The sequence below is a fragment of the Paenibacillus sp. FSL R5-0623 genome (assembly GCF_037974265.1).
Taxonomy (GTDB): Bacteria; Bacillota; Bacilli; order Paenibacillales; family Paenibacillaceae; genus Paenibacillus.
In genome coordinates, this window is the sequence record NZ_CP150233.1 from 4325363 (window position 1) to 4383033 (window position 57671).

Annotated in this window: 64 protein-coding genes and 1 other annotated feature (2 of these 65 running past the window's edge); of the genes, 3 read left to right on the forward strand and 61 right to left on the reverse strand. The window is 46.5% G+C overall.

The features are described 5' to 3' along the window. A protein-coding gene (locus MKY92_RS18855; protein WP_260632694.1) for a tetratricopeptide repeat protein crosses the window boundary here: on the reverse strand, positions 1–165 show its 5' end (the start). It extends 360 nt beyond the left edge of the window; the window shows 165 of its 525 coding nt (coding positions 1–165); its start codon is at positions 163–165; its stop codon lies beyond the left edge, outside the window. Positions 166–215: 50 nt separating this feature from the next. After that, positions 216–545, reverse strand: coding sequence for a nucleotide pyrophosphohydrolase (locus MKY92_RS18860; RefSeq protein WP_017687732.1), 330 nt, complete (start codon positions 543–545; stop codon positions 216–218). Positions 546–717: 172 nt separating this feature from the next. Here MKY92_RS18860 and MKY92_RS18865 point away from each other — a divergent pair, with 172 nt between their 5' ends. Beyond that, positions 718–1587 carry a YitT family protein gene (locus MKY92_RS18865; protein ID WP_339297291.1) on the forward strand — a complete coding sequence of 290 codons (870 nt, stop codon included), beginning with the start codon at positions 718–720 and terminating at the stop codon, positions 1585–1587. A gap of 110 nt (positions 1588–1697) precedes the next feature. Here the strand turns inward: MKY92_RS18865 and MKY92_RS18870 are convergent, their stop codons facing one another. The 55 genes from MKY92_RS18870 to MKY92_RS19140 all read right to left on the reverse strand — a co-directional run bounded on the left by MKY92_RS18870 (position 1698) and on the right by MKY92_RS19140 (position 49427). Continuing rightward, on the reverse strand, positions 1698–2567 hold the full coding sequence (locus MKY92_RS18870; protein WP_339297292.1) for a sporulation protein YpjB: 870 nt from the start codon (positions 2565–2567) through the stop codon (positions 1698–1700). A gap of 66 nt (positions 2568–2633) precedes the next feature. Next, entirely contained in the window at positions 2634–3260 is a 627-nt protein-coding gene (locus MKY92_RS18875) for a DUF1405 domain-containing protein (RefSeq protein WP_339301842.1), read from the reverse strand. A 112-nt stretch (positions 3261–3372) separates the two neighbouring features. Further along, positions 3373–4257 (reverse strand): menaquinol-cytochrome c reductase cytochrome b/c subunit, encoded by an 885-nt coding sequence (locus tag MKY92_RS18880; protein ID WP_036607643.1) that lies wholly within the window; start codon positions 4255–4257, stop codon positions 3373–3375. Positions 4258–4278: 21 nt separating this feature from the next. Next, positions 4279–4950, reverse strand: a complete 672-nt coding sequence (locus MKY92_RS18885) for a cytochrome b6 (protein ID WP_017687726.1) — start codon at positions 4948–4950, stop codon at positions 4279–4281. A gap of 15 nt (positions 4951–4965) precedes the next feature. Continuing rightward, positions 4966–5505: a ubiquinol-cytochrome c reductase iron-sulfur subunit gene (locus tag MKY92_RS18890; RefSeq protein ID WP_036607648.1), complete on the reverse strand. Its 540-nt coding sequence runs from the start codon at positions 5503–5505 to the stop codon at positions 4966–4968. A 192-nt stretch (positions 5506–5697) separates the two neighbouring features. After that, positions 5698–6120: a DUF2487 family protein gene (locus MKY92_RS18895; protein ID WP_339297293.1), complete on the reverse strand. Its 423-nt coding sequence runs from the start codon at positions 6118–6120 to the stop codon at positions 5698–5700. 152 nt (positions 6121–6272) lie between these two features. After that, positions 6273–6452, reverse strand: a complete 180-nt coding sequence (locus MKY92_RS18900; RefSeq protein WP_017687723.1) for an IDEAL domain-containing protein — start codon at positions 6450–6452, stop codon at positions 6273–6275. Between the two features lie 23 nt (positions 6453–6475). Continuing rightward, positions 6476–6982 (reverse strand): gamma carbonic anhydrase family protein, encoded by a 507-nt coding sequence (locus tag MKY92_RS18905; RefSeq protein ID WP_091028957.1) that lies wholly within the window; start codon positions 6980–6982, stop codon positions 6476–6478. Between the two features lie 44 nt (positions 6983–7026). Then, positions 7027–8145, reverse strand: a complete 1119-nt coding sequence (locus MKY92_RS18910) for a hypothetical protein (RefSeq protein WP_339297294.1) — start codon at positions 8143–8145, stop codon at positions 7027–7029. 231 nt (positions 8146–8376) lie between these two features. Beyond that, the gene (locus MKY92_RS18915) at positions 8377–8976 is read right to left on the reverse strand and encodes a histidine phosphatase family protein (RefSeq protein WP_339297295.1); all 600 of its coding nucleotides are present in this window, start codon (positions 8974–8976) and stop codon (positions 8377–8379) included. Positions 8977–9019: 43 nt separating this feature from the next. Next, entirely contained in the window at positions 9020–9655 is a 636-nt protein-coding gene (locus tag MKY92_RS18920; RefSeq protein WP_076209924.1) for a zf-HC2 domain-containing protein, read from the reverse strand. Further along, positions 9652–10245, reverse strand: coding sequence for a sigma-70 family RNA polymerase sigma factor (locus MKY92_RS18925; RefSeq protein WP_036607662.1), 594 nt, complete (start codon positions 10243–10245; stop codon positions 9652–9654). The genes MKY92_RS18920 and MKY92_RS18925 overlap by 4 nt, the downstream gene beginning before the upstream one ends. Before the next feature lie 726 nt (positions 10246–10971). Then, positions 10972–12066, reverse strand: a complete 1095-nt coding sequence (locus tag MKY92_RS18930) for a prephenate dehydrogenase (RefSeq protein WP_339297296.1) — start codon at positions 12064–12066, stop codon at positions 10972–10974. A 26-nt stretch (positions 12067–12092) separates the two neighbouring features. Next, a complete protein-coding gene (gene hisC, locus MKY92_RS18935) occupies positions 12093–13193 on the reverse strand; it encodes a histidinol-phosphate transaminase (RefSeq protein WP_221820327.1) in 1101 nt (366 codons plus the stop codon). Between the two features lie 86 nt (positions 13194–13279). Further along, complete coding sequence (trpA, locus tag MKY92_RS18940) at positions 13280–14086, reverse strand: tryptophan synthase subunit alpha (RefSeq protein ID WP_017687715.1); 807 nt, start codon at positions 14084–14086, stop codon at positions 13280–13282. Further along, on the reverse strand, positions 14083–15282 hold the full coding sequence (trpB, locus tag MKY92_RS18945; protein WP_339297297.1) for a tryptophan synthase subunit beta: 1200 nt from the start codon (positions 15280–15282) through the stop codon (positions 14083–14085). The genes trpA and trpB overlap by 4 nt, the downstream gene beginning before the upstream one ends. Continuing rightward, positions 15279–15980 (reverse strand): phosphoribosylanthranilate isomerase, encoded by a 702-nt coding sequence (locus tag MKY92_RS18950; protein WP_339297298.1) that lies wholly within the window; start codon positions 15978–15980, stop codon positions 15279–15281. The genes trpB and MKY92_RS18950 overlap by 4 nt, the downstream gene beginning before the upstream one ends. A gap of 35 nt (positions 15981–16015) precedes the next feature. Continuing rightward, complete coding sequence (trpC, locus tag MKY92_RS18955; RefSeq protein WP_339297299.1) at positions 16016–16804, reverse strand: indole-3-glycerol phosphate synthase TrpC; 789 nt, start codon at positions 16802–16804, stop codon at positions 16016–16018. Then, positions 16794–17834: an anthranilate phosphoribosyltransferase gene (gene trpD / locus MKY92_RS18960; protein ID WP_339301843.1), complete on the reverse strand. Its 1041-nt coding sequence runs from the start codon at positions 17832–17834 to the stop codon at positions 16794–16796. The genes trpC and trpD overlap by 11 nt, the downstream gene beginning before the upstream one ends. A gap of 68 nt (positions 17835–17902) precedes the next feature. Beyond that, a complete protein-coding gene (gene trpE / locus MKY92_RS18965) occupies positions 17903–19471 on the reverse strand; it encodes an anthranilate synthase component I (RefSeq protein ID WP_339297300.1) in 1569 nt (522 codons plus the stop codon). 501 nt (positions 19472–19972) lie between these two features. After that, a complete protein-coding gene (gene aroH, locus MKY92_RS18970) occupies positions 19973–20350 on the reverse strand; it encodes a chorismate mutase (RefSeq protein ID WP_036607677.1) in 378 nt (125 codons plus the stop codon). A gap of 5 nt (positions 20351–20355) precedes the next feature. Further along, positions 20356–21450 carry a 3-dehydroquinate synthase gene (gene aroB / locus MKY92_RS18975; RefSeq protein ID WP_127549783.1) on the reverse strand — a complete coding sequence of 365 codons (1095 nt, stop codon included), beginning with the start codon at positions 21448–21450 and terminating at the stop codon, positions 20356–20358. Between the two features lies 1 nt (position 21451). Continuing rightward, complete coding sequence (gene aroC, locus MKY92_RS18980; protein ID WP_339297301.1) at positions 21452–22621, reverse strand: chorismate synthase; 1170 nt, start codon at positions 22619–22621, stop codon at positions 21452–21454. Positions 22622–22799: 178 nt separating this feature from the next. Then, positions 22800–23594 (reverse strand): protein-glutamate O-methyltransferase CheR, encoded by a 795-nt coding sequence (locus MKY92_RS18985; protein ID WP_047843560.1) that lies wholly within the window; start codon positions 23592–23594, stop codon positions 22800–22802. Positions 23595–23619: 25 nt separating this feature from the next. Next, complete coding sequence (ndk, locus tag MKY92_RS18990; RefSeq protein WP_017687704.1) at positions 23620–24063, reverse strand: nucleoside-diphosphate kinase; 444 nt, start codon at positions 24061–24063, stop codon at positions 23620–23622. Positions 24064–24217: 154 nt separating this feature from the next. Continuing rightward, positions 24218–25192, reverse strand: a complete 975-nt coding sequence (locus MKY92_RS18995; RefSeq protein ID WP_017687703.1) for a polyprenyl synthetase family protein — start codon at positions 25190–25192, stop codon at positions 24218–24220. A gap of 343 nt (positions 25193–25535) precedes the next feature. Further along, positions 25536–26156 (reverse strand): flavin prenyltransferase UbiX, encoded by a 621-nt coding sequence (locus MKY92_RS19000; protein WP_339297302.1) that lies wholly within the window; start codon positions 26154–26156, stop codon positions 25536–25538. Next, entirely contained in the window at positions 26157–27023 is an 867-nt protein-coding gene (locus MKY92_RS19005) for a UbiA-like polyprenyltransferase (protein ID WP_221820314.1), read from the reverse strand. It abuts the gene before it with no gap. Further along, entirely contained in the window at positions 27016–27744 is a 729-nt protein-coding gene (locus MKY92_RS19010; RefSeq protein ID WP_036607690.1) for a demethylmenaquinone methyltransferase, read from the reverse strand. The genes MKY92_RS19005 and MKY92_RS19010 overlap by 8 nt, the downstream gene beginning before the upstream one ends. 15 nt (positions 27745–27759) lie before the next feature. Continuing rightward, complete coding sequence (locus tag MKY92_RS19015; RefSeq protein ID WP_339297303.1) at positions 27760–28623, reverse strand: heptaprenyl diphosphate synthase component 1; 864 nt, start codon at positions 28621–28623, stop codon at positions 27760–27762. A 101-nt stretch (positions 28624–28724) separates the two neighbouring features. Next, complete coding sequence (locus MKY92_RS19020; protein WP_076209915.1) at positions 28725–29276, reverse strand: hypothetical protein; 552 nt, start codon at positions 29274–29276, stop codon at positions 28725–28727. A gap of 121 nt (positions 29277–29397) precedes the next feature. Then, a complete protein-coding gene (gene mtrB / locus MKY92_RS19025; protein ID WP_017687697.1) occupies positions 29398–29619 on the reverse strand; it encodes a trp RNA-binding attenuation protein MtrB in 222 nt (73 codons plus the stop codon). A 169-nt stretch (positions 29620–29788) separates the two neighbouring features. Continuing rightward, entirely contained in the window at positions 29789–30061 is a 273-nt protein-coding gene (locus MKY92_RS19030) for an HU family DNA-binding protein (protein WP_024630670.1), read from the reverse strand. A gap of 217 nt (positions 30062–30278) precedes the next feature. After that, positions 30279–31265 carry an ABC transporter permease gene (locus MKY92_RS19035; protein ID WP_017687695.1) on the reverse strand — a complete coding sequence of 329 codons (987 nt, stop codon included), beginning with the start codon at positions 31263–31265 and terminating at the stop codon, positions 30279–30281. Further along, positions 31262–32779, reverse strand: coding sequence for a sugar ABC transporter ATP-binding protein (locus MKY92_RS19040; RefSeq protein ID WP_339297304.1), 1518 nt, complete (start codon positions 32777–32779; stop codon positions 31262–31264). Before MKY92_RS19040 ends, MKY92_RS19035 begins: the two co-directional genes overlap by 4 nt. 114 nt (positions 32780–32893) lie before the next feature. Then, a complete protein-coding gene (locus tag MKY92_RS19045) occupies positions 32894–33991 on the reverse strand; it encodes a sugar ABC transporter substrate-binding protein (protein ID WP_036672016.1) in 1098 nt (365 codons plus the stop codon). Positions 33992–34208: 217 nt separating this feature from the next. Beyond that, positions 34209–35687 carry a stage IV sporulation protein A gene (gene spoIVA, locus MKY92_RS19050; protein WP_339297305.1) on the reverse strand — a complete coding sequence of 493 codons (1479 nt, stop codon included), beginning with the start codon at positions 35685–35687 and terminating at the stop codon, positions 34209–34211. 453 nt (positions 35688–36140) lie between these two features. After that, on the reverse strand, positions 36141–36920 hold the full coding sequence (locus MKY92_RS19055; RefSeq protein ID WP_339297306.1) for a hypothetical protein: 780 nt from the start codon (positions 36918–36920) through the stop codon (positions 36141–36143). 46 nt (positions 36921–36966) lie between these two features. Beyond that, positions 36967–37317, reverse strand: a complete 351-nt coding sequence (locus tag MKY92_RS19060) for a 2Fe-2S iron-sulfur cluster-binding protein (protein WP_017687690.1) — start codon at positions 37315–37317, stop codon at positions 36967–36969. A 17-nt stretch (positions 37318–37334) separates the two neighbouring features. Further along, entirely contained in the window at positions 37335–37952 is a 618-nt protein-coding gene (locus MKY92_RS19065; RefSeq protein WP_339297307.1) for a hypothetical protein, read from the reverse strand. Positions 37953–38034: 82 nt separating this feature from the next. Continuing rightward, positions 38035–38214, reverse strand: a complete 180-nt coding sequence (locus tag MKY92_RS19070; protein ID WP_017687688.1) for a DUF2768 family protein — start codon at positions 38212–38214, stop codon at positions 38035–38037. 173 nt (positions 38215–38387) lie between these two features. Next, positions 38388–38663, reverse strand: coding sequence for a stage VI sporulation protein F (locus MKY92_RS19075; RefSeq protein WP_017687687.1), 276 nt, complete (start codon positions 38661–38663; stop codon positions 38388–38390). Between the two features lie 103 nt (positions 38664–38766). Then, entirely contained in the window at positions 38767–39807 is a 1041-nt protein-coding gene (locus MKY92_RS19080) for an NAD(P)H-dependent glycerol-3-phosphate dehydrogenase (RefSeq protein ID WP_339297308.1), read from the reverse strand. Then, on the reverse strand, positions 39800–40423 hold the full coding sequence (gene plsY, locus MKY92_RS19085; protein ID WP_076209908.1) for a glycerol-3-phosphate 1-O-acyltransferase PlsY: 624 nt from the start codon (positions 40421–40423) through the stop codon (positions 39800–39802). Before plsY ends, MKY92_RS19080 begins: the two co-directional genes overlap by 8 nt. Before the next feature lie 11 nt (positions 40424–40434). After that, positions 40435–41757 carry a ribosome biogenesis GTPase Der gene (gene der, locus MKY92_RS19090; RefSeq protein ID WP_076209907.1) on the reverse strand — a complete coding sequence of 441 codons (1323 nt, stop codon included), beginning with the start codon at positions 41755–41757 and terminating at the stop codon, positions 40435–40437. A 185-nt stretch (positions 41758–41942) separates the two neighbouring features. Beyond that, entirely contained in the window at positions 41943–43157 is a 1215-nt protein-coding gene (gene rpsA, locus MKY92_RS19095) for a 30S ribosomal protein S1 (RefSeq protein WP_036607712.1), read from the reverse strand. A gap of 142 nt (positions 43158–43299) precedes the next feature. Continuing rightward, positions 43300–43887 (reverse strand): lysophospholipid acyltransferase family protein, encoded by a 588-nt coding sequence (locus tag MKY92_RS19100; protein ID WP_339297309.1) that lies wholly within the window; start codon positions 43885–43887, stop codon positions 43300–43302. Beyond that, positions 43884–44588 (reverse strand): (d)CMP kinase, encoded by a 705-nt coding sequence (gene cmk, locus MKY92_RS19105; protein WP_076209905.1) that lies wholly within the window; start codon positions 44586–44588, stop codon positions 43884–43886. Before cmk ends, MKY92_RS19100 begins: the two co-directional genes overlap by 4 nt. Before the next feature lie 103 nt (positions 44589–44691). Next, a complete protein-coding gene (locus tag MKY92_RS19110) occupies positions 44692–44916 on the reverse strand; it encodes a hypothetical protein (protein WP_339297310.1) in 225 nt (74 codons plus the stop codon). A gap of 62 nt (positions 44917–44978) precedes the next feature. Continuing rightward, positions 44979–45632: a flagellar brake domain-containing protein gene (locus tag MKY92_RS19115; protein WP_339297311.1), complete on the reverse strand. Its 654-nt coding sequence runs from the start codon at positions 45630–45632 to the stop codon at positions 44979–44981. Positions 45633–45780: 148 nt separating this feature from the next. Continuing rightward, positions 45781–47127, reverse strand: coding sequence for a germination protein YpeB (ypeB, locus tag MKY92_RS19120; RefSeq protein ID WP_339297312.1), 1347 nt, complete (start codon positions 47125–47127; stop codon positions 45781–45783). Positions 47128–47248: 121 nt separating this feature from the next. After that, a complete protein-coding gene (locus MKY92_RS19125) occupies positions 47249–47419 on the reverse strand; it encodes a hypothetical protein (protein WP_165980215.1) in 171 nt (56 codons plus the stop codon). A 113-nt stretch (positions 47420–47532) separates the two neighbouring features. Further along, on the reverse strand, positions 47533–48228 hold the full coding sequence (prsW, locus tag MKY92_RS19130; RefSeq protein ID WP_221820298.1) for a glutamic-type intramembrane protease PrsW: 696 nt from the start codon (positions 48226–48228) through the stop codon (positions 47533–47535). Positions 48229–48271: 43 nt separating this feature from the next. Then, on the reverse strand, positions 48272–48886 hold the full coding sequence (locus MKY92_RS19135) for a genetic competence negative regulator (RefSeq protein ID WP_076209900.1): 615 nt from the start codon (positions 48884–48886) through the stop codon (positions 48272–48274). 187 nt (positions 48887–49073) lie between these two features. Beyond that, the gene (locus MKY92_RS19140) at positions 49074–49427 is read right to left on the reverse strand and encodes a hypothetical protein (RefSeq protein ID WP_221820297.1); all 354 of its coding nucleotides are present in this window, start codon (positions 49425–49427) and stop codon (positions 49074–49076) included. 94 nt (positions 49428–49521) lie between these two features. On the opposite strand from MKY92_RS19140, the gene MKY92_RS19145 reads away from it, so the two are divergent. After that, entirely contained in the window at positions 49522–50418 is an 897-nt protein-coding gene (locus MKY92_RS19145; RefSeq protein WP_339297313.1) for a polysaccharide deacetylase family protein, read from the forward strand. 44 nt (positions 50419–50462) lie between these two features. Here the strand turns inward: MKY92_RS19145 and MKY92_RS19150 are convergent, their stop codons facing one another. From MKY92_RS19150 to MKY92_RS19160, 3 genes are read right to left on the reverse strand one after another with little or no spacing between them, the layout of a single operon-like run. Beyond that, entirely contained in the window at positions 50463–51260 is a 798-nt protein-coding gene (locus MKY92_RS19150) for a metallophosphoesterase (RefSeq protein WP_339297314.1), read from the reverse strand. Positions 51261–51289: 29 nt separating this feature from the next. Next, positions 51290–51742, reverse strand: coding sequence for a hypothetical protein (locus tag MKY92_RS19155; RefSeq protein WP_237174687.1), 453 nt, complete (start codon positions 51740–51742; stop codon positions 51290–51292). Next, positions 51739–52332: a type II CAAX endopeptidase family protein gene (locus MKY92_RS19160; protein ID WP_036607728.1), complete on the reverse strand. Its 594-nt coding sequence runs from the start codon at positions 52330–52332 to the stop codon at positions 51739–51741. Before MKY92_RS19160 ends, MKY92_RS19155 begins: the two co-directional genes overlap by 4 nt. Positions 52333–52667: 335 nt before the next feature. Next, positions 52668–52898 (forward strand) — a binding site (T-box leader). A gap of 199 nt (positions 52899–53097) precedes the next feature. Here MKY92_RS19160 and serA point away from each other — a divergent pair. Beyond that, a complete protein-coding gene (gene serA, locus MKY92_RS19165; RefSeq protein ID WP_339297315.1) occupies positions 53098–54693 on the forward strand; it encodes a phosphoglycerate dehydrogenase in 1596 nt (531 codons plus the stop codon). 300 nt (positions 54694–54993) lie between these two features. Here serA and MKY92_RS19170 read toward each other — a convergent pair whose 3' ends face one another. Next, a protein-coding gene (locus MKY92_RS19170) for a collagen-like repeat preface domain-containing protein (protein ID WP_339297316.1) crosses the window boundary here: on the reverse strand, positions 54994–57671 show its 3' portion. 961 nt of this gene lie beyond the right edge of the window; 2678 of the gene's 3639 nt are visible here — the last part of the coding sequence; its start codon lies beyond the right edge, outside the window — the gene reads right to left on this strand; it ends in the stop codon at positions 54994–54996.

The following is a 57671-nucleotide window of genomic DNA, read 5'->3' on the forward strand; positions in this document are numbered from 1 at the left end:
AACCAGATGCTTGCTGCGGGCGTGTGTAATGGAACAGCGGTAATATAACTCCGCATGTTTTGGATGAGCGTGAATGGCTGACTCGAACCAACGAATCGCCTGTTCAAAATCATTTTGCAATATACAGCGGTAAGCCTGCTGCATATATTCTTCCGGTTTCATCATTAAGCTGACCCTCCCCGATCGGGTGATGGTACAGCATATGTAATCTACGCCTAATCGGTGTTTTTGGGAGTCCACCGATTGGCATCGCGGGTGTTAAATTTATGCATGACTTTGTCGTGAGCCTCAGCCAGATCAATTCCCAGCGAGTTCGCAAAACAAATCGTGATAAATAAAATATCTCCAAGCTCAAGTTCAATGGAATTGGCTGCTTCGGAAGACTTCTTTGGCTTTTCACCGAACTCATGATTCACTTCCCTTGCAAGCTCCCCAACCTCTTCAGACATCCGGGCCAACATGGCCAGAGGACTGAAATACCCCTCCTTGAACTGGGAGATATACTGATCAACCTCACGCTGCATTTCTGCGATGCTTTTCTCCATGAGAACGGATTCTCCTTTTGAAATGATGTCGTATTTGTTCCTAATAATATCAGTTATTTAGATTCACTTCCACCATCATCAGCGACAAATCATTTTTAAAGATTCAATAAACAGGTATACTAGATGGGAATGATTGATTCTTCATTCTAATTTATCTACAGCGAGGGATCTTATGAGCACTGCCAAAACCTGGGTTCAAGTTAAACTGGTTCTTCCCATCGTGCTGGGGACAGCCTTATATGCCTTTGGGCTCCTCTATTTCATTATCCCCAACCAGCTTATGGAAGGTGGCCTCACCGGGGTTACGGTGCTGATCAATTACGCTTTTGGCATCTCACCTTCACTTACAACCTTGATTCTGAATGTTCCCCTCTTTCTGATTGGGCTCAAAATTTTGGGCGGCCGACAGATGATCTATACGGGTATCGGAATCGGGGCACTGACTGTTTTTCTATGGTTGTTTGAGAAGTTGATTCACCTGGGCTGGATTGAACCATTACATACTGAGAATGACCTCCTGCTCGCAGCCCTATATGCAGGTGTCACCCTTGGAGCCGGCCTTGGCATTGTATTTCGTTGGGGTGGAACGACGGGCGGTTCAGACATCATTGCCCGTATTCTCAACCGCAAGTATGGATGGAGTATGGGACGAGTATTACTGGGCATCGACTTCGTCATTATCGGGCTCTCTCTCATCTACATCCCCAAAGAAAAAATTCTGTATACACTCGTAGCGGTATTTATCGCCTCCAAAGTCATCGACTTTATTCAGGAAGGTGCATATTCCGCCCGGGCATTTATGATCATCAGTGACCATGCACCCGAGATTGCGGATCAGATCACACGGGAGATGGATCGTGGTGTTACCCTCATTCCAGCCATTGGCGCATACTCTAAACAGGCCAAACACATGGCCTACTGTGTTATATCCAGGCAAGAGTTCAGGCGATTGCAGACGATTGTACGTTCCATTGACTCCAGAGCTTTTGTCATCATCAGCGATGTTCACGATGTACATGGAGAAGGTTTCAAAGAAAGTTGATGTACTATACAGAAAGTACATGAAAACCTCTTTTTACATGAAGAGCCGTTAGTGTGGCTGTTCATGCGGAAAGAGGTCTTTTTATATACCACGATCAACTTCATATCCAATTAGCGCCGAAAAGGAAAAACCCCCTGCTGCTGCGCACGATATTTACGATATCCGGCGTAACTTAACGTCGCCACAATGACCGAACTAATCAGCAGCCCGGCTGCCCTGCGATCGGGACCCTGTACAAACGGTACAAAGGCACTCTCGTCCTTCTCGCGACCAAACAACTTGTTCACCAGTTCCTCCCCATGGCCAACCATGCTCTTTAATTGAGCCAGATCAGGTTGCTTGGCAGCGGTAAGCCCTTTGGTATGAGATAACCAGGCGTCTATCTGAGCAATTTCATACGGTTCACGGCGAATCAGTGCGGCAGGACGAATCGTTTCATAATGCTCCTCCAGAACGGTGTAGCGGTTTGCCAGTACGACCGCAGTTTGCCCTTCATTTGTAGCAGCGGATAAAGCGTCCAGATCGTTTTTCACGATTTTATAATACTGAAGCCATAAAGGCTTGGTTGGATTCGCGAGACTATCTGCTGCAAGTCTGAGTTTGGCAGAGGACTGCTGAAGAGAAGCATCGTCATTTTTCACCTTCACAACGGCTTGTTTCACTTCAACTATGGTTTCGGACAAGGCGTGAATGCCCTCGACTGTTGTTTGTCCCTCAAAGGAGATATGCTCCAAACTTTTACTGATACGCAGAATGCTTCCTCGCACTTCTTCAATATTATTCTCGAGCGCCTGACGATACAATAGGGCTGCTTCCGCATTCAGTTGTGCAATTGAATTGCTTGTGGACACTTGCTGAGCTGAATTCGAATTCAATGCTTCACTTTGCGCGGATACACGATATACTAAGTTCGTCCAAAGCAGCAGAGCCATGAACGATACCACCAATAAGCCAGTTTTGACCCCAAACCTTCTCTTCATGGACATCCCTCCCACCACCAATGTATGGCGGGGGACAGTTCATTAGAACAAGCTCAAGATCGGATGTCAGGTTCGTTTCGCCTGTCTTAAGGCCAGCCACGCGCACAGAATGCTTACCAGTGTCAGTCCGAATGTGAAATTACGCACACCATCTACATGATCATAGAGGGATGCGGGTAACCAAGGGTAAATATCATATGTATAATCCATCGTATCGTTCAACAGCGTCCAGAGACCTGCAACGACAAGGGAAGCCCAGCGGAAGCCGAAAAAGCGTACATAAATTAGAGCTTCAATGGCCATCGCACTATGCGAAGCAATCAACATCCAGTCTTGCCAGTGCTGTGTACCACCTTGCATCCAGCCAGCAAAAATAATGGATACGGCCCACACGCCATATTTCACAGATGTGACCACTGCAAGCGCCTGAATCACATGTCCGATCCGTTTGATCATGATGGACCGTGGTGGGTACAAGACCCATAGCAACGCTAAAGTAAAAAACAAACTCGCTGTTGGGCTATCCGGCACAAATACGATCTGCCAAACCGGCTGCTCAGCCAGAGTCAATTTCATTTGCTCTCCGTACCAGATGTATCCGTATACCGTTCCTACCGCATTACACCAAAATAATAGCCACAGGAAATAACGATTGGTCAGAAATTCCCTACTCCAGAAATACGATAAAGCCACATTCCCTGCCCCTTCCTTCTTCACATGTTGTGCACGATACAGTGCTGTCCAAAAAAACACTTCAAAAAAACCTGACCGCATAAACGATCAGGTTTCATTGGTTATTTCGATTTTACTGTTCTGCTTTCTGTTTCGCAAGCCATTCGGTCAGATGAGTGATCTCTTCATCCGTGACACCTTGAGCAATAGCATTATTGTACTGAGGCTGCATTGCATTGTAGCCTTCTTTGATAATGGTCAGAATCTCTTCCTGGCTGTGCTTGTCACCTATGCCTCGAAGCGAAGGTCCAGTTGCGCCCTTCATATCAGCCGCATGGCAGCCAATACATCCAGCCTTCTTGTACGTTTCCATTGCAGGATCATCCTGTTCCACGATCGCAACTTCTTCTTGCTGTCCAGGTGCATTGGAAACGGGTGGGAGCCCCTGTTCACGCCTCTCCAGCGCTTCTTCTTCACGTTGAATATGTTCAGGCTTCTGTCCACTTGCTTCCAACTCATGCTCGTAGTGTGTCCACGCTACATTCGTCAGGTAAAATACAGAAATGACCGACAAAATCATCAGTGATGAAGCAATTGGGCGTTTATAGAAACGCCGCTCCTTGCCTGTGTCCAGGAATGGTGCCAGCAGCAAAGCTCCAAAAGCAACTCCACTGACCCCCAGTACGCCGAGCAGAACGTAATCGCCCGATGCATATGGATACTTCAAGTACTGATACAGAAAAAGGAAGTACCAGTCCGGCATAGGAATTACGGATGCGCTCGGATTGGCCGGATAGCCTAAAGGTGCAGGTTCTGAGATCGTTAGTACCAGAATCCCCACCAATACAACGACACCAACCATCCATTCTTTCAGCAGGAAGTTGGGAATAAAGGCTTCTGATTTGCCGGGATACGCCGTGTAATCAGGCGGGGTAATGAATCCCGCCCCTTTACGGACCCGTGAATCACCGACAAAGATAACCTTTTCCTCATCATCCTTCTTATGTCCGTGAGCCATTGCGATTCCTCCCTTCTCAGTTTATAGTGGTCCCGAAATGCCCTGTCTGCGGATCATGATAAAGTGTCCGACCAGAAGCACCAGAAGCACAGCGGGGAGGAAGAATACGTGCAGGGCAAAGAATCGGGTTAGTGTCTGTGCACCGACAATCGTACCGCCTTGCAGGAATTCTTTGATAATCGGTCCCAGCCAAGGAACCGTATTGGCAATCTCCAGTGTTACTTTTGTTGCAAAATAGGCTTTGTTATCCCATGGCAACAAGTACCCTGTCAGCCCCAGGCCCAACATGACGAAAAAAATCAGCATGCCGACAACCCAGTTCATTTCTCGCGGTGCCTTGTAAGAGCCTGTAAAGAACACACGCATCGTATGTAAGAACATCATTACGATAACCAGACTGGCTCCCCAGTGGTGCATGCCGCGAACAATTTGGCCGAAGGCTACTTTGGTCTGCAGGTACTCCACACTTGCGTAGGCATTGATAATATCAGGTACATAATACATGGTCAGGAACATGCCTGACAGAATCTGAATAACAGTAATAAAGAACGTCAATCCACCAAAGCAGTACACGAATGCGGAAAAGTGATGAGCCGGATTTACATGCTCTGGAACTTCATGATCCGCAACGTCCCGCCAGATTGGCGTGATGTCAAGACGCTCGTCAATCCAGTCATAGACATTTTTAAACATCTGCGTTCACGCCTCCTAATTCACTCGGGTGTTCGGAACAATGTCGCCCAGATATACCCAACCCTGCTCTTCCTTGACTACGTACTCATCCAGCGGTTTGGGGGCTACGGCAAGATTCTTCCCTTCCTTGTCATAGTGCGCGCCATGGCAGGGGCAATGATACTCGTCAGGGTATTGCTTGTCACTATTCCAGCCTACTGTACATCCCAGATGTTTACAGATAGGTGAGAGTGCATAAATTTTACCCTGCTCGTCTTTGCGAATCCACGCCACTAACGATGCATTACTCAGATACCAACCATCCTGTTGTTTAAGTTCAAAGGTGAATTCTTGAGGCTCATTCGTAATTTTGCTGATTTCAGCTACTTTGACAGAGGTGCCTTCTCCCTTATGTTGCAAAATCGGGTCCACCGCAAAACGGACCATAGGAAGGATTGCACCGGCGGCCATGTAGGCTGTAGCTCCACCAAGCGTGTACGTCAAGAACTGCCTGCGTGACATCTCCATGCGGCTTGGCAATTTCAATGAAGCTTCGTGGTCATGCTCACTGCTCATACTGTCTCCAACCCCCTTTTTCAGCCAACTCTCTCAAACGTTTTCATTTTCATAAATTCCACGACTTACTAGAACATACATAATCATATAGTAGCCCTAGAACACCGTCAAGAATTTGTCACACATTTTTAAGGTTCAATTGTAAGCGTTATTAAAAAAATGTTGTAAAATTGTCACATTTGTCGCCAAAAACTATTTTTTCCACAACTCTCGTATCTTTTCCCCTACAAATCTCGCAATCCCTTCTTCTCCGACCTCACGAGTTAACACGGACCGACTCAAAACCAGATCAGCAGCTGGAATTTCCACGCCACCCAAATGACCATCTGATGACATAATAACCACATATTTGAATCCCGAGGATTTAAGCTGTGCGGACAAGGAATTTAATGTCATTGACAATTCTGAATTAGCATAATGAAAGGCTGGATATGTCATGATTCTCCCTTTGAAAGGAATTTCGACCAGATCCAGAAAATCTCTCAGCCGCTCCAATGCCTCGGTAGCTTCAACTGGCGACTGCTCACCGCTAAGAGCTGTGTATGGAATAAGGCATGTATCCAGATAGAGTTGCAGTTCAGCCCAGCTGTCTTGAGTCATCTCACTGAATTTCAAATTCCCTATATCCCCTCTCTATCCATTTTATTCCCATATTATATATGACCATATCTTATAAATCCAGACATCATTTTGGAATTACACATATCAAAAAAGGAAATACGCCTCTGCGCATTCCCTTTTATCTCAGAAAGGAACTATTTTGCCTATCAGTTTATGGTCCTCAGTTCATCCGTCAGACTCCGGAAAGCTACTTCGTCTCCGGTAGCTAACGCTTTATCGATTTCCAAATAGAGCTTCTCGCTGCGCTGTTTGCGAAGCGCTTCGTCCCACACCATCTCAGCTGCCAGCCCCAACATGACTTCATACGTAACTTTCATTTTATCCAATAGGATGCACCTCCAAAACGGATTTAAGAGCTCCTATATTCTTTTCCTTTGGTAACATAACCCAGTGAAGTTCTGGACATCCGCTCCAGATCGGCATCAGTCAGCTCACGTATCACTTTGGCAGGTGTCCCCAAAGCAAGAGTATAGGGCGGAATTTTACTATTCTCAGTAACAACAGAACCGGCTCCAATCAGCGTATATTCGCCAATGTCGGCTCCATTCAGCAGAATGGCTCCCATGCCGATTAATGATCCTGTTCCAATACAACAACCATGAATGATCGCTGTATGTCCTACTGAAACATCATCTCCCACAATCAAAGGTTGATCAGTATTGACATGCCCGACAACGTTATCTTGAATATTACAGCGCTTTCCAATGATAATAGGAGCCAAATCAGCCCGCAGGACTGCATTGAACCAGACGGAAGACTCTTCTCCCATTCTCAAATCACCGATCAGTTTTGCACCTTCAGCCATATATACCGAAGAGTGTAACTGAGGTTGTAGACCTTTGTATGGAATTATCATTATTATCACTCCTTAATTTGGGAGTGATTTTAACAACTTGTCCTTCACTTGTCAAACATAATGGGTGTAATGTCTCCTGAGATGGAGCGACAGGATGCAGCAAGACGAGTGCCCCAGGCTGTCATTTGTATAGTCCGGCCTTCCTCATGTTCCCCAATACGAACCATGCCAAGATGCAACATCATTTTAACAATTCTGTTATCATAGATGGTATCGGCCGTATCATAATAAAACGGCTGAATGAATGGACCGATCTGACGAAACAGCGACTCGGCAGTTGACCATTCTTGGGCACATTCGCCTGTCCAGTACACAATAGAGGACAGATTGGGAATAGCACCTTTATACAATCTTAACCAAAACCTAAAAAGCTGTATCATTTCGGCTGTTTTCTCAGCCCCCAGCTTGTCTTCTCCAGCTGGTGATAGCTTCAGCGTGCCTTGCTCCTCACGAACCAGCCGATGGTGAAATGCATAGTCGTAGAGAAGTGCGAAACGATCCGGGTAATCCTTGAAGGAACGACCATATCCGAATCTCCATCCACCTTTGCCCACCAATTCCTCACTAATGTGCAGGTGCTCCATAATCTGCTGTTGAGAGCGGCGGTACATCATGCCTTCAGCGTTAAGGGCAATCTCGTGCTGCTGGACAAACTGCAGGAACAACTTGAGATCATCCGCTAAGAGATGATACTCATCCCGATACATGGATGGTTCTGTTGTTTTGGTAATCCCTGCTCGCAGATGTGTGGATAACACATCCCTGAATCTTAGTTTCAGATCCTGGGGTACCTGATACAAATACCTGGTCTGCTGCGTTGTTCCATTGAACAACCATCCACTCTTATTGAAGCGAACAATGAGATCACGCGGACTCGCGCCTGCCTCACTCTCCTTTTTGTCCATCGATTGACGGGCTATGGCAATGAGTTCTTCCATACCATAATACTGGCGAGGGTCAAACAACAAGTTGTTCAAAAAACGCTGATCTGCTTGATTCAGTTGACGTACCTGCTGCTCAAAAAAGGGTCTGCTGCCCAATGTAGTGAGAATACTCTGGATGAGTTCATGTTTGGAATTGGGCTTGCATTCACATTGGTAATAGTCTGCTATTCGATTAAGCTGGCCAATATCGGCAAAAGTAAGCATATCCGCTAGATTCATGGGTCCATCGCCTCGCCCGTTAACTACTTCGACTGCTGATTCGGAGCCTGAAATAGTTTGGTTTTGTAAACATCGTTGACGGAATTCCCACAATCTAAACCTCTTTTTGGAAATCTTTTATGTTTTAAAACATACTATGCCTCAAGTTGGTCAATCAGAAGAAAAATGAGAGGTTTGAAATCATATAAAGTCTTATTTCCCCATAAAACGCAAAAAACAACCCAAGTTAGCTTACTCAGGTTGTTTCGCTGTGTCCAAAGACAGATGTCGTGTGCAATTATATAACAGCGGACTCCAGTCATCACGTTCCTTTTCCAGGATCGTCAGTGACAGGTTTCCAATACGTTCTGTATAGCGATCTTTAAACAAGGCTGTTAACAGGTTGGCTAAGAAAGCTCCGTGAGTGACAATGAGTACGTTTTGGTCTGGATAGGCAGACCATAGATCTTCCAGAAACGCCAGTGCACGAATCTGGATATCCGCTATCTGCTCCTGCCCCAAATCTAATGTCTCCCAGGATTTGCCCCAGCGGGCAACCCGTTCTTCTGAAGTCAGACCTTCAATCTGACCAAAAGCCCTTTCTTTCAACCGTGCGTCCGGCTCAAGCAAAGGTACATTCAATAGCTTGGAGATAATCTCCCCTGTTTCCTGTGCCCGCGATAATCCACTTGTGATGATATAGTCCCATTGGTATTCTTCCGCCAGCAGACGTCTTCCCAGGCGCTCTGCCTGTTCACGACCTTCTCCATTCAGAGGAATATCCGTCTGACCCTGTATACGGCCCGCCGCATTCCAGTCTGTAAGACCGTGACGAATAAGCCCGATTCGCACTTACATCCCTCATTTCTCCACACGGCGAACGAAAGGTTATTACCTATGCACTCGCACCTTGTTTGCGTTTATTCGTTGTTCGATGCATACGTCCAAGAGAAAATAACGCCATTCCTATTGCAAGTAAAGAGAGGGCCATCCAATACTGTGGATAAGCAGGTCCCATGCTCACAACAAAAGGTTCTATGATACTTCCTCTGTCCGCTCCAGTCATGTTGTACTGATACATTCCAGAGGACGATGGTCCGCTTCCGGCAACCCCTGTCTCCAGAATACCCGTAGCAACAACCTTGGTTTGCTCAGCTTCTGATACGTCTGGCTTAAACATTGCCATATACAGAAAGCTGCATAAAAAAATAGCCAGGAACGCGGCAATCCACAAAGACATATGCTTGCGGATCACAGCAGAGAAACGATTAACCTTTACCTCTTCCGGCAGAAGCCATGGAGACTCCGCGTAGATCCGGTCCATCACGTTACGGTTCACTCTCTCTGCCTGTTGTTCTGTCACTGGAACCGGAATGCTGTGCAGCAAGATCTGAGCTTCTTCCCAGACCTCAAACTGCTCGGAGCACTCATCACAACCAGCGAGATGAGCATGAAATGCAATCCGCTGAGGATGAGTTTCCGGCAAGTCCCAGACCAGTGCAAACAGTTCCTGGGCTTCATTGCAATTCATCGGTTCTTCATCCCTTCATATGGCTCGTACACCGGTTCGAAGAAATAAGGTTCCAATTGAGTTTTTACGCTTGATCTTGCTCTGAATAATAGCGATTTCACAGAACTGACGCTCTGCCCAAGAATATTCGCAATCTCTTGGTAGTCTAGTTGATCATACTCGCGGAGTATAATCGCAGAACGTTGCTTCTCCGGCAAATTGTTAATCGCATCCCTAACCAGCATCACCCGCTCGCTACGTAGTACAGCATACTCCGGTGTATTCTCCGAAGGAGCAACGGGAACAATCCCGCTCTCTTCAAGTGGGACATTTCCGCTGCGCTGTTTGCGAAGCTCACTCAGTACCGTATTTCTCGCAATGGTATATAACCAGGTTGAGAATGAGGCATCCACCTCACGGAAAGAGTGCAGACTGCGGAACGCCTTATAGAAAGTCTCAGAACAGAGATCTTCCGCAAGCAGCTCCATATTGGAACTTTTCAACATATGATATACGAAAGCCAGTATTTTACGCTGATAACGACTCATCAGCTCGGAATATAACTCCAGGTTACCTTCCTTGATCTCTCGAATCAACTGGGAATCCGTCATTTGAGTGCGACCCCTCCTCGCCCATCCATGTGCTTCTCCCCGTTCGACTCTATCCATGTATTACCGAACAGGCACAAAAAAGTTGCGGTTCTCACCGCATATAAACAGCGTTCAGGGCCATAACTGGCCTTCCCGCCAAATTCCCCTATGTAATGGCAATTTCCCCAACGTTTCTACATTAACAGTATTTATTGTACAACGGTCTGCATCATCCTGGCAAATCCATTGGTATCCACAGAACCCGACCTGACATTCATATGCGGTCATTTTCGCGTTCATGACTTCATTTTGCGCCTTTTTGGTAAGCCTTGCTTATATAGACGGGCGACATACTGAAAAGGTTACAGAAATGTGATATTTTTTTGATCTAAGGTATCCTAACAGATTAAGGAGGGAGATGTAAATAGAGGATGTAAGTTTAAATGTAACTATTAACATATCAATGCCTTTCCCATAACTTTTTAAGACAAAAAAAAGACCGCTTACAAAAGCGGCCATTGCTCACGTGGAGCAATACAGTTATTGGATAGGAGTGGAGAGAAACCATACTGTACCCTTATTATATGTATACGTTTTCATTTTGTCAACACTTTCAGTAAAATTGTTTGAATTAATTATATCTTTCGGTAATTAAGGATAATACATCCTTTTTTTCGTGACTGAAAATCAAATAACATACTCCAATATAACCTCACAAAAAAGAGGGCTTTCGCCCTCTTTCTCGTCTTATATCCACACTTGATAGCCTAAGGAATCCAATAACGTCTTGGCTCGTTCCATATCTTCTTCCTGACGGAAAGACAGACGCATAATGCCCGGCACATCCACCCGGTTTTCGATAATCTCCAAGTTGCTCAAGTTGATATCATTCGCCCCAAGCTCAGTTGCGATCTTACCGATCATACCCGGTGCATCCTGGACATCAGTATACAGATCAAATAACGGCGAAATCATGCCTTTGCGTCGTTCTGGTAATATACTGCGGAACTCGCGGGCCTGACGGAATGCCTCCTCTATACCTTCACCGTTCTTATGTTCCAGCATATCCGTAAAGGCCGTCATCTGGCTATTCCAGTCCTTAAGCAAGCCCAGCAGTACATCACGGTTGCTAAGCAAGATATCTCTCCACACAATCGCGTCACTGGACGCAATCCGGGTAATATCACGGAACCCCCCTGCAGCCAGCATTTTATACAGTGGATTCGACTCATTATATTCGCGCACCTGATTCACCAGCGCAACAGCAATAACATGTGGCAGATGACTAATTGCCCCCACGATATCATCGTGCAGCAGAGGCTCCACACGCACGATCTGTGCCCGCGTATATGCAAGCAGCTCAGACAGCCTGCTGTAGGCTTCCTCAGGTACATGTTCTGAAGGGGTTAAGACATAGTATGCATTCTCAAATAACACGGCTGAGGCCGCATCTACGCCTGCACGCTCCGACCCCGCCATGGGGTGACCACCAATGAAGTAAGCGTCAGTCAACCGCACATGCTCGGCACAAGCGGCAATGGAAGCTTTAGTGCTTCCTACGTCCGTGATGATACATCCTTTTTTCAATGGCAGCTTGGAGAGCTTTTCGAAATAGGATTCAAGCAAACCTACGGGAACGCACAAAAAAATAAAGTCGGCATCCTCTACCGCTTCTTCCAGAGAGAGCGTAGCATCATCCACTACACCGCTCGCTATGTACTTGACCTTCAGTTCATCCAAGTGGGCGTAGCCCATCACGGTTACATCTGGCTTGCCTTTGAAGCAGAGCGCCAGTGAACCGCCGATGAGTCCTACACCAATCATTGCAATTTTTAGTTTCATGGGTCCTCACTCTTTCATCGCCAGTATTAAGGGCGTGCAACCGCCTTCTCAGCCAGCGTGTTCTCCAGTGCCGTGACAAATGCACGGTTCTGTTCTGATGTTCCGACGGACACACGAATGTAAGTTGGGTATACGTGGAATCCTGAGCGAACGATAATGCCTTGTTTGAGCAAGGATTGGAACGCATTTGCCGAAGGCATATTCAGGTCAACCATAATGAAATTACCCTGTGAAGGGAAATACGACAATCCGAGCCGTGTAAATTCATTTTGCAGGTAATCCCGATCCGTTGCATTCCGCTTCGAGCACTCTTGAACAAAATCCTGATCCAGTAGTGCGGCGGTTGCCGCAACCTGTCCAAAACGGGAGGTGTTAAACGGTTCACGTACACGGTTAATCAAATCAATAATTTCGGGACGTGCAATACCATATCCGATCCGAAGCGAAGCCAAACCGTAAATTTTGGAGAATGTCCGCAGGATGACCAAGTTCGGATACCGTTCGATCAATGGTATACTTTGCGGATATGCTTCGTCGGTTACGAATTCATAATAAGCTTCGTCCAGTATAACCATCACATGAGCAGGCACACGGTCCATAAAGGCTGTAAGTTCCTGCTCGGAGATAATCGTACCTGTCGGATTATTTGGATTACACACCCATACTGCTTTGGTTTTGTCGTTAATTTGTGCGAGCATCGCGCTCAGATCATGCGTGCCATCTTTCAGAGGCACTTCGATGGACACGGCACCCTCAATATCTGCATTGCTTTTATATACAGAAAATGTCTGATCTGCCATGATGGTCTCGTCACCCGGCAAGAAGAAAGCTCTCGTGATCAAAGCAATAATCTCATCGGAACCACAACCAAATATTAAGTTGTTCCGTTCAACGCCAAGATGCTTGGCAAGAACTCCCGTCAGCTCAACCGAGCTACCGTCTGGGTATATGCTTATATTAGTCATTTCTCTCGTAATGGCTTCCAGGGCGGCAGGAGAACTGCCGTACGGGTTTTCGTTGGAGGCCAACTTGATGACTTGTTCAAGCCCCAGTTCACGTTTCACTTCTTCAATCGGTTTGCCCGGCTGGTACACAGGCAGATTGACAATCTGGGATTTCGGTTTCAACCCGACCGCCTCCTGTTATTGAAATAATGTTAGACACGAATCAGCGTGCAACTCACGTGTCCAAAAGATGTCCTTTCAGGACATCCCTATCCCTTTAATTGTGCCACAAAGTTGCGAATTTGCAACAGTCCTGCTGCACGCGTATCCGGATTTTCAAGCAGAGGAATCGCATCTTCCACCTGACGAACAATGGCACTACCTACAACAACGCCATCGCAGATGCGGGAGAAATGTGCCACCTGCTCATGACTGGAGATACCAAAACCTACCGCTACAGGGAGGTCTGTCAGGCTTTTCACCGTCTCAATGAAGCTCTCTACGCCATCAAAGAAAGAAGCTCTCTCTCCGGTTACCCCAAGGGATGATACACAATAGATAAAGCCACTCGCTCCCGTTACAATCCGCTCAATCCGTGCATTAGATGTAGGCGCGACAAGCGGCACCAGATGCACACCAGCACGATTTGCGCGTTCACGCATCTCTTCCGCTTCCTCAATCGGCAGGTCCGGAATGATCATGCCACTAATATCGTGTTTGACCAATTCATCAAAGAATACATCCAGTCCTGTTTGCAATACCGGATTATAATAGGTGAACAGTACAAACGGCAGTTTCACACCTGCCTTGCGAGCTTTTGCAGCGGTTTCCATCACAGTACGAATGGTAATCTGGCTTTTTAATGCACGTTCGGAAGCACGCTGAATGACTGGGCCATCTGCAAGCGGATCGGAATAGGGAACACCCAGTTCCAAAATATCCGCTCCGGCCTGTTCAAGCTCCTTGATGATATCGATCGTTGTATCCACATCCGGGTCTCCCACGGTTAAGAATGGAATAAGTGCCGTGCGATTCTGTTGCTTCAATTGCTGGAAGGTCTGGTCCATCAGATTCATCCCAAGTCACCTCCCGTGTATTTCATGATGGATTCTACGTCCTTGTCTCCACGTCCCGACAGACAAATGACTACAATATCATCTGCTGTGAGTTCAGGCGCCAGTTTGACAACTTGAGCTACCGCATGTGCAGACTCCAGAGCAGGAATGATTCCTTCCGTCCGACATAGGAGTTGCAGGGCATCCAGTGCTTCCTGATCCGTGATCGGGACATATTTTGCCCGTTCAATATCCTTGAGATAGGAATGCTCTGGACCAACACCCGGATAATCAAGTCCGGCCGAGATGGAATGAGCTGGCTGAACCTGTCCAAACTCATCCTGCAACAGGTAACTCATAGATCCCTGGAATACACCATGTGTACCTTTGGTCATCGTCGCAGCATGATACTCGGTTTCGACCCCTTTGCCTGCGGCTTCAACACCAACAAGCTTCACATCCTGATCACCGATAAATGGATAGAACATACCGATCGCATTACTTCCTCCACCAACAGCTGCTACAATTACATCCGGCAAACGTCCTTCGATCTCCTGAATCTGACGACGGGTCTCATCACCAATCACACGTTGGAAATTCCGCACCATCATCGGATATGGATGAGGACCAACCACTGATCCCAGCACATAGAATGTATCCTCCACATTGCTGACCCAGTAGCGAAGTGCTTCATTACCAGCATCCTTCAGTGTCCGTGTTCCAGACGTCACCGGAATCACTTCTGCTCCAAGCAGCTTCATCCGAAATACGTTTAACTGTTGACGCTCTGTATCTTCTTCGCCCATAAATACTTTGCATTCCAATCCAAGCAATGCGGCTACGGTTGCCGTTGCAACGCCATGTTGACCTGCACCTGTTTCTGCAATAACTTTCTTTTTGCCCATCCGTTTGGCAAGCAAACCTTGTCCAATGGCGTTATTAATTTTGTGCGCGCCTGTATGATTGAGATCTTCACGTTTCAGATAAATTTTCGGTCCGCCCAATCGGCGTGACAATTGCTCTGCATGATACAATGGCGTTTCACGTCCAGAATACTCGCTTAGCAGATAGTTCAGTTCCTTGTTGAATTCCTCATCTTCAGAGAAGTGGCTATATGCCTCCTCCAACTCAATAAGTGCGTTCATTAGTGTCTCAGGTACAAAGCGGCCCCCGAAGTGACCGAAACGCCCGTGTTGATCCGGCAATTGATGTGTCATGCCTGCTTCACCCTTTCTACGAATGCTGTAATTTTGGCAATATCCTTCACACCTTCAGTCTCCACGCCGCTGGATACATCGACGCCGAAAGGTGCATATGTCTGTATTAGTTGTTGTACATTGTCCGGCTGCAAACCTCCTGCAACGAACAGAGCAATTTCGCGACTTTTTGCCCATTCGGCATAGGCAGGAATTCGCTCCCAGGCAAACGTTTTCCCGGAGCCCCCTCCATATAGAGGATCATGGGTATCAAGCAATATCGCATCCACGAATTTATCATAAGTATCAAGAGCCCTTATGGCTGCATCATCAGCTTCCGGCCCCGTTTCATCTTTGGGAAAAGAAAAAACTTTGAACACTTTGGCATTCCACCGCTGCTTCACCTGCTGGCAAAATTCCGCAGACTCCTGTCCATGCAGTTGAATAACATCCAGGTGAGCAATCTCCATAATGTGTTCCAGTTCATCGAGCGTAGGATTCACAAATACACCCGCAAGCTTCGGCCGATCATAGATAGACCATTCGAACAGCACCGTTCTTAATGCAGCAGCCTGCTCGGGTTCGATTCGGCGGCGTGATTTGGCAAAAACAACACCAATGTAATCCACAGGCAAGTTTATCATCGATTTTAGCACTTCAACGTCCTGAAGTCCACATATTTTTACGGCCGCTGGCAGCGGGTTTCTCAGTTCTGACATACTGTCGCCTGTGCCATCGTGTATGGAAGTATTCATCATTTGGGTCCCATCAGATCATATACAGCCGCCTCGACATCATCCTTGCGCATGAGATGCTCACCTACGAGAATACCGTGAACGCCGGCCTGGATCAGAGGTACTGTTGATTCTGGTCCGTCAATACCACTTTCGCTAATCAAGGTAACGCTACTTGGAATCAATTCCATCAAATCCAGTGTCGTGTTCAGACTGGTTTCGAATGTTTTCAAATTCCGATTATTGATGCCCACAAGGGTTGCCTGCGGAATCTCCAATACCTGCTCCAGTTCTGTTCGATCATGGACTTCAATCAAGGCATCCAGCCCCAAACTTTTGGCAAATTCCAGATATTGACGAATCTGTTCAGGTGTCAGAATGCTGGCAATCAGCAGTATTGCATCTGCACCCAGTAATCTGGCCTCGGCAATCTGTCGTTCATCTATAATAAAATCCTTGCGTAATAGCGGAATGTTCACCGCTTGATGAATCGCCTGCAAGTACTCGTTGCTGCCTTGAAAATACGACACATCCGTTAATACGGAGATGCAGTCAGCACCCGCTCGCTCATAAGCGGCAGCAATCTCTACCGGATGAAAATCCGGACGAATTAACCCTTTGGACGGCGAAGCCTTCTTCACTTCAGCAATAAGGCCGAGTTTGCGATTTCGTCCGCTAGATAGTGCTTTTTCAAACCCCCGGGTTGCGGGTAGTTGTTCGATTTTTTGGATAGCTTCATCCATGCGAAATGTCTGTGCCAGAACTTCAACTTCTTTATGTTTGGTTGCAACGATTCGATCAAGATACATGACTGTACGCCTCCGTTGTATGAATTAACTGTTCAAGCTTCCCGGCAGCTTTGCCCGAATCTACCGCTTCTGCGGCAAGTGTCACCCCTTCAGCAATGCTATCTGCAAGACCGGATACATAGATGCACGCTCCAGCGTTCAATAAAACGACATCGCGATAGGCACTCTGCTCACCCTGGAAGATCCTCTTAATAATTTCGGCATTCTGTGCCGCATCTCCTCCAAGCACCGCTTCAAGCGGATGCAGAGACAAGCCCATATCACGTGGATCAATATCGTAGGTTTTCACTTCACCATTGCGAAGTTCAGACACCTGAGTTGGTGCCGAGATACTGATTTCATCCAGACCATCATGGCTGGCCACAACCAACGCTCTTTTGAGACCAAGACGATTCAGTACTTCAGCAATCATCGGCGTCCGGGAACGATCATACAGGCCAAGCAATTGGCGATCTGCTCCCGCAGGATTGGTTAATGGTCCGAGCATATTGAAAATAGTACGAACACCCAGCTCTTTTCTTGGTCCTGCCGCATGTCGCATGGAAGGATGATATACCTGGGCAAAACAGAAGCAGATTCCGATATCATCCAGACATTGTCTGGCCTGCTCGCCGTTCAGATGGATATTTACACCGAGTGCCTCTAATACATCTGCACTACCCGCTTTGCCTGAAGCTGAACGATTGCCATGTTTGGCGACCCGAACTGAGACGGCCGAAGCAATAATGGCGGATGCTGTGGAAATATTGAATTTGTGAATACCCGATCCACCTGTTCCACAAGTGTCCAGCAAGCCGCTGCCATCCGTTAGAATTCGTCCGCCCTGACCACGCATGGCTTCAGCAAAACCGGTGATCTCATCCACCGTTTCCCCCTTCATCCGCAGCGCCATCAGCAAACCTCCGATTTGAGCCGGCGTTGCCTCACCTCTCATAATCGAGTACATCAAATCTCTTGCTTCGGCTTGCTCCAGATGGCTGCCCTCCAAAATTTTCGCCAGGCCATTCTTCATGCCTTCCTCACGAGTAATCTCAGCAATGGGGGTTACAGGGTTCTCATTCATTATTGGGTTTATGTTCATCTCCGGTCTCTCCTCTCTCAGTTCTTAGCGGCCGCTGGTGTAACAAAGTAGTCTGCATTCGCCAGTCTCAACGTGCTGTTCTTTTCTTTGGCAGGAAACATTGCTTCTGCTGTTCGAATAGCCTTGAGCAATGCTTTAGCTTTGTTAACCGTTTCCTCATATTCATTCTCAGGCACAGAATCCCATACGATTCCCGCTCCGGCCTGTACATATGCTTTTCCTTTTTTGAAAATAATCGTACGAATCGTAATACAGGAGTCCATGTTACCCGAGAAACCAAGGTATCCGATTGCTCCTGCATAAGCACCCCGTGCCTCTTTCTCCAGTTCCGCGATAATCTCCATTGCTCGCAGTTTCGGTGCACCGGATACGGTACCCGCTGGCAAGCAAGAGAGGAATGCATCGAAGAAATCCTTATCTTCTCTTAGCTCGCCCGTAACGTTGGATACCAAGTGCATCACGTGAGAATACCGTTCAATCTCCATGAACATGTCACACTTCACACTGCCGAAGCTGGATACCCGGCCCAGATCGTTACGCCCCAGATCAACCAGCATCAGATGCTCCGCGCGTTCCTTCTCATCCTGGAGCAGATCAGCAGCGAGTGCACGATCTTCCGCTTCTGTCGCCCCCCTTGGACGTGTACCTGCAATCGGTCGTGTCTCCACACGATTCCCATCCACCTTGACCAGCGCTTCAGGCGATGTACCCACGATAATCTCATCATCCATTTTGAGGTAGTACATATAAGGTGATGGATTCAGGGTCCGAAGCACACGATACACGTGAAGCGGAGAAACTTCCGTATCAATGTGGAAACGCTGGGATAATACCACTTGAAAAATATCACCTGCGCGAATGTAATCTTTGGCTTGCTCCACATTACCGATAAATTGCTCCTTCGTGAGGTTGGAGCGGATGTCCCCCAGTTCCACGTCTCCCGGAATGGAACGCGGATTCAGGTTCTCCCCTGGTCCTTGCTGCTGCAAACGTTCTGCGGCCTGCTCCAGCTTCTCCGAAGTCACTGCATACGCTTGACGTATCTCGTCATCCGTTGCACCGTCCTTGACGTGTACGTTACCAACGAGCAGCATCTGCTGCTTCACATGGTCAAACACGATAATCTGGTCACAGAACATAAAGCGAATGTCATCCATATTCAGGTCATCCAGCGCGTGGGCTGGAAGCTTCTCATAATAGGAGAGCAGATCATATCCAAAGAAACCAATTGCCCCACCTGTGAATGGTGGCAGTTCATCATCTTTTGGGCTGCGGTACTTACGCAGCAATGCTTTCAGTTCTTCAATCGGTTTGCCTGGCAATTCACGAGTTTTCCCTGCTTCTTCTACAACAATCCGGCCTTTCTTGGCCGAAATCATCAGGAACGGATCTGTACCGATGAATGAGTATCTCGCCCATTGGATACCCCCCTCTACACTTTCCAACAGGAATGCCCGGTCGTTGTCAGCATAACGGCGGAATATTCGAATCGGAGTCTCCATATCTGCCAGAATCCGTTTGACTACCGGAATCAGATTATACTCATTCGACATTTTCAGTACTTGATTAACGTTTGGCGTTATCATCAGATCACGTCCTTTCAGATTTAGGTAGAAGAAACAATTCAATATAAAAAAACCTCTACCATTAGGTAGAGGTTTGGTTATAAGCTGTATTTAACAGGGTGATGCTTCATAAATAACAAGTCCCTATACTTCGCTGTCGGATTATTCACAGGTCGCTGAATTGATGCATCTCACATCATCCAAATCGGGAAAATAAATTAGTTATAACACTTCAACTACTCATTCCAATATTACGTAAAATATAGGAGAGTACATTGATTGTGTTTGTACCAAAATATATCAAAACAAAAGATGTCCTATGACACGTTTGTTTTCCCTGTTCCTGTTACCTATTCCGTAGCACGACGTACCGTGAATCAGTTGACCGGTTTCTGTTGCCCCGGTTACCACCCACTGGACTCTGCTATATACTCCACTAGCTCAGCTGCTCTCAGCTCAATCTCAACTCTACTCAACTGGTTCTCACTATACATCATTATGATCGGTTTGACAACCCACTACTTAAGAGCCAGAAGGTGTTGCCAAATCCGGACGTAATGCCTGTGCACCGTTCAGATACACATGGTTGATTTCATTCTGAGCTTTGTTTGTATTCACATGCACCATGAAACGAATGCACTGCGCCAAGGCACCTTTAACAGGAACCTCCAGTGCACACATCAGTGGTACAAGTTCCCAGCCATCCAGTTGGCGAATAGCTTTTGCCGGGAATGCAGCATCCAGATCCCCAGTTAACGTAATCCACACACTGCAGATATCTTCCGGTTGGATCTCATTGCGATCCACGATCTCCTGCAACAATACAGCCGTTTCCTTCAAAATCTGTTCTTCGTTGTTCTGCGTGACTGTTGTAGCCCCGCGAATTCCCCGTGTGACCATTGCTGTCATTCTCCCTTCCTGAGCGTTTCAATGACGTCCCGAACTGCCGACACAGGTACGTCCTTCACAATTCTTGCAGCCCCAATCCGATCAGGAATGATAAACACCATATGACCTTCACGGAACTTTTTGTCATGCATCATCGCTTCCATTAAAGCATCCGTGTCGAGATGCGCAGGCATCGTTGTTGGAAGGCGAAGTGAACGCAGCATGCGGACCGTATCTTCATAGAGCCCTGCTGGCGCACCAAGCTTCTCACCAAGCAATGCTGATCCAGCCATACCGATCGAGATCGCTTCTCCGTGCAGGAATTCTCCATAACCGGCAATCGCTTCAATGGCATGACCAATCGTATGTCCCAGGTTTAACAACGCACGTTCTCCATTTTCACGTTCGTCTCTGGATACAATCTCTGCTTTAATACCACAACCACGCTCCAAGCCGTATCCCAATGCTTCCGGATTAAGCGCAAGCAGTTCTTCCGCATGTTCCTCACACCAATGTGCAAAAGCCTCATCACGGATCAGCCCGTGCTTCAGCATCTCTGACAATCCTGCCGATACATCTCGTGGTGGCAAGGATTGAAGTGTGTCCACATCATAGAGCACTAGCTCGGGCTGGTGGAATGCACCGATCATATTTTTGGCCAGCGGATGATTGACAGCTACTTTGCCCCCCACACTACTGTCATGCGCCAAAATCGTTGTAGGTACTTGAACAAACTTGATTCCACGCATATATGTAGCGGCAACAAAGCCAGCCAGATCACCTACGACACCACCACCTAGGGCCAGAATCGCAGAACTCCGATCCAGTTTGCCTTCGATCGCAACGGTCATCATATCCTGGTACACCGAAAGGGATTTCGATGTTTCACCAGAGGGCACAACCGCCGATACGACTGTATAACCAGCCGTACGCAGCGTTTGCTCCAAACCTGACAAGTATTTGGGAGCCACATTTTCATCTGTAATGATGAGTAGCGGACTTTTTTTGGTCAAGCCATATTGCTCAAAATATTGAGGGGCTTGTGCCAATAGGCCGCTACCAATCAGAATCGGATATGAGCGTTCCTCCAACTGTACCGTCAGCTGACGCATATTAGTAATTCTCCAGTTGAGCGTTATAACTTGCAACATTGGCACGGATCTCTTCCATGGAATCGCCGCCGAATTTCTCCAGGAATGCTTTGGCAATTTCCCACGCTACAACATGCTCCATAACCACACTCGCTGCTGGTACAGCACAAGCGTCCGAGCGCTCAACCTGAGCCGTAAATGCTTCTTTTGTATCAATATCAACACTTTGCAGTGGCTTATACAACGTTGGGATCGGCTTCATCACACCACGTACAACGACTGGCATACCGTTCGTCATACCACCTTCGAATCCACCCAGACGGTTAGTTGCCCGGTGGTAGCCGCGCTCATCCGTATGCATGATTTCATCATGCACCTGTGATCCCCGAATGACTCCGGCTTCGAATCCGATACCAATCTCTACACCTTTGAATGCATTAATGGACATTACGCCTTGAGCGATTCGTGCATCCAGCTTGCGATCGTATTGAACATAACTACCGAGACCAATAGGTACCCCTTCAACGATACATTCCACGATTCCTCCGATGGAATCGCCTTCTTGTTTAATCTGGTCGATGTAGGCTTCCATCTTCTTCTCTGTCTCAGCATCCGTAACACGTACAGTGGAAGCTTCTGTCACTGCGATCAGTTCATCAATCGGAAGGTCCTGATACGGAGCTTCGATCTCTCCAATGCGAAGTACACGTCCAGCTACCTTGATTCCGAATTCAGCCAGGAACTGACGTGCAATGGCACCACATGCCACACGTACCGTTGTCTCACGTGCACTGGAGCGCTCCAGTACGTTACGCAAGTCTTTGAGATTATACTTGAGTCCACCGTTCAGATCAGCGTGTCCGGGACGAGGACGATGAACGCGACGTTTCTCCTCGTCACTGCCTTCAATCGGCTCAATATTCATAATATTCTGCCAATGTTTCCAGTCGTTATTTTGAACAACCAGCGCTACCGGAGCACCTGTTGTATATCCGTGACGGATACCACCAACGAAATTCGCCTGATCCTTCTCGATCTGCATCCGGCGTCCACGGCCATATCCCTTTTGGCGGCGGTGAAGCTGGAAATTCAGTTCTTCAAAATCAATCGTCAAATTACTTGGCAATCCTTCAATAATAGCGGTCAATTGGGGTCCGTGCGTCTCCCCTGCGGTTAAATAGCGTAAACTCATAATACGTTCCCCCTTTAAACTGTTAAACTTCACATTGCTAAAATCCCATAATTTCTTTGCTTATTATAGTATAGCTGACCGGCTTTGACAAGAAAGTCGGCTCTTTCTTGTACTTGGTATACAAATAACCGCCTGAACACATGTACATGTGCTTCAGACGGCTCAACAACCATTATCATTATTTTTTCCGATAGAAGAATGTCTCTGCTGTCTCCAGACCATATTGTCCCGGAGAGAAGATCTGCTCCGTACTGCCCACAAACAAAATACCGCCTGGACGTAAACTTGCTGCAAATTTGTGATACAACAGGTTTTTGGCTTCCTCGGTAAAATAGATCATGACATTCCGGCACACAATCAGATCGTACCCATCGTCAAAACGGTCCACCAGCAAATTTTGTTTCATGAACTTGATCGAATTTTTGAGTTGCTCATCAATACGGTATACCAAGCCATCCTGCTTGAAGTAACGGTTCGCCGTTTCCTTAGGCACATCCTTAAGCGAGCGTTCCATATAACGCCCTTCCTTGGCTTTGGCCAATGCACCTTCATCCAGATCACTTGCCGTAATGGAGCTGTCCTTCAAAATACCCATCGTGTCCAGAATCATGGCGAGTGTATAAGGTTCTTCACCTGTTGAACAGGCTGCACTCCAAACTTTAGCACGACGCTTGGAACCCAACAGCTCAGGCAAAATTTCGTCCCGCAGCACTTCCCAACGATTGGGATTACGCCAGAATTCCGACACGTTAATCGTCATACGATCAAGGAACTCGTAAAACAATGATTTATCTTTCTGCATAGCTTCAAAAAAGTTAGAAAATGTATGAAACCCGTTTTTGTTGCGAAGTGTGGTCAGCCTTCTTTTCATCTGGCCTTCCTTGTATTGAGCAAGATCAATGCCTGTGCTCTCTTTGATTTTACGAATGAATCCGGTGTAATCCGGGTCTAGTAGTTGTTCTTGCTCCAGCATCGTGTATCACCCTTTTGGCTAATAATTACAACCAGGCTGCGATGCTCTTGTCGTATACCACCAGTTCATCTGAAGCAAAGAAATTTGCTGCTTCACGGGAAGCACTTTCTGGTGAATCTGCCCCATGAATCAGATTATGTGGTGTGTGGCTGGCGAAGTCTCCGCGAATGGTACCCGGAGCTGCTTCCTTCACATTGGTTTTTCCGATGACGATGCGCGCAAGCGCCACAATATCGTCGCCTTCCCACACCATGGCAAATACAGGCCCAGATGTGATAAAACGAACCAAATCATCGAAAAATGGTTTGCCCTCATGTTCAGCATAATGGCGTTTTGCCTGATCCTCAGACATCTGCACCAATTTGCCTGCCACCAACTTAAATCCTTTGTCTTCCAGACGGCTAATAATTCGACCGATCAATCCACGCTGCACACCATCCGGCTTCACCATCAAAAATGTACGATCCATCAGCTCACTCCTCACTCACGGTTCAAAGTTAATCACTATGTAAACGCAATCCCTCTGATTGTAACATACATGTCCAAATCCTCCCAATGAGGAATATCACAAGTCTGTTCATCTTTGGGTATGAGCGATCTGAGAGTTGAAGGTCATACAACATTTAATGCGTACGTTTAACCACAAAATGAGCGATATCACGCAGGTTTTTGGTCGTCTTGATGTTAGGTAGCTGATCGAGAGCATCGAGCGCTTTCTTCATATATCGGTCAGCAAGGGCTTCTGCTTTAGCAATTCCTTGACTTTGGCGAATCATTCCAATTGCATCCGATGCACTTGCCCGTCCTTCTTCATGCTGGACACGGGAAATCTCCTTAAGCAAAGGTTCCCGCAGATCGGATTCTTCCAAGGCATAAAGTACAGGAAGAGTGATATTCCCTTGCTTCATGTCACTGCCTGGTGGCTTGCCAAGTTGTTTCTCGGTACCCACCAGATCAAGTACATCATCTTGAATCTGGAAAGCCATCCCCACATTGTATCCGTACGTATACAGCAGGGAAGATACATGTTCAGGCGCACGTGTAGCCAATGCCCCTAACTGACAGCTAACCGCAATCAAAAGTGCTGTTTTGCGGCGAATCCGCAGCAGATAGTTACGAACACTTTGTCCCGTATTGAAAAAGTCGCGAATTTGCTCCATCTCACCAATGGACATCTGTACCATGGCTTTGGCAAGGATACGATGAATAGCTGGATCGGATAAGCCTGCAGTCATTTCAAGTGCCTTACCGTAGATATAGTCTCCAGTGTACATGGCAATCCGATTATCCCATTTTGACTTCACCGTGGGTTTGCCTCGGCGTGTCTCCGCATTATCAATAACATCATCGTGAACGAGGGATGCCGAATGAATCAGCTCCAGCGGAACCGCAACCAGCTTCAGACGTTCAATGTCGTATGTACCAAATTTCCCGCCAAGTAACACAAAAACGGGCCGTAACCGTTTTCCTCCTGCTTTGAGCAAATGAAGTGACGTTTCACTCAGCAGCTTCTGTTCTCCTCGAACACTGCGATACAACTCTTTCTCAATGTAATCCATGTCCTTTTTTAACAATCCGAAAATATCCAATAGTTTCATTCGTTCACCCGTATCAGCGTATTGTCAGTCCATAAATTCATGCTTACCTTCCCCTCCAGCAAGTCGGGCCTGCAGGCATTACGAAAAACCCGGCTTACCGTTCTTGCTTGTGTTTTGCTATAAGGTAATCTAACGTATTTTTCTTCTCCGAATGTCATAGCCGACACCCGGAAATTAAACTCTGCAACTTGTTCTGAAACAAAATACAGAAGTTGCCGGAGCATGGGTCAAGACTGTGGTTCATGAAGACTCACCATCAGCACTCACCAATACCCCGGGATTCGGGGGACAAATAAACCGAGCAACACTTTGGCAAAAAACAGCCTTGTATCGAACTCAGTCGTTATCCCCGTTCATCCGGTTCTCCCCATCTTGTAAACAGTTGATGTGGAATGCGCAAGCTATCCAGCACTTTCCCCACCAAAAACAGAATCAACTCATCCATAGTCTGAGGTTTGTAATAAAAAGCAGGCATAGCCGGTATCATTCGTACACCAAGCCGAGAAAGCTTCAGCATGTTCTCCAGATGGATTGCATGAAGAGGTGTCTCACGTGGTACGAGGATCAATGTTCTTCCCTCTTTCATCATAACATCGGCTGCGCGAGACATCAGATTATCCGATGATCCTTGCGCGATGGACGAAAGAGTTCCCATAGAACATGGCATGATAATCATGCCGTCGGCCAGATAAGAACCACTTGCAATGGAGGCCCCTATATCACTCACAGGATGATAGATCAGAGAACCGGCACGGTTGCCGAATTTTTCTTCCAGCACCGCGTCCCGATTCGTCACATCCCAGTCCAATTCTTCTTTCAGTACACGCCACCCTGCATTGGATATGACCAGATGAACGTTATATTCCAAATCAAGCAGTGTTTCAATTAATCGAATGCCATATATGCTGCCACTCGCTCCGGTAATTCCGACAACCAGTCGTTTATTGTCCGACTGCTGCACCATTTATTTCACCGCCAGATCAATCAGAGTGAACGTAAATACAATTAAACTAAGCAAACTGTTCATGGTAAAAAACGCCGTTTGAACACGGCTCATATCATTAGGCGATACAATATAGTGTTGGTAGAACAGAATTCCATACGTCACCAACATGCCTGCGCCATACCACCAGCTCAGATCTGTCATCAACAATAACGCAAGAAAACCAATTGCAGTAATCACATGGAAGAACTTGGCGATCTGCAAGGATTTAACCAAGCCAAAACGCGAAGGTATGGAGTGAAGACCCTCACCCTGATCGAAATCCAGATCCTGACATGCATAGATAATATCAAAACCCGCTGTCCAGAACACAATCGTAACGTACAGCACAATCGCTGTCCAATCCATCGTTCCTGTTACAGCTACCCAGCCACCAAGTGGTGCCAAACCAATCGTCATTCCGAGGACAACGTGGCATAACCATGTGAATCGTTTGGTATACGAATACAGTACTAACATAAACACAGCAATAGGCAACAGCTGCATCGATAATACATTAAGATTGGATGAGGCCCAGAATAACAATATAAATGAGATAATGACAAATATAACAACTTCCCCATTTTTCAACAGTCCTGCCGGGATGGCTCTCATCGCGGTACGCGGGTTTTTGCCATCAATCGCTTGGTCAATAATTCGGTTCAAACCAAAAGCCGCACTACGTGCGCCGACCATCGCAAGCAATACCCACATGATCTGCATCCAGCTTGGGAAGGTATCATTCACTACCATAGAGCCGAGAATGGCCCCCATAAATGCAAAAGGTAAAGCAAAAAGCGTGTGTTCAATCTTGATCATTTCTAAAAAGATGCGAATTTTCCTAAACATGCTGATTCTCCTTGGTTCCAATATGCAGTGCCGCTATACCTCCGGTCAGAGGGTAGGCCTGCACTTGTTGTAATCCAGTTTCTGCAAAAATGTCTGCCAGTTCCTGCCTTCCCGGAAAAATGGCCAGTGAGTCCGGCAACCATTTGTACTGCTCAAAACTTTTAGCAAACACTTTGGCAAGATTCGGTAAAACCTTCTCAAAATAAAAATAATAAATGCCTTTGAACGGCTGCCATGTTGGCTTGGACAATTCCAGACACACAACCATACCGCCCGGTTTGACCACACGTTTCATCTCAGACAACACTTGTCTGAGATCAGGGACATTACGCAGCCCAAACCCGATCGTCACATAATCAAATGAATTGTCTTCAAAAGGAAGGGACATAGCATTTCCCTGTGTCAGGGTAATCTGCTTTTGACGTTGCACCGCATTGATCTTTGTTTGGCCAACCTCCAGCATGTTGCTACTGAAATCAAGTCCGTGCATGTGCCCCGTTTCACTTGCCTCTGCCATAGCAAGCGTCCAGTCACATGTGCCGCAGCACAAATCAAGACCGGTATCGCCTTTGGACATATTCATCTTTTTCATGGTGAATTTACGCCAAGCCTTATGCCTGCGGAAACTTAGAATATCATTCATGACATCATATTTTCCGGCTATACTCTGAAAAACCGAATGGACATATTCTTCTTTCGGTTTGGTCTCTCCGCTCCCCATTCGTCTGTCTCCCCCTCAATCTTCCCTTACTGCCGCATGTGAAGGCTGCAAATATGCCAGGTAAGGCTCTAGAATTGCATGTATCTCATGCAAACCCATCCGCCCTTCCTCGTCTTGCAACAACAGTTGAATGCGGTGTGTACACTCGCGAAGCTTGTCCAGCAAAACCTCGCCAACCCTATGCTTCAGCACCATAGCGTTCCATGCACGTGCATCCGGTTCAGACTGACGCAACACATTGCGCTCATCGTCATTACCATGCTCGTAAATGTGCCAGTATGCATAGCTATGAAGATATTGTTTTGCGTCATTCATCCGCTTCAGTTCTTCCACGATCGTTTCGCAGAAGCTGAATTCGGTCAACAGGCTGTTCCATAATGACTCTTCGTTATGTTGAATCATGCCTGTAAATGAAAGAAACAGCTGCATCCTCAGCTGTACCGTTTCACGCAAGTATTCATCAGCCGAAACGAGAAGCTTCTTCATCCGTTCATACAGCGTCATCTTGCGTGCGTTCACTCCGGATACAGCACCACTGAGTTTGCCAATCATTTCAATTCTGCCCGCTTGGGCAAGCAATTGGTAAAAACGGCTACTTAAATAATCCCCGGCGAGTACATTCAACTGGCGTGAACGCATCTCCTGCTCTCTCCGCTCACCGGAAATGGTATCGATTCGATCATGCGTATCCATGGCCAACTGAACGAGCGAAGTTGCAAGAGCATATAACTCTTGATGCACCTTTTCGTCTGTGCGGCCCACAAATACCTGCAACAGACGTGCCCGGCTATCCGGAAATGATGGGATTTCCGTATGTTGTCGAATCATGTCGTAATCCGTATATTTCTTTGCTAGTTGGGGTACGCGATATGAATTCATTCTCAGCCTCCGAGCCTTAACATTGTTAATCCATTTCTGCACTACAATCTTATATATTATAGCATATGTTGAACGGGCACGCACTGAATCCTGCTATTCTATTACCCCTGACTTGTCATTTCGAATTGCTTCTTCCAGAGTTCGGTCTCCATCAAATGAAACCAGTCCTTCAATTCATCTGAAAAGGCCGCACTTTTCCAGTTCCGTAATGTTTCAATCGCATACAGAGGCCACTCTCCACGCCGAATATCAGCAGCAAGTAACAGATGTCGTTTATGCATCCATTCATCTTCTGCCATCACACGCAGCAGCACCTGATCCACGTTATCCAGGCTCCGAAAGCCCAGATCCGCCACAGCTGCCATGTTTTCATAGATTTCAGTGTAACTTGTACCCGTTCCTTTAACTTTGAGGTCCAGCGTCAAAATAGACTGTTTCCATTCCACTCTTGCAATGGGCGTTGATAGTTGCATGGAACTTAGCACATCAACCAGATTGTCATTCGTTAGCTGAACTGGATGATGTGATGCAGAGGCAGGCTGTACGTTGTCCCCGCCCCATGTACGCATATGTAAGGTTTGTATGGCAACAAGCAGAAAGACCGCCGCAACCGTTGCCAGCATTGAAGCAGTAACAATCATCCGCGGTTTCATGTACGCCTCCCTGCCTTTACCTGTTAGTGTAGTCTGTCCGGTAAAGGCTCATACCTCATTGTACAATGAAAAAAAGCAGGCTATGCCTGCAATCTTCATTTGAATATATTCAATCTGTACATTACTCCGATTCAATCTGTCCATGCTTGGTAATCAGCGTGGCTTTGCCCCGGATTTTAATAGCTGAAGTATGGGTGGTAAATTGGGCAAACATCACTTCACCCTTGTCCAATTTCTCGGTGTGGTGAAAACGTGTATCCTGACCTCGGGTTAATCCGATCACCTGGACACCATTTTCCTCTGCCTTAATTACAATATAATCATTGCCGGTTGGATGATCCATCACGCATGTCCCCTTCTTTCGTTCGATAGCGTTAATGATGATAAAGATTGTTTCATTTGTCAACCTGCGCCTTATACGAATGAACCGCAAGAATCATCGTTAAAGGGCAAAAGAAAAGGCCGTGAACAAGTCACGGTCTTTTTGTCGACATATGGAATATGTAGAAATCTTATTTAATTCCGTCTTTGAGCGCTTTACCTGGTTTGAATGCAGGAATTTTGCTCGCAGGAATTTCGATTTCTTCACCTGTTTGCGGGTTGCGTCCTTTACGTGCAGAGCGCTCGCGAACTTCGAAGTTCCCAAAACCAACCAATTGTACTTTATCTCCGCTTTGAAGAGCCTCAGAGATTGCTTCGAATACGGCATCAACCGCTTTCGTTACATCTTTCTTGGACAATTCAGTTGCTTCAGATACGTGTGTAATCAAGTCTGATTTGTTCATTTGTTTTTCACCTCCTGTATCAATGTCCTGAATGTTATACTGTGTTTCCGTTTTATAGCGAAATATACGTTCATACGCAAAAAATCTACGTACATCTTGAGCGCTGAACACAAATCTCCGCCTGCGGTCAACAGTCATTTTCGGCAGAATGTCGTCTATAACCACGGGCATTTCAGACGCCGAACAAATTTCATACTAATACAGACAGCCCACAATTTCAAGTCCGGTTGCGGTTTAAGACGTAAAATGTAACCGCCAGGGCAAGCACGAGAACCCCACCTTTTACAATATCATGTGTGAAATACTGTACGTTCATCATCGTTAAACCATTCACAAGTACACCAATCAGAACCGAACCAATGAAGGTTCCGATGACATTTGGTTTACCCGCGCCAAACACAGAGAAACCGACAAACACTGCAGCTACGGATTCCATTAACAACGGTGATCCCGCATCAATTTGCCCAGATCCTACTTTGGAAGCATAGATAATACCTCCGATTGCTGCAAACACTCCAGCGGCTACATAGGCGAGTGTACGCACCTTTTTCACCTTGATTCCAGACAAACGTGCAGCTTCCTCATTACCACCTGTAATGTACATCTGGCGACCATATTTCGTATACGTCAAAAAGATATGCACACCTATTACCGCAATAAGTAGCATGATAACCGATATCGGCATACCAAGCCATTTACCCTGCCCTATTAGCAGGAATGTCGGGTCCATCTCTCCCGCAGCTTTGCTTCCATCAGGGAACTGCATGTGATTGTAAATGGTATATCCTTGTGCATACGTTTTGTGAATGCCTCCGATGATGTACATCGTGGCTAGGGTTGCGAGCAAATCCGGAATACGCAATTTTACGATCAGCAAAGCGTTCAGTAAACCAATAACAGCCCCGATAATCAATGGCACGATAATGACGATTGCGAGCGGTTGCTGATACCAGATCATTAATGAAGCCGTAACGACTGTAGTTAATGAGACAGTCGCCCCAACCGAGAGATCAAATCCATCAACAATGAGAGATAACGTAACACCGATCGCTACAAACGTAACGATCGAGATCGAGCCCAAAATATCGGTCAAGTTACTGTACGTAAAGAAATAAGGCAATTTAATGCCGAAAAATGCGATAACACCTATGATGACAATAATCGCCCCGTAACGGAACGCAAAATCCAGTGATTTATCCTTCATGATTGCACCTCTTGTCCACCGCTTGCATAGTATAGCAGCTGTTCTTGGTTAGTCTCGCCTCGTTTGAACTCTTTTACGATAACACCCTCGCACATGACAGCGATTCGGTCGCCAATTCCCATGCCTTCATCCAGTTCACAGGTGAAATAGATGACACCCTTGCCCGCTAAAGCCAGTTCATTGATGATGCGGAAAATGTCACTTTTTGCCCCTATATCTACACCTTTGGTTGGCTCATCAAATATAAATACATCCGCATCCGCATTAAGCCATTTACCAATGGCTACCTTCTGCTGATTACCACCACTTAGATATTTCACTTCCTGTTTCACGGACGATGTTTTAATTCCAAGCTGTTTCACCAATGACTCTGCATTCAGTCGTTCCCGCTTGCGGCTTACAAAACCTAATGTACTAAGACGGCTTAGCAAAGGCAGACTTAAATTCCGTTCCACGTTCTCCTGAATCAGGATTCCTTGTTTACGTCGCTCCTCCGGTACAGAAACAATCCCCAGAGCCGCCGCATCCGCAGGCTGAGACAGGCGTAGATTACGGTTGTTAAGCCGGATCTCGCCTCCTTCCAGCCGATCTGCACCAATCAGCAAACGAGAGCTTTCCGTTTTACCCGCGCCTACCAGACCCACTACAGCGAGGACTTCACCTCGGCGTACAGACAGGTCAACACCTTTGACCTTCACTCCACGCCGAAGCCCACGTGCCTCCAACAGCAGCTCCCCTACGGGCGCTTCCGTCTTTGGAAATTCTTCTTCGAATGGTTTGCCCAGCATCTGTGTAACCAAATCGTTGATCGTCAGACCCTTTGCTTCACCGGTAAATACATGTTGCCCATCTCTCATAACCGTAACGCGATCACAGTGACCTGTCACTTCCGCAAGACGATGGGTAATGAAAATGCAGGCTACGCCCCGTTCCTTCAGCAGATGTACAATCCGGAAAAATGCATCCGTCTCTTCCTGGCTCAGCGGTGCGGTCGGTTCATCAAAAATGATGACTTTTGCATCCTGAATCAAAATCCGTGCCAACAGTATCATCTGTTTTTCTGCAAGTGTCAGATCGGCCACTTTTTGGTGAACGGATATATCTGCTCCTAATTGCTTCAACGCCTCAACCGCACGCTGTTGCAGTTTTCGTGGACTTTTCCACCAACCCCCGGCAGATGAAGCCAACTGATCCAACATAATGTTCTCCGCAGCCGTCAGCTGTGGCACCAGTGCCGCATCCACTTCCTGATAGACACAGTGAATCCCACTTGCCTTTGCGTCTCCAGGAGAACTTAAATGTAGCGCTTGTCCACTCAACTGAATCGTACCCTGATCCAATGGATAGGCACCGGACAAAATTTTCATTAACGTGCTTTTACCGGCACCATTGGCACCCAGCAGCGCATGAATCTCCCCACCTTTTACAGAGAAATCCACATCCTTCAGTGCAGGAATACCTGAAAACTGCTTGTGGATATGTTCCATTTGCAGCAGAATCGGTGCAGTGCTCATGATGTTAACCTCCAATCGTTCCCTTCCGGGAGCATCCCTTTATTCATCCAGACCACACATATCTTCATTTATGTTTGAAAAAGCGCGCCTTGCGGCGCGCTTCCCATACGCTGCTTATTTAGCAGTAATTCCGTATTCGCTCATCCAGTCCTTGATTCCTTGTGTGCTGCCACCCCAACCTTCAACGAACTCTGACAGCTCCGAAGTGGAGATTTGTTTATCTGGCAGAGCTTCACGTTGAACATATACAGGGTTAAGAACAACTGCATCTTCTGTCTCGTCCCCGTTCAGTTTTTGATAAGCATAACGTACCTGGACGCGACCAATATCCGTTGGATCAACAGCCGCAGAAGCTACCCAAGGATTTTTCGGGTCCTGAATCATTTGCAGATCCTCGTCACTCATATCAATACCATACACTTTGATCTCATCACGTCCAGCTTGTTGAATCGCACGCGCTGCACCTTTGGCGAACTCATCCCATGCAGTCCATACAGCTGTAATCTCACCTTTTGGATACTGCTTGAGAATAGCTTCCATTTTGGCTTGAGTATCCAGCGCCGGGTTCTGTGCAGAACCGAATGTAGCTATTTCCTTGATGTCCGGATTTGCTTTCATGAATTCACCGTATGCAATTTGACGGCGTTCCATCGGTGCGAAACCAGCTACCCATACTTTAACAATATTGCCTTGTCCATTGATATCTTTTTTCATTTGCTCCAGCGTCAGTTCAGCCATCTTCTGGTCATCCTGCGATAAGACTGTAGCTCCCGGAACACTAATAGCTGCGTCAAACACGACCACTGGAATATTCTGTTCTACTGCCTTCTTCACGCCTGGCTCTAATAGGGAATCCCCGTGATCCGTGAGAATGGCATCGAATTTTTGGTTAATAGCGCTATCGAGCAAGGATACCATTTTTGCTTTGTCATTATCGGCAACAAACGTTGTCAGTTCTCCACCGAATTTTTCAATTTCTTCTTTTACACCTTGTACATATTGCTGCGAGAAAGTACCTGTATTAAACTCCATAATAAGTGCGATCCGCTTGCCGCTTAGAGGGCCTGTAACTGCTTCCGTTTTTGGTGTATCATCTGATGCACCCGAAGCCGGAGTTGCTGCCGGTTCTTTTTTGATTCCACAAGCGGACAGCGCCAATGTAAATACTAATAACACACTCAACCATACCCATTTTGTCTCTTTTCTTTTCATCTCTGTATCCCCCTGTCCACTCTCTGTGATCTCGATCACAATAGTTGAATATTAATATAACGGCTAATCCCTAGTATGTAAATGGGTTTTAGCAATTTAAAGCTAAACCTCGCTAAGTTTTTTCAAAAGTACTATTCTTCCTATCCATTTCATCCAAAATAAAGAAATCACGTAAAAAAGACCGCGAGGGGATGCCCCCTTACGGTCTTTTGATGTCTTACAGAATGATGGCGATCAAGCCGCCCGAACCTTCGTTAATGATTCTTCCCAGTGTCTCTTGCAATTTGTATCTTGCATTATCCGGCATCATGGCAATCTTGCCCTGAATCCCTTCTCGCACAATGGAGTGCAGTGAACGACCGAACATGTCTGAATCCCATACCTTGATCGGATCGTTCTCGAAGTCCTGCATCAGGTATCTCACCAGTTCCTCACTCTGCTTCTCTGTGCCGATGATTGGAGCGAACTCCGATTCCACATCAACCCGGATCATGTGAATGGACGGTGCCGTTGCTTTCAGGCGTACGCCAAATTTGGTGCCCTGACGAATGAGCTCAGGTTCATCCAGAGCCATCTCGGCGAGAGATGGAGCAGCAATGCCGTATCCGGTCGTTTTGACCATCTCCAGCGCTTCTGCAAAGCGGTCATATTCTCTCTTCGCATGCGAGAATTCCTGCATCAATTGCAGCAGATGATCCTTACCGCGAATCTCGATGCCAACCACTTCCACGAGAATCTGATCATACAGTTCATCCGGCGCGTACAGGTCAATTTCGGCTACACCCTGCCCCATATTCATGCCACTTAGGCCTGCGCGATCAATGAATTCATATTCCATGAACTGTGCGACAACCCGATCCACGTCACGAAGTCTGCGAATATCCTTGACGGTATCCCGTACGGAATTTTCGTAGTTGCTACGCAGCCAGTGAGTCTCGTTGAGCACCATAACCCAGCTCGGCAAGTTTACATTCACTTCATGTACAGGGAACTCATAGAGCACTTCACGAAGTACACCCGTTACATCATCTTCCGTCATGGTCGCTGCACTGAGTGTCATCACCGGAATATCGTATTTGGCAGCAAGCTCACTACGCAATTGCAGGGCTTCTTCACTGCGAGGACGAGTGGAGTTGATGACCAGGACAAACGGTTTACCCACTTCTTTTAATTCCTCAATGACCCGTTCTTCAGATTCCACATAGGAACTGCGGGCAATTTCGGCGATTGTGCCGTCTGTTGTTACCACAACACCCAGTGTAGAATGCTCCTGAATGACTTTGCGAGTACCAATCTCGGCAGCTTCTTGGAACGGAATTGGTTCCTCGAACCAAGGCGTGGAGATCATGCGTGGACCATTCTCATCCTCGTATCCCTTGGCTCCTTCCACCGCGTAACCTACACAATCCACAAGTCGCACATTGACATCGAGTCCTTCTGCCACCTTGATCTGGACTGCGTTATTCGGTACAAATTTCGGCTCGGTTGTCATGATGGTTTTGCCTGCAGCACTTTGTGGAAGTTCATCCACTGCACGGGCACGATCAGCCTCGCTTGCGATGTTAGGCAATACGATCGTTTCCATGAATCGTTTAATAAATGTTGATTTTCCCGTCCGGACTGCGCCGACAACCCCGAGATAAATATCCCCTCCGGTCCGCTCAGCTATGTCCTTAAAAATGTCCACTTTCTCCAATGAAATCCCCTCCCTAAATTACTCCGAAGGAAAAATGCTAAAGAGCATCCGCTTCGTTTTTTCAATCAGAAGACTGAAATCCCTGCAACGGTAGAGCCGCCTTTGTGAGTGCCCGGAAGTCGTCCGCCGCCGAACGTTGCATTCTGATGAAACCGGCGAGAGCGGCGTTAACTCGTACATGCAATTGGACTAGTATCATCTTATGTATCCGTATGCGGCAATATGACGCGTATTTTTGTTTTTTTATCTTAAGGTGATGACATTAGGAGAATCCCCCGATCTCGGACTGCGCGTCTTTATTTCAATCTACTTTATGTGATCCGTGAAGCTTTTATGACGGTTATTGCTCATACTTACAAAAGAAAAAGAGATATCCCTTATTTGGAATATCTCTTTTTGAACCATTAGAGGCATGGTGGTCATACAGCTAAATCATATAAATTGCAATCATGCTTATTTTATTGGCTGTGCAACCGGCGCATTATTTTGCCATGCGTAGGGAACAGATTTAACGGGTACAAAGTAAGAGTGTTCCAACAGAAAATCCCTAACATCATCACTCTCCACTGGAGACATGTCAGACTTCTCCATCGCCTGCATAATGTCAAAAGCATAATCCACATAGACCTTGCCTTCGTCATCCATCATAAAAGGTAACGCCTGACCGGAATAAACACTATTCAACGTTATGGAAGGTGTACCCGCGTGTGAAGCCTGCTCCATATTCACTGCATATAAACCCGGATACAGTTCTTCCCCACTTGGTAGCTTATTGTTATGTACGGACTTATATTGATTAACCATTCGTTGCACATCATTCACTTTCTGAACGGTCAGAAGATCCATCACTTTAACGGTTGGATTCACTTCTTCATCCTGAATAAGGAAGTAAGCGCTCCCACCACTTTCAAAAGCAGTCCCCGGTATTTCATCCAGATACCCCAGTTGTTTCAACTTGGGCAGATCCACTCTGAACTTTTCATATTTTGGCGTTTCCATATCTGCATTGATGATTGGCAAAATCCCCTCATCTTGCTGGAATGACTCGACCGCACTCTGGATACGGCTCACGCTTTCCCGATAGGCTATCTTAGGGTCTGAATTACTCTGGGATGGATACATACAACCACTTGCTGTAAAAGCAAACAACAGGAGTAACAGCAGACCGCCCGTCTGATGTCTCAGACGCTGCCGTCCGCTTCCTTCCACACATTTTGGCTTATTCCTAATCATTCGTGTCCTCCTTGAATAACTCATTAGAGAATCCATTTCATAACGCTCAGAACCAGTCATCTTCCTGTTGCTGACGTTCCAGTTGTTTCCGAATGGCTGCCTTCAGCGGGTCCTCTGGAACATGAACCGATAGAGATCCGCACACCTTGGCCTGACAGGACAGTCGTGTACCTGCTTCCAACAGTGAACCCAGCTTGCGCTTTTCTGCATCTGTTGGTGGATACAGTTCCGCCCGGTGTTCTTCATCTACGTTCACTTTGCACATCAGGCAAGCCGCTTTGCCATCACATCGGGTCGTAATCTTGACTCCAGCACGTCGTGCTGCATGCAAAAGTGTCACCCCTGGTTTGAGCGCTATCGATTTGTTCATAGGTAAAAAAGTAACTTTATAGTCCATCATTTTCCTCCCTCAACCTACTGGGGCCATGTAAAGCCAACAAGCTCTTCCACTTCGGCTCTGAAGCGATTTGTCCATACATTCTGTTGACTTAAAAGCATCATTATAGGTTGATGTGCATCTGGCTGCTCACGCATCTGTTTAGCAATGGGGACATAACGATCTTCACGACCTCGCAGCAGATTAAACAACAGCTCATGCGCAAGCGGCATCAGTCGCAGGGGATATGAACCCACTTGTGCTACTGGTGCATGCGGAGCAAGTACATGTTCAATCTCGACGCGGTACCAACTTTTGCGAGCCCATATTTCGAAACCACCAACCAGTTCCAGCGCACATTCACCCACCTGATAGTGGCTCAGCAGAGAAGCATACGGTCCCGTCTTGTCCACTGTAGGCTCGTCAAGCATTTCCCCTGGAGCGCTACGGTGAAGTTCCTTAGCAGCAGCAACATCCGCATAGATATCAATATCTCTCGGAGCCTGTTGCAACTCCACCCCTTGAAGCAGCAACCCACAACTTCCTCCAAGTAACCATGTCTGCGGCTGTGTGTTCCAGGCTTTGGCCGTTTCCAGCAAAGCCGCGTGTAATTCCGGATAACGCTCTGTCCGACCCTCCGTATCATGCGGCCCCATAGGCTCACACTCCCCTCATCCGTGTTCATTGTGTCAGTTCTTATGATGTGTTTATGCGGATGTATCTTTCAGGCATGGGAAATCAGGTCAGAGAAGCGATTCCACCGAAAAAGCCAATCAGCATAATCAAAAATGCAATCAGAGAAAGAATCCCCCGTACAATACCTTTTGTTTTGGCACGAGCAAACGTAATCAGGAATACAGATAATCCCATAATGAGGATGGCCACCAATGACAGCCACATCTTGTCCATTGCGCTCATAATCCAGCAGTCTCCCCTTCAGTCCGATATTCATCACTGACACTGTGACAATTGCAACCATTATAACATGAAATTCAGCTCAACTTTCCAAAAAAAAGACAAAAAAGCAAGCCGGCAGAAGCCGACTCGTCTTTTTGTCTTACTGGATTACCTGTACATGCAGGTGTGATCTATTATTTTTTCATCATCATTTTCATTAACGATTCCATACTGCTCGGATTCAATCCGCTTTTCTTGACCGCACTCACAATATCCTTAACCGTATCCTCAGATACCGGAACTTTCGCCATGGCGGATACTTGTTTGATCAACTGGCGCAACTGAGCTTCATTCTGAATCGTCGTTGGTTTCACCGTGCTTGCCAATTTCTTAACGGCACCTTCAGTTATCGTTTTACCCGTTTTCTTGTTGATTGCATTCAGTGCATCTTTGGAAATGTTGTTACCCATTCGTCTCCCCTCCTCCGGCAATACTCATGTGTATAGTATGAGTCTGCTACAGAAAAGGTGAATAAGCTTATTATTTCACAAGGTACGTTTAGGCTGATTACAATCAGGAATGCCACTGCTCCCAGGTTTCAATCTTCATGACTTCCATTTCAGTCTTCGGGTCACGTCCCATCAAGGCTTCAACCGCATCACGCGGCTGTCTCTCCTGGAATAAAACGTGATATAACTGATCCGCAATTGGCATTTGTACACCGTATTTTTGTGAGATGAAATAGGCAGCTTGCGTAGTTCGAATGCCTTCTACCACCATGCCCATGGACTTCAGAACATCATCCAGCTTTTGTCCCTGGCCCAACATGGAACCTGCTCTCCAGTTCCGGCTGTGCTGACTTGTAGCCGTTACAACCAGATCCCCGATTCCAGCAAGTCCCGAAAACGTTAGCGGATTTGCTCCCATCGCAACACCAATACGTGTGATCTCTGCCAGACCGCGTGTTAGCAAAGCGGCTTTGGCATTATCACCAAATTGAAGACCATCGGACATGCCTGCACCAAGAGCAATGATATTTTTGAATGCGCCTGCAAGCTCAACACCAATCATGTCCCGATTCGTGTAAACCCGGAAATAGGCATTCATAAACAAAGCTTGGGCAGACTCGGCAGATGACTTATCCAGTGAAGCTACAACCACTGTCGTTGGACAACGCTTCACCACTTCTTCCGCATGGCTTGGGCCAGAAAGAACAACAACACGTCCTTCTTCACATTCAAGCTCTTCTGAAATGACTGTGGACATCCGTTTGAGGCTTTCTGTCTCGAAACCTTTGGTTGCATGAATGACTAACATCTCAGGCTTGTAATAAGCCTTAAGCTGGTTCGTAACTGCACGCATGGCTGATGAAGGCGCAACAATTAACACAGCTATAGCGCCTTCCACCGCAGCTTCCATATCAGTTGTTGCTTGAATCCGTGGTGAAAGCTCCGCATCCGGAAGATAGCGTGTATTGGTGTGCTTGTTATTGATTTCGTTAGCCTGGTCTTCACCACGTGTCCACATCATCACATCCAACTGATTGGCAGCGAGTACACTGGCCAGAGCCGTTCCCCAGCTTCCAGCGACCAGAACAGCAACTTTTTTAGACAACTCGTTTACCCCCTCCAGGGTTTTTCGATCCCAATTTATTTTCCTGTCCTTTGGCGAGCTTCGCAATATTGGTACGATGTCTCCAGAACGCAAACAGACAAATAATCAGACTCCCCCAGAAGATATTCATTGAATATCCGGGTAATACCAAGATAAAGATGGGTGTAAATGCTACAAAAATCAGAGACCCCAATGAAACATAGCGTGTCAATACAATAGACAGAATGGCGATCACCCCAGCACATAACGCAGGTAGGAAAGCAAGACTCACCAGAACACCAATGGCTGTGGCAATGCCTTTTCCTCCACGAAAATGGAAGTAAAGCGGCCAGTTATGTCCTGCAATGGCTGCTATACCACTGAGTGCAGGAATCCAGGCAGAACCGTCACTCAGCCAGATTCCTATCCATACAGCTGCAACACCCTTAAGTACATCAAGTAACAGAACAGCAATTGCCGGTCCTTTACCCAAAATACGCAATGTATTGGTAGCTCCCGCGTTTCCGCTTCCATGCTGACGAATATCGATCCCCCGTATCGCTTTGGCAAGGAGGACACTAAAGCTGATCGAACCGAGCAGATAACTCAGTACAATCGCTGCGATTTGTAAAATCACACACTTCTCCCCTAACTTTCGTCGGACTTCTTCCGAGTAAATATGCGAATTGGTGTTCCTTCGAAATCAAACGCTGCACGGATTTTATTCTCCAGATAGCGCTCATATGAGAAGTGCATCAACTCAGGGTCGTTCACAAAAATAACCATGGTCGGCGGTTTAACTGCAACCTGAGTCACATAGTTAATTCTCATTCTCCGTCCTTTATCTGTTGGCGGAGGATTAATCGCAACCGCATCAGACACCACATCGTTAAGCAGATGTGTCTGCACACGTAACGAGTGTTGCTCTGCTACACGTTGCACAACCGGCAACAGTTTTTGTAAGCGTTGTTTTGTGAGGGCTGACAAGAATACGACCGGAGCATAAGTCATAAACAGGAAGTGATCCCGAATTTTTCTCTCAAACTCTTTCATCGTTTTGTCATGCTTCTCTACCACGTCCCATTTGTTCACAACAAACAATGACGCTTTACCCGCTTCGAATGCATATCCTGCAATATGCTTGTCCTGTTCAATAATGCCTTCTTCACCATTAATGACAATCAGAACAACATCTGCACGCTCAATCGCACGCATAGCCCGCATTACACTGTATTTCTCAGTTGTTTCATATACTTTCCCACGCTTACGCATACCTGCTGTATCAATCAGCACGTAACGTTGGCCGTCTTTTTCAAAAGGTGTATCAATTGCATCCCGGGTCGTTCCAGCCACGTCACTTACAATGACACGTTCTTCACCCAGAATAGCGTTCACCAGTGAAGATTTACCCACATTAGGACGTCCGATCAGAGCTACACGAATGACATCTTCATCGTAAGTCTCTTCCTCAAGTTCTGGCAGCTTCTCCACAATTGCATCAAGCAAATCACCTACACCTGTACCGTGACTTCCGGATACGCCGATGGGATCACCGAAACCAAATCCATAAAACTCATAAATGAGCTCACTTCGTCCGATATTATCCACTTTGTTAACGGCTACAACAATAGGCTTGCCTGAGCGGTAGAGCATCTCTGCTACCTCTTCATCCGATTGCGTAATACCTGCTTTTGCATCACACATGAATACAATAACATCCGCTTCTTCAATAGCGAGCTCTGCTTGCATCCGAATCGATTTTAAGATTACATCTTCACCATCAATTTCGATACCACCTGTATCAATGATACTAAAGGGTTTACCGTTCCATTCACCGATTCCATATATGCGGTCACGGGTAATGCCCGGCTTGTCTTCCACAATGGCCAGTCTGTCGCCGATGATCCGATTGAAAATGGTGGATTTACCCACGTTCGGTCGTCCGACAATTGCCACAACGGGTCTTGCCATACATTCCACTCCTCCTGTCCATACTTACGATACTCATCATAGCAAAAAAGATATGTCTTGGCTAACGTTTCATGCCAAATTACTCGCAATAAAAACAATCGGCGAACCCGCCTGGGGCTCGCCGATCTTGCTTTTGTTATTCAGCAAAATATGCAGTATATAACTTAGAACCATGCATTGTTAACTTATTTGAATTTGCTGAGTTTGTCTCCAAACAGTTCGCCAAGCGTAGTGCTCATACCTTGATTGTTCAAGGAAACGTTTGGATTGTTGATTTCTTCACGCGGAGCGTTGTTTCTTGAAGGTCTTTCTGATTTTTGTGGTTGAGCTGGAGCTTCTTCTGTTTCTTTGATGCTCAAGCTTACACGTTGCTCAGAAGGGTTCATGTCCAAGATTTTAACTTGAACTTCTTGTCCTTCTTTCAGCACTTCATGAGGAGTGCCGATGTGTTTGTGGGAGATTTGCGAGATATGCACAAGTCCCTCAACACCAGGAGCGATTTCAACAAATGCACCGAAGTCTACCAGACGTTTTACAACACCTGTTACGATATCGCTGGAATTGAATTTTTCGCTTGCTGTTTCCCAAGGACCTGGTTGAACAGCTTTCATGCTCAGGCTGATTTTGCCTTTTTCAGGGTCAACTTTCAGCACTTTCACACTAACTTTATCACCTTCAGACAGTACGTCGGATGGTTTTTCAACGTGTGTCCAAGCCAGCTCGGATACGTGAACCAAACCGTCAACTCCGCCCACATCAACGAATGCACCGAATTGAGTCAAACGTTGTACTGTACCTTCGATCACTTGACCTTCTTGCAAACCAGCCATTACTGTAGCTTTGTTTGCTTCGAATTCTTGCTCCAGTACGTCTTTTTGGGAAAGGATCACTTTGTTGTTCTCACGGTCGATCTCTTTCACTTTAACACGCAGTGTGCGTCCTTTGTAGTCACTGAAGTCTTCAACGAAATGACGTTCAACCATGGAAGCCGGGATAAATCCACGTACGCCCACGTCTGCTACCAGACCGCCTTTAACAACATCACCTACAACAACTTCGAATACGTCTTGGTCTTCAAAATGCTTTTGCAATTGATCCCATGCGTTTTCGCTGTCGATTGCACGTTTGGACAGAACGAGTTTTTCTTTCTCGTCGTCGATGCTAAGAACTTTAGCTTCAACTTCTTGTCCAACTTCTACTGCGTCAGACGCACTGTCAACATGTAATGAAGACAGTTCACGAATTGGAATGACACCGTCATATTTATATCCAATGCTCACATAGGCTTGGTTATCTTCCAATTTGACGATGGTTCCTTTTACGGTATCTCCTTTTTTCAAGGAAACGAATTGATCCAACTCATCTTGGGTTGCTTCTTGATTTTTCATTTCTTCCGACATGTCAAATACCCTCCTCAATTCAAAAACCCCATTATATTCAAACCTGCCTGTAGCAGAGTTCAAAACACTTTCATCACTGAGTGCTCAAGCTTTAGTCTCCCTCAAAAATATGGAAACATGCACTCAGCTACCGACGAAGCCATTACTTGCTTGGCACGCCCGTTTGCACCATTTCGTTAATCTTGGACATAATCTTTTCAGTCGCCTTCTCCAGAGCTTCTCCAGATGGGTCTTCCTTGAACTCGTCCAAACTTACTGGTGCTCCATATACAACTTTCATCTTACGAAAAACTTTGTAGTCACCGATAATAGCAGTAGGAATAACTGTAGCACCACTGCGGAGAGCAAAACTTGCTGCCCCTTTTTTGCCGATACCTCCATCATTGTGGCGGCTTCCCGAGGGGAAGATTCCAAGCACTTGACCATCACGCAAAATATTGAGTGAGGTTTTGATGGATTCCTTGCTGACACCTCCACGTTTAACGGGGAAAGCGCCCACGGCTTTAATAATTCGGCCGAGTACCGGAATGTCAAACAATTCGCTTTTGGCCATGAAACGCACCTGACGGCGAATTTTGATACCAACGGTTGGAGGATCGAAGTTACTAATATGATTGGAACATAAAAGTACGCCGCCTTCTTTCGGAATATTCTCCCGTCCAACGGCCTCCAAGCGGAAAAGAATGGTATAAATGATCCGCAGTAATGTGCTGCAAAATGTGTAAATCATAGACCGATCTCTCCTCTGACCATTGTGCAATAAGATACGATTTTGTCAACCACTTCATGAATGTTCATCTCTGTTGTATCAAGGACGATAGCATCCTCAGCACAACGCAATGGGGAAATTTCCCGATTCTCATCCAATCTGTCACGGGTGGCAATGTCTCGCTCCAGCTGTTGCAACGTCAGTCCTTCAGAGGGGTCCAGTTCTTTGAAGCGGCGAAGCGCACGCTCTTCGACACTGGCAGTCATGAAGATTTTCACTTCCGCATCGGGCAGTACTGTCGTTCCGATATCGCGTCCATCCATGACGACGCCCTTGCGCAAAGCCATTTGCCGCTGAGTATCCACTAATTGCGTACGCAGCCCCTCGATTTGCGCATATCGGGACACGATTCCCGTCACTTCACGGGAGCGGATTTCCGAGGTTACTTCTTCCCCATTACAGAACACTTTCTGTCCGTCGGGATCCGGTTGTAAATCAATGACCAGCTTTTGGGCTTCCTGAAGTACCTGTGCAACTTCTTCCGGCGCAATATCTTTCCGAAGCATGTGCAAGGTTACCGCACGGTACATTGCGCCTGTATCGACGTATACATACGCGAGCGCCTCTGCAACCAATCGGGCCACCGTGCTTTTCCCGGCACCAGCAGGTCCGTCAATTGCAACGTTCATTTTCCCGTTCTCTGATGTGTTCTGGCTTGCCAACGGGGCATTCCTCCTCAAACGATAAACCTCAATAAAAAAACAGGCATTGCCTGCATCGTGAAAATTATACCACACTCTACACATGGATGCAAAAACAGACAAATCAACGACGTTTGTAATCATTCATCATTTGCACTTCAATTGGCGTTCCTTCCAGGCGGTCAATGGTGGTCAAATTCTTTTTGAAGCCTGGTACCAACAGCAGCAATTGATATACCACAAGCAGGATTAGAAGGGCTGTAATCAGAATAGCAACCTTTCGTTCCATTCGCCTGGAGAAAACATAATAGAGTCTTTCATATCTGCGGGTTGCATGACGATGATTCAAGGCAATACCTCCGTTTTTCCATTACGGTACCCGCAGTTCCCTCTCTTTATGCCACAACATTCCTATTTCGTGCGATAGTCAAGTTGCCGTTCAAAACAAAACTTAATAATTTTCTGGCGCTCCGAATCTGAAATCTGCACAAATTTCAGCATGCATAGCTGTCTGCCGGTTTCCAGGGTTTTGATCCGCACAACTTCAGCTTCAAAATTCACATGTTCAATGGTTGAATTCCGGTAGGGAACCAGCAACCAGCATTTCAGTTTTTGACCTTCAGCTATTAAAAACCCTGTTTCGCCATAGATGGACAATCCACCGCCACCAATATCTTCAGTCAATCCGACGGCACGAGTCAGGTCTTCACTCTGGATCGCCAATTCGAGGTTTGCATGAACACGAAGAAAGCTGCGCCGTTGTATTTTGGATATATCACTCGAAAGCGGTTTGCGGATACGAACAAGACGGACCACATCTTCCTCAAATCCCGTGACATAGGTATTAAAATAATGCCGGACCCCATCCTCCGTAATATATGAAATGGACAATTCCTCTCCGAAAAAGAGCCTTTTCAGACGGCTGCTTCCTTGTTGTATCGGGACCTCAATCAGAAAACTGCTGTCATCCATATCTGCAATACGTGATTTGTATTCTTTGTGTTCCTCTTTTTCATCTGCAGAAGCAATCTGGATGTATAAAATCTCATTTATTTTCGGAAACAAGTTGTTCACCGCCACTTTATGTATTTATCTTCGTATGTACGAGGACTATTATACCATGACCTTTCTCACATTGAACAAGAAAAAAACAGACCACATCGTGGTCTGCCGCAGTTATTCGCTCAGCTTAAAATTCAGATTATCCATCTTTTTATGAGGTTGCATTGACCGGTTTGATCTCTTCAACCGCTTCTTCCATTCCTGTATTTGCATTAATGTATATCCGGTAACGAGAACCGTTAATTTTCCCTCCGAATTCATAACACAATACTTCTTTGCTGTAATCATTCTCAATCAGGGATTTGCGAACATAATTTTCTTCGAACTCCGAGTTAAGCTTTTTCCGCGCCTGTTGCTCCGTAAGAGTTGCTTTCGGAATTTTGCGCTTGTCATTATGTTCGTAGACAAAGTCACTCGCCTGGAAGCCGGTTACTTCACCTGTATCCAAACCTACACGAACTGACATTTTCTCAGGATAGATCAAAGTGTCTCCTTGCTTACGTACATAAGTAAGGTTACCCAGATTACCATATTCGTCGTAGTTTACAGCCTTCATATCCTTATAACCTTTGTTCATTAGGAATTGATCTGCTTTAGCCATGGCATTCTGACGAGACACTTTTTTGGTTCCGATTGGACGCGTATCACTGTAAGAGATCAGCATTCCGCCATTACGGGTGAAATCCATCATCAGTTTGCCATTGTTGGCATGATCAATTGTGGCAGTGTAGGACTCCCAGTCAGTTCCTTTGCCGTTCTCCTGCACTTGGATTTTGCTACGATCCGCATTAGAAAATTTTGCAGCCTTGCTCTGGATCTGTTCTTTGGTCATCGGCAAACCGCCCAGTTTCTTGACTGATCGTTTTGCATAGATATTGGATACGGAAGGACCCCAATCAAGCTCCGGGTATTCCTGTACCTTTTTGTTCACAGTACGAAAACCATCAACGATCGTGTTGTCCATGGTTTGCTCTTGCGTTGCCATGGCAGTCTCTGCATCCATCCAGCGCAACCGGTCCGTCAGGACTTTCTGCTGCACATCCTGCAGATTCTTGGTAATCTCGGATGAATTCTGATACAGCTTTTTCAGGTTGCCCATTTCCTTCTCACTTAGCGGTTCGTTCGTCAAGTCCCGCATCGACGCCCGATAGGCAAAGTTGGAAATACGTGAGAGAAACTCCTCTGTCTCGTTAAATGGCAGCATGGTGAGTGGCAGTTGGTTGATCTCATTCTGCGCTTCACTGGTGAGTCGCCATACATTCATCAAACCTTTGCGATGCATCCCCTGTGATGTAGAGTGAACCGCCAAGGTGTTACCAATCTCCGAATGCAATTTGTCCATATGAAAAGATAAATCGTGAAAGGCACGCTGATATTGATTCTCTGCCTTGATCAGAATTGCATTCTTCTCCTGATTCTCCTGATAACCCCACACAAGCGCACCGACCAGCAGAACCGCAAATATCGGAAACATAACTGAACTTAAACGTTTATACATCCGTAGAGTCTCCTTTCTTCTAAACCACTACCTCTATTGTGGATCGAAGAAAGATCTCTTATGCATGCGATTTCCAGTCCTTACACAAGCAGGCTGCTAAAGTCCCGTTTTGGTCCTCCCTTTAATTCAGCTGAATCCCAGTTGCCATGCCCTCTTCTTCAATTTCGAACTGGTCTCTGTTATCACAGAGGCACTGCTTAAATCCCGTCTCAATCCGGCCCCGCTCTTTCTTGCCGCGTAATGTAAATCGTTCACCGCATTGTTTGCATCTGATTTTAATTTTAATTCTCATCACAACGATCTCCGTTTCTGTTGGTCATTCCCCGGGAGTTATCCGTAAAAATAAAAACACACCGGAGCCATAGGCGCAATATGCGCTTTATGTCCACCAGTGTGTCCGTATTTTTATAATTTAACCTCTTCCTCCCGCTTCACAAAACGAAAAGGAGAACGGTTATTAGCTCGTGTGATTTTACCCATTGCCCCATACCACAGGCCCGCCATTAGCGGCGCTATAAACCACAACCAATTGTTCAGCATGGTGTTCATGATGACATCGTACAATGCATGCCAGAAAAAAGGTAAAACCAGAGAAAGAACCAGGTACCACCGCTTTTTCTTACCACCGATAAACTTGGCTTTACCCATATAATAACCCATGATTACCGCAAACATAGCGTGCCCTGAAACAGGGAGCAGTGCCCGAAGGAACATGGCTGAGACGGATGCATTCCCCGCAAAGGCATACAACACATTCTCAACAGTGGCAAATCCAAGTGAAACAGCGACTGCATATAAGATCCCGTCATACGGCTCATCAAATTCGGTGTGATTATAGATGATATGATAAAGTACGAACCATTTAACGAATTCCTCTACACCACCTGAGATCATAATGGCCTCAAGATAAGGATTATCCCCGAGCCATATCATCATGCCACGCTGAATAATCATCACAGGCAGTACCATCAGAATCCCCATGAGGAAAACCCGCAATACCATATGAAGTGGCTCATAATCATAACGGTCTTTCAGGTAAAAGTATGTTAACAAGGCGAGACCCGGAGCAACTGCTGCCGCTAAGACCGAAAACAAAAGCACCGAAATTCCCTCCTCTGACTAAAGACGCGATTACAACTAGAGATTAATCCTGGCGTTTGAAGTGGGTGCAGATAACATCAATCGCTTGTGCAGGAATAACAACCTTACCATACTCTTCCATAACTGCCGGAGTAACTGAGGAACCTTCGCCAAACTCAGCAAGCAAGGCAATCAATGCCGCATGTTTGGTGGAATCTACCTCATCTGGCTCCAAATGCAAGAACCACTTGTCTTTATAAGAATAAAGTCTCCCAGCATCCGTAACATGCTGACGCAACATATGTGCAGCTTCAATGAGCACTTCAAAGTCCTTGAATGCATAAACGATGGAATCGCTTTGCTCGAGTGTAACTTCCATTTCATATACTTCTTCAGGAAGATCATCTTCATGACCTGAACCATATTGTTGCGGATCATATTTTCCTCGTGTGACAATGACAACCATCCCTTGAGCGGGAAGTGCGAATACTTCGACAGCGAGTGGACCTGTGGCATCAAATCCAAGTTCGGAATAGGCCTGATCCATCATTTCAGTGAACAGTTCATGAACCTTAGGTATTTCCTGCCACATATCTTCTTTTTGTATTCCGCGCTCGCTCAGATCGTCAAAGGTCAGGAAAATCCGTATCTTATCGTGACTTAGTCGTTCTATTTTCATACAGGATCTCCCCTTTATAAGCAAGTCTTATAACAGATTATGAAGCACAAAACAATATGTGCTGAAAATAAATCTATGTAGTTATGTTATCATTTTATACCTCTAAATGCACGAAGTAAAATCGACAAAAAAAGAATCATTCCACAGCCAATCTAGACTGTGGATGATTCTAATTGGAGGTTTTGGTTTATAAACCCGGTACTGTTGTGTTTGTTTGACTTAAAATTTGCTCAACTTCATGCTTCACATCCGGATTGGTGCGAATAAAATCTTTGAGCATACTCATATTCGCTTCTTTCTCCTGCGGTGTGATTGCTCTTGCGGTCTTTGCAGCCGGATTTTTGTGGGATTCACCATGCTGATTTTGCTTGCTTGTGAACCCGTCCATACCCGGGAATGTCATTTCCATCATCTTATGTTTTGCCTGATCCATCATGTTACGTGATGAACCCGATGACATCATGGGCAATCTGCCTTTGGACAGCCACGAACTGGCTGCAACACCAATGACAATGCCCCAAAAAAAGGATGACGTCTTCATTACACCAACCTCCTTCAAGTGTTAAAATCATATTTAGTGTTTGCGGTAGTGAGCGATCTCATTCCGTATAAATACAGGAAAGTGAGTTGAAATCATGTTTAGACATACAGCCGCATTGATAATTGCTGCAAGTTTGCTGCTGTCAGCTTGTGGGACAGCGGAAGAAAAAACATCTGATAATTCCGCACCAGCGGGTGAATCAACTACTACGGTTCAAGAAGAGCAAGGTAACTCTAACCCAGCTGAAACAGGAAAACCCGGATCTGGTGTACCCGAGCCTTCAACGGAAGATTCAACTGCGAATGAAGAAAAACCTGAATCTTCTGAGAAGATTTCTACAGAAGAGAAAGTGGAAAAGACGTATCATATGAATGAAAATTATTATATTAAACCAAACGATGAAGCGAGCCCAAATAAAGTGGTCTTGTTAACTTTTGATGATGGGCCCAAAGAAGAAAAGATGATTACTTCACTGATCGACACTTTAGATAAACATAACGCTAAAGCGATATTTTTCGTCAATGGATATCGGGTGAAAAGCCATCCGGAATTGCTCAAACTCATACATGAACGGGGTCAGATTGTAGGCAATCATGCCTGGGATCATGAGGATCTCAAAAAAATGTCCAAAGCTGAGGCGGCAAAACAGGTTACAGATGTCCAAAAAATAGTGAAGGATACCATTGGTGAGGAACCGCAATTCTTCCGTCCACCTTTTGGGTCGGGAAATGATGCACTGAAGGCTGCTGTGAAGAAAAAGGGCATGTTATATATGACTTGGTCTAATGGTTCGCTCGATTGGGATAAAAGCACCAAAGACAAACCGGAAAAAGTCATCCAAAATGTACTGGACCAGTTAAATCCCGGAAGCAATATTTTGATGCACGAGTTGCCATGGACGGTTGAAGCATTGGATGAATTGCTGACCAAGCTCGAGAAGAAAGGATATTCCTTTGTTGATCCGCGTGCAATTGAATTGGAAGCTCGTTAAATTTACTTTTGCGCATTAAAATAAAACAGCCTTGATCCAATGGATTAAGGCTGTTTCTCTGTGAGTGCTTTTTCTGTGGGCACTCTTAACGTGATGATATGCATCTCCGCAGGACAACCTAGTCGGAGAGGAAGATGATTTGTACCGTATCCTCTGCTAACAAGCATTTTGCCTTCTTGGTGAATGTCCTCCGGACTTCGCTTCAGGGAGTACCACCCGTTCGATACGGGACGATACGATTTTCCAAGGAACACAGGTCCGAAAAATGGTACAACCAATTGTCCTCCATGTGTATGACCGCTTAAAATAAGATCTGCATTTTCTTCCAAGCGAAGGGCCTGCAAAGGATCATGAACGATAGCAATTTTGCAAAAACGGTTACCGATCTGCTGTAGTAATACATCGCCCTGTTTGGAACGATAGTCTATGCCGATCAGGCTCAGTCTGTCATTGCCCCTTTGCAGATATTCCACATTATCCTGCAGGAGCTTAACGTCCGATTCCCGAAGGATTCGCGCAAGTTGAGCGGTACCAGACCTCTTGTCATGGTTGCCATACACCGTAAAAGAAGGAGCGATGTTCGATAAAATTTTCATGTTATGTCTAACTAGAGACCATGAGATTCCTTTTTCCGCAACATCCCCGCCGATCAGAACCCAGTCAACCTTGTTTTTAACGTTTTCCAGATCCTTCTGCTTCAGCTTGCGCTTGTGCGTGTCGGATACATACAAAATCTTAGCCCCGTCAAAGGATGTTGGCAGATGAGGCACTTCAACCTCTTCTTCAATCATTTGATGAACATGGGCTTCACGCCACATATGAAAAAGTAGTAAAACTCCCATCAAAATGATTAAACCTGTGAGTAAAAGCATTACCACGGCAAGGGAAGGAACGTATTCAGAGCGGGTGCCCCTTCAACCCCCCACCAAACCAGACTAATCGTTAACATGACAAAAATAAAAATGAGTGAATTAACAAACCTCTTGCTCAATTTTAATCGACGTGAAGGATGTAATTCTGTTCGTGTAGGAAGCGAACCCGCTTCGGGGATCGATTCCTCCGTTGAATTTGGCATTTTTTTGGAGCGTGATGGTGCCCTTTGAGGAAGTACTGGACTTTCCAGTTTTTCTGTATAAGGCTTGCGCTGTGATCTAGGTAAAGAAACGGAAGTAATTGGTGTGATTCCGCCAACCTCAGCAGCTGCTGCCGTTTCAGCAACGATGCTTACTTGAGAAGCCACCTGACGCTCGGATTTCTCTTTTTTATCCGATTGACGATGGCGCTGACTGCCATATGTCTTCATTCTACTTAATGGCTGATTCATGATCCCCTCCGAAAACGTATCGCTAATCCGGACACCAAATCAATAATAAAGTGACATAATATAGGCGCCCATAATGTGCCGGACTGCAAGTAAATCCAACCCAATCCATAACTTGAGACAAACACCCAGCCTGTTGGAATCCAGTGGCGCAAATAACGAATATGGATAACTGCAAATAAAATACTTGTCCAGTAAGGACCGATGGCATGTTGGATGGCTCCACGGAATAATAATTCCTCACACACAGCAACAATGGCTGCTATACATACAATGTGCCAGATCGGACGCCCACGGAACAGCATCTCGTTAATTCCACCGTCATCCATGCTTTCCTGAGGTATAACATACGACAGTACCAAGTCCATAACAAGCATAATTCCTGCAAGACCAAGACCCCACCATATAAATTGGTAATTGTCAGGCCATGCGAGTACATCTAACAAGTTTCGTTTCTGCAATAAGATCCACACAACTCCGATAATCAGTGTCAGACCTTGTGTAAAGTATAGATTGATTAAAAGCAAACGCTCGGTAAGCTGCTGTGGCTCAGCCTTCTGAATCTTGAACTTGGGAAACTTGAATTTTTTCATCGGATGCGTCTGTCCTCTTGAGTTAAATTTGATGGATAACAATTACGTTGTCCAATCGGATAGTATACTAAATGATAGCCAAAAAACCAATTAGGTTCAAGGCCTGCCCCTAGTCCTGGTTTTATGTCCGTACCATTACTTCATTAAAGCAGTAAAATTCAGTTCACCAAACAGCTTACTTTCCATCTTCTTGTCGTAGGTATATTAACTATTGTATTACTTATGGTGACTCTGTTTATGTGTGAATCTAAAGACATCTGCAAAACATTTTAAAACACTTAAGCCTATTGACATGCTCATGTCAGCCATGATACATTATGAAAAAATTAGTCACGTTAAACACGATGATGGAAAAAAGACGTTGCTTCGTCTTACAGAGAGCCGATGGTAGGTGTGAATCGGTGGCAGGCAAATGGTCTTGAGCGCTCCTGAGTTATTGCATTGAAATTGGAGTAGGTGCAATCGGTTTAGACCCGTTATCCTCTTCGGTCTTCATTGACCGCTAAGACTGTCGTTGCGAAACGGCGGTGAATTAGGGTGGTACCACGACAACTCTCGTCCCTTATTGCGCAAGCAGTATGTGGATTGAGAGTTTTTTGATTTATTTTAAAGGATATCTGTGGGATCACTCTATTTGCTTCACCTTCCCCCTCTGTTGCGACACCGCGTTGTTGGGCGGAAGAATCAACCTGGTTTTAAGGAATACCTCTTCGCTGAGGTCAGACCTTGACGATATAGATACACATACCTAAGGAGGAAGAAACCATGTACAAAGTGTTAGTGTCGGACCCAATCAGTGATCTGGGAATCCAGCAACTGGTGGATGCAAATGATGTTGTTGTTGAGAAGAAAACCGGTCTTAGTGAAGATGAACTTGTTGCCATTATTGGTGATTATGATGCCCTCTTGGTTCGCAGCCAGACTCGTGTTACAGATCGTATTATGACGGCTGGTACCAACCTTAAGGTGATCGGACGTGCAGGTGTTGGTGTAGATAACATTGATCTGGAAGCTGCTACACAGCGCGGTATCATCGTTATTAATGCACCTGATGGCAATACCATCACAACCTGTGAGCACACGTTTGCCATGATGATGGCATTGGCACGACACATTCCTCAGGCATACGCCAAGACTATTCAGGGTACGTGGGATCGTAAAACCTTCCTGGGTGTGGAATTAAGAAATAAAACGCTCGGTGTACTGGGTATGGGACGGATCGGTAGTGAAGTTGCCAAGCGCGCCAAAGCATTTGGAATGGACATTCTTGCTTATGACCCGTTCCTCACGGAGGAGCGTGCCGAGAAGCTGCAAGTGAAACTTGCTAGTGTAGATGATATCATTCGCAATGCGGACTTCATGACCGTTCACACGCCATTAACACCGGAAACACGGCACATGATTTCACGTCCACAATTCGAAGTGATGAAAAAAGGCATGCGTATCATCAACTGTGCTCGTGGTGGTGTAGTTGACGAGATGGCACTTGTCGAAGCCATTGATCAAGGTATTGTTGCTGGTGCAGCATTTGACGTATTCGAAAGCGAGCCGCCAGCCGCTGATCACCCGTTCCTGAATCACCCAAGCATTATCGTTACGCCTCACCTTGGTGCGTCCACAGTAGAAGCACAAGAGAACGTGGCTATCGATGTTTCGGAACAGGTGCTTCACATTTTGCGCAACGAACCGTTCAAAAACGCAGTTAACATGCCGGCTGTTGCACCAACCGTGATGAACAAATTGCAGCCGTATTTCAAACTGGGTGAAACGTTGGGTAGTTTTGTAGCACAGATTACACAAAATGCAGTGCAGGAGATTCGGATCGACTATGCTGGTGAACTTTCTGAAGTAGATACTTCTCCTCTCACACGTTACATTGTGAAGGGTATTCTCGCCAGACATTTGGGTGGGGAAGCCAACATCGTCAACTCCATGCATCTGGCCAAAATCCGTGATCTGAATGTAGTTGTAAGCCAAACCTCAGCAACTAAAGGATTTACTAACCTGATTACCGTAACATTGGTTACAACTCAGGATGCTGAGGAACGTCGTGTAGCGGGTACATTGCTTGCAGGTTATGGAGAGCGTATCGTTCGTCTGGACAAATTCCCGGTAGATATCGCACCGGAAAGTCATCAAATTTTGATCTCACATAATGATAAACCAGGTATTATCGGGCGTGTAGGAACCCTGCTTGGACAAAACGATGTCAACATCGCATCCATGCAAGTTGGACGTAAAATTATTGGTGGTGCAGCGATCATGATTCTGACCGTAGATAAAGCTGTTCCAAAAGATGTGCTTGTGCAGCTTGCTGCGCTGCCAGAAATCAATACTGCTGTTGAAATTGTTCTGGAATAATCAAACATATTTTTAAATGTATAAGGAGAGACGGGACCCTTGTGGTTCCGTCTTTTTTGTCGCTAAGTAAATTGCGTCTTCATTTCAATTTTAAAGTTAATTTTACTTCTGGCCGTGCGGAACTGACTCTTTCGGAAGTCCCAAACACCTAATGTAGAATTGACCACTACTACCTGGAAAGAAAGAGAAACCCAAGATCTAAAAATGATCTGGGTTTCTCGACAATCAAATGCACCAATCTCATATGAGTTCAGCTTCTTTTGCCCATTAGAGAAATAGTCTTTAAACATTATCGAACTATTAACTTAACTGAATGATGTTTAGTGTAGATCCCGGAGGAGAAAGAATAGCTGTGCCAACGAGCCCGAATAATTGTAACTGTATTGTTGAACCAGCGGTAACGGTAATCATAAAGTCAGACTGCAGCTGACTGAGAGAAAGTACTGGAGATACTACACTCGCTGGAATAGCTGTACCGTTAAGTAAAACCCGAGATTGGATAGCAAGTGCAGCTGTCAGACTTATTTTGTATGAGATATAGTAACGGCCTGCGTTGGTCAGTGTGAAGGTGTCATTAGCCCCATTGACGGTTATACCTGTGCCAATATTTTGGTTATTCGGTAACGGAACGAGTGTACCACCCAATATTACAACAATCGTACCATTAGTGTTCTCAGCAAAAGCCGAGTTAGATGTTATAGATGTTCCAGTTGCACCTGTTGCTCCGGTAACTCCTGTACTTCCGGTTACGCCGACTCCTGTTGCTCCCGTTATACCTGTCGCTCCTGTTCCCCCAGTCGCACCTGTTGCTCCGGTAACTCCTGTACTTCCGGTTACGCCCACTCCCGTGGCTCCCGTTATACCTGTCGCTCCTGTTTCCCCAGTCGCACCGGTTGCTCCGGTACTTCCCGTTATGCCCACTCCCGTGGCTCCCGTTATACCTGTCGCTCCGGTTTCCCCTGTGACACCAGTTACTCCAGTACTTCCTGTTATGCCGACTCCCGTGGCTCCCGTTATACCTGTCGCTCCGGTTTCCCCAGTGATACCAGTAACTCCGGTACTTCCCGTTACGCCGACTCCTGTTGCTCCGGTTATACCTGTCGCTCCGGTTTCCCCAGTGACACCAGTAACTCCGGTACTTCCCGTTATGCCGACTCCTGTGGCTCCGGTTATACCTGTCGCTCCGGTTTCCCCAGTGATACCAGTAACTCCGGTACTTCCCGTTATGCCGACTCCCGTGGCTCCGGTTGTACCTGTCGCTCCGGTTTCACCAGTGATACCAGTTACCCCGGTGCTTCCCGTTATGCCGACTCCTGTGGCTCCGGTTATACCTGTCGCTCCGGTTTCCCCAGTGATACCAGTAACTCCGGTACTTCCCGTTATGCCGACTCCCGTGGCTCCTGTTGTACCTGTCGCTCCTGTTTCCCCTGTGACACCAGTTACTCCAGTACTTCCTGTTATGCCGACTCCCGTGGCTCCTGTTCCCCCAGTCGCACCGATTGCTCCGGTACTTCCCGTTACGCCGACTCCTGTGGCTCCGGTTATACCTGTCGCTCCTGTTTCCCCTGTGACACCAGTTACTCCGGTACTTCCCGTTATGCCGACTCCTGTGGCTCCGGTTATACCTGTCGCTCCGGTTTCCCCAGTGATACCAGTAACTCCGGTACTTCCCGTTATGCCGACTCCCGTGGCTCCGGTTGTACCTGTCGCTCCTGTTTCCCCAGTCGCACCAGTTGGCCCAGTACTTCCCGTTATGCCCACTCCCGTGGCTCCTGTGATCCCCGTCGCCCCAGTCAACCCTGTAACACCAGTCGCTCCTGTCTCACCAGTTGCCCCGGTTAGCCCCGCAACACCAGTCGCTCCGGTTTCACCAGTACTTCCTGTTACTCCTGTTGATCCCGTTACGCTTAAACCCGTAGCTCCTGTAATTCCCGTCGCCCCAGTCAACCCTGTAAGACCAGACGCTCCTATAGCTCCGGTACTTCCCGTTACTCCAACTCCAGTTACTCCCGTAACTCCCGTTGATCCTGCTCCAGCAAGCAATGTGTAATCCGGTGAAGTCCCCGGCGTTCCGGTTGGCGATGCCACATTTGCAATATACGTACTACCATTGAAAGTGACGACCTGACCCGCTGGATACGTTGGGGCCACGGCTGGATCGAATGGTACAATGCCACTCAAACCTACGCCTGTCGCTCCAGTTGCCCCGGTTCCTCCAGTTACTCCTGTTGATCCCGTTACGCTTAAACCCGTGGCTCCTGTAATTCCCGTCGCCCCAGTCAACCCTGTAAGACCAGACACTCCTATAGCTCCGGTACTTCCCGTTACTCCAACTCCAGTTACTCCCGTAACTCCCGTTGATCCTGCTCCAGCAAGCAATGTGTAATCCGGTGAAGTCCCAGGCGTTCCGGTTGGCGATGCCACATTTGCAACATACGTACTACCATTGAAAGTGACGACCTGACCCGCTGGATACGTTGGGGCTACAGCTGGATCGAATGGTACGATACCACTCAAACCTACGCCTGTTGCTCCCGTTACACCTGACGCACCTGTGGCTCCTGTAGGTCCTGCACCTGCAAGCAATGTATAGTCTGGCGAAGTACCTGGCGTACCCGTAGGAGAAGCCACAGTCGTTATATACGTACTGCCATTGAAGGTAACGACCTGACCTTCTGGGTACGTTGGAGCTACTGCAGGGTCAAACGGAACTGCACCATTGAGACCGATGCCCGTAGCTCCGGTCGCACCTGTAACTCCCGCTCCTGCTAACAATGTATAATCTGGAGAACTTCCTGGCATACCCATTGGCGAAGCGACATTTGTAATGTAAGTACTGCCACCAAACGTGACGATCTGTCCAACTGGATATGTCGGGGCTAATGCGGGATCGAATGGCACGATGCCACTTAATCCTGCACCTGTGGCTCCAGTTACACCAGTCTCGCCCGCAGCAGCGATTAATGTGTAATCCGATG

What these genes read in the sequence shown, in the direction of transcription:
- trpE (WP_339297300.1), bottom strand. Translation starts at nt 19,471, where the DNA reads ATGATAACGCCAAACGTTAATCAAGTACTGAAAATGTCGAATGAGTAT.
- aroH (WP_036607677.1), bottom strand. Translation starts at nt 20,350, where the DNA reads ATGGTCACACGGGGAATTCGCGGGGCTACAACAGTCACGCAGAACAAC.
- MKY92_RS18905 (WP_091028957.1), bottom strand. Translation starts at nt 6,982, where the DNA reads ATGATAATTCCATACAAAGGTCTACAACCTCAGTTACACTCTTCGGTA.
- ndk (WP_017687704.1), bottom strand. Translation starts at nt 24,063, where the DNA reads ATGGATCGTACATTTTTGATGGTGAAGCCGGATGGTGTGCAGCGTGGA.
- trpB (WP_339297297.1), bottom strand. Translation starts at nt 15,282, where the DNA reads ATGACACATCAATTGCCGGATCAACACGGGCGTTTCGGTCACTTCGGG.
- MKY92_RS19030 (WP_024630670.1), bottom strand. Translation starts at nt 30,061, where the DNA reads ATGAACAAATCAGACTTGATTACACACGTATCTGAAGCAACTGAATTG.
- MKY92_RS18950 (WP_339297298.1), bottom strand. Translation starts at nt 15,980, where the DNA reads ATGTCAGAACTGAGAAACCCGCTGCCAGCGGCCGTAAAAATATGTGGA.
- MKY92_RS19155 (WP_237174687.1), bottom strand. Translation starts at nt 51,742, where the DNA reads ATGAATCAGCCATTAAGTAGAATGAAGACATATGGCAGTCAGCGCCAT.
- der (WP_076209907.1), bottom strand. Translation starts at nt 41,757, where the DNA reads ATGGCAAGACCCGTTGTGGCAATTGTCGGACGACCGAACGTGGGTAAA.
- MKY92_RS18985 (WP_047843560.1), bottom strand. Translation starts at nt 23,594, where the DNA reads ATGCTGGAGCAAGAACAACTACTAGACCCGGATTACACCGGATTCATT.
- MKY92_RS19055 (WP_339297306.1), bottom strand. Translation starts at nt 36,920, where the DNA reads ATGATTAGGAATAAGCCAAAATGTGTGGAAGGAAGCGGACGGCAGCGT.
- serA (WP_339297315.1), top strand. Translation starts at nt 53,098, where the DNA reads ATGTACAAAGTGTTAGTGTCGGACCCAATCAGTGATCTGGGAATCCAG.
- MKY92_RS19100 (WP_339297309.1), bottom strand. Translation starts at nt 43,887, where the DNA reads ATGATTTACACATTTTGCAGCACATTACTGCGGATCATTTATACCATT.
- MKY92_RS19015 (WP_339297303.1), bottom strand. Translation starts at nt 28,623, where the DNA reads ATGAATTCATATCGCGTACCCCAACTAGCAAAGAAATATACGGATTAC.
- MKY92_RS19125 (WP_165980215.1), bottom strand. Translation starts at nt 47,419, where the DNA reads ATGAGAATTAAAATTAAAATCAGATGCAAACAATGCGGTGAACGATTT.
- MKY92_RS19035 (WP_017687695.1), bottom strand. Translation starts at nt 31,265, where the DNA reads ATGAAGGATAAATCACTGGATTTTGCGTTCCGTTACGGGGCGATTATT.
- MKY92_RS18910 (WP_339297294.1), bottom strand. Translation starts at nt 8,145, where the DNA reads ATGAATCTAGCGGATATGCTTACTTTTGCCGATATTGGCCAGCTTAAT.
- aroB (WP_127549783.1), bottom strand. Translation starts at nt 21,450, where the DNA reads ATGCGTCAGCTGACGGTACAGTTGGAGGAACGCTCATATCCGATTCTG.
- mtrB (WP_017687697.1), bottom strand. Translation starts at nt 29,619, where the DNA reads ATGGATCATCCAACCGGCAATGATTATATTGTAATTAAGGCAGAGGAA.
- MKY92_RS19150 (WP_339297314.1), bottom strand. Translation starts at nt 51,260, where the DNA reads ATGGGAGTTTTACTACTTTTTCATATGTGGCGTGAAGCCCATGTTCAT.
- aroC (WP_339297301.1), bottom strand. Translation starts at nt 22,621, where the DNA reads ATGAGTTTACGCTATTTAACCGCAGGGGAGACGCACGGACCCCAATTG.
- MKY92_RS18890 (WP_036607648.1), bottom strand. Translation starts at nt 5,505, where the DNA reads ATGAGCAGTGAGCATGACCACGAAGCTTCATTGAAATTGCCAAGCCGC.
- MKY92_RS19140 (WP_221820297.1), bottom strand. Translation starts at nt 49,427, where the DNA reads ATGAAGACGTCATCCTTTTTTTGGGGCATTGTCATTGGTGTTGCAGCC.
- MKY92_RS19045 (WP_036672016.1), bottom strand. Translation starts at nt 33,991, where the DNA reads ATGAAAAGAAAAGAGACAAAATGGGTATGGTTGAGTGTGTTATTAGTA.
- MKY92_RS19065 (WP_339297307.1), bottom strand. Translation starts at nt 37,952, where the DNA reads ATGGGGCCGCATGATACGGAGGGTCGGACAGAGCGTTATCCGGAATTA.
- MKY92_RS19075 (WP_017687687.1), bottom strand. Translation starts at nt 38,663, where the DNA reads ATGGGTAACAACATTTCCAAAGATGCACTGAATGCAATCAACAAGAAA.
- MKY92_RS19160 (WP_036607728.1), bottom strand. Translation starts at nt 52,332, where the DNA reads ATGAAAAAATTCAAGTTTCCCAAGTTCAAGATTCAGAAGGCTGAGCCA.
- MKY92_RS19040 (WP_339297304.1), bottom strand. Translation starts at nt 32,779, where the DNA reads ATGAGCACTGCACCGATTCTGCTGCAAATGGAACATATCCACAAGCAG.
- MKY92_RS19145 (WP_339297313.1), top strand. Translation starts at nt 49,522, where the DNA reads ATGTTTAGACATACAGCCGCATTGATAATTGCTGCAAGTTTGCTGCTG.
- MKY92_RS18865 (WP_339297291.1), top strand. Translation starts at nt 718, where the DNA reads ATGAGCACTGCCAAAACCTGGGTTCAAGTTAAACTGGTTCTTCCCATC.
- MKY92_RS18995 (WP_017687703.1), bottom strand. Translation starts at nt 25,192, where the DNA reads ATGAAACTATTGGATATTTTCGGATTGTTAAAAAAGGACATGGATTAC.
- trpC (WP_339297299.1), bottom strand. Translation starts at nt 16,804, where the DNA reads ATGTATCTTGATCGAATCGTTGCAACCAAACATAAAGAAGTTGAAGTT.
- MKY92_RS19135 (WP_076209900.1), bottom strand. Translation starts at nt 48,886, where the DNA reads ATGAAAATAGAACGACTAAGTCACGATAAGATACGGATTTTCCTGACC.
- MKY92_RS18870 (WP_339297292.1), bottom strand. Translation starts at nt 2,567, where the DNA reads ATGAAGAGAAGGTTTGGGGTCAAAACTGGCTTATTGGTGGTATCGTTC.
- MKY92_RS18925 (WP_036607662.1), bottom strand. Translation starts at nt 10,245, where the DNA reads ATGACGGATTCCCAGTTGATTCGAGAGATCAAGGAAGGTAACCTGGAG.
- MKY92_RS18930 (WP_339297296.1), bottom strand. Translation starts at nt 12,066, where the DNA reads ATGAAACTAAAAATTGCAATGATTGGTGTAGGACTCATCGGCGGTTCA.
- MKY92_RS19070 (WP_017687688.1), bottom strand. Translation starts at nt 38,214, where the DNA reads ATGAGCGCAATGGACAAGATGTGGCTGTCATTGGTGGCCATCCTCATT.
- MKY92_RS19000 (WP_339297302.1), bottom strand. Translation starts at nt 26,156, where the DNA reads ATGGTGCAGCAGTCGGACAATAAACGACTGGTTGTCGGAATTACCGGA.
- MKY92_RS19020 (WP_076209915.1), bottom strand. Translation starts at nt 29,276, where the DNA reads ATGAAACCGCGGATGATTGTTACTGCTTCAATGCTGGCAACGGTTGCG.
- trpA (WP_017687715.1), bottom strand. Translation starts at nt 14,086, where the DNA reads ATGAATCTGATGGACCAGACCTTCCAGCAATTGAAGCAACAGAATCGC.
- MKY92_RS19060 (WP_017687690.1), bottom strand. Translation starts at nt 37,317, where the DNA reads ATGGACTATAAAGTTACTTTTTTACCTATGAACAAATCGATAGCGCTC.
- MKY92_RS18885 (WP_017687726.1), bottom strand. Translation starts at nt 4,950, where the DNA reads ATGTTTAAAAATGTCTATGACTGGATTGACGAGCGTCTTGACATCACG.
- rpsA (WP_036607712.1), bottom strand. Translation starts at nt 43,157, where the DNA reads ATGTCGGAAGAAATGAAAAATCAAGAAGCAACCCAAGATGAGTTGGAT.
- MKY92_RS19005 (WP_221820314.1), bottom strand. Translation starts at nt 27,023, where the DNA reads ATGTTTAGGAAAATTCGCATCTTTTTAGAAATGATCAAGATTGAACAC.
- MKY92_RS18860 (WP_017687732.1), bottom strand. Translation starts at nt 545, where the DNA reads ATGGAGAAAAGCATCGCAGAAATGCAGCGTGAGGTTGATCAGTATATC.
- MKY92_RS18920 (WP_076209924.1), bottom strand. Translation starts at nt 9,655, where the DNA reads ATGAATTGCAATGAAGCCCAGGAACTGTTTGCACTGGTCTGGGACTTG.
- MKY92_RS19010 (WP_036607690.1), bottom strand. Translation starts at nt 27,744, where the DNA reads ATGGGGAGCGGAGAGACCAAACCGAAAGAAGAATATGTCCATTCGGTT.
- ypeB (WP_339297312.1), bottom strand. Translation starts at nt 47,127, where the DNA reads ATGTATAAACGTTTAAGTTCAGTTATGTTTCCGATATTTGCGGTTCTG.
- MKY92_RS18880 (WP_036607643.1), bottom strand. Translation starts at nt 4,257, where the DNA reads ATGGCTCACGGACATAAGAAGGATGATGAGGAAAAGGTTATCTTTGTC.